General features: G+C 62.3%; 44 protein-coding genes (1 of these 44 running past the window's edge). 24 read left to right on the forward strand and 20 right to left on the reverse strand.

Annotation, left to right across the window (positions count from 1 at the left end):
* Positions 1-165 precede the first annotated feature (165 nt).
* From Q0O40_RS00005 to Q0O40_RS00040, 8 genes are all read left to right on the forward strand, one after another.
* A complete protein-coding gene (locus tag Q0O40_RS00005; protein ID WP_295524614.1) occupies positions 166-1,089 on the forward strand; it encodes an SDR family NAD(P)-dependent oxidoreductase in 924 nt (307 codons plus the stop codon).
* Positions 1,090-1,238: 149 nt separating this feature from the next.
* A complete protein-coding gene (locus tag Q0O40_RS00010) occupies positions 1,239-1,592 on the forward strand; it encodes a hypothetical protein (protein ID WP_295524617.1) in 354 nt (117 codons plus the stop codon).
* Positions 1,593-1,666: 74 nt separating this feature from the next.
* Positions 1,667-2,959, forward strand: coding sequence for an NAD-dependent epimerase/dehydratase family protein (locus Q0O40_RS00015; RefSeq protein ID WP_295524620.1), 1,293 nt, complete (start codon positions 1,667-1,669; stop codon positions 2,957-2,959).
* Positions 2,960-3,038: 79 nt separating this feature from the next.
* The gene (locus Q0O40_RS00020) at positions 3,039-4,502 is read left to right on the forward strand and encodes a hypothetical protein (protein WP_295524622.1); all 1,464 of its coding nucleotides are present in this window, start codon (positions 3,039-3,041) and stop codon (positions 4,500-4,502) included.
* Complete coding sequence (locus Q0O40_RS00025; protein WP_295524625.1) at positions 4,499-5,329, forward strand: ABC transporter permease; 831 nt, start codon at positions 4,499-4,501, stop codon at positions 5,327-5,329. The genes Q0O40_RS00020 and Q0O40_RS00025 overlap by 4 nt, the downstream gene beginning before the upstream one ends.
* A 4-nt stretch (positions 5,330-5,333) precedes the next feature.
* Positions 5,334-6,086 carry an ATP-binding cassette domain-containing protein gene (locus Q0O40_RS00030; protein ID WP_295524627.1) on the forward strand — a complete coding sequence of 251 codons (753 nt, stop codon included), beginning with the start codon at positions 5,334-5,336 and terminating at the stop codon, positions 6,084-6,086.
* 67 nt (positions 6,087-6,153) lie between these two features.
* Positions 6,154-7,356 (forward strand): polysaccharide biosynthesis/export family protein, encoded by a 1,203-nt coding sequence (locus Q0O40_RS00035; RefSeq protein WP_295524630.1) that lies wholly within the window; start codon positions 6,154-6,156, stop codon positions 7,354-7,356.
* Positions 7,357-7,562: 206 nt separating this feature from the next.
* Positions 7,563-8,576 carry a hypothetical protein gene (locus Q0O40_RS00040; RefSeq protein WP_295524632.1) on the forward strand — a complete coding sequence of 338 codons (1,014 nt, stop codon included), beginning with the start codon at positions 7,563-7,565 and terminating at the stop codon, positions 8,574-8,576.
* Positions 8,577-8,735: 159 nt separating this feature from the next.
* Here the strand turns inward: Q0O40_RS00040 and Q0O40_RS00045 are convergent, their stop codons facing one another.
* Complete coding sequence (locus Q0O40_RS00045) at positions 8,736-9,788, reverse strand: hypothetical protein (protein WP_295524635.1); 1,053 nt, start codon at positions 9,786-9,788, stop codon at positions 8,736-8,738.
* A 427-nt stretch (positions 9,789-10,215) separates the two neighbouring features.
* On the opposite strand from Q0O40_RS00045, the gene Q0O40_RS00050 reads away from it, so the two are divergent.
* Positions 10,216-13,152, forward strand: a complete 2,937-nt coding sequence (locus tag Q0O40_RS00050; protein ID WP_295524638.1) for an FG-GAP-like repeat-containing protein — start codon at positions 10,216-10,218, stop codon at positions 13,150-13,152.
* Positions 13,153-13,186: 34 nt separating this feature from the next.
* Here Q0O40_RS00050 and hutH read toward each other — a convergent pair whose 3' ends face one another.
* Positions 13,187-14,701 carry a histidine ammonia-lyase gene (gene hutH, locus Q0O40_RS00055; RefSeq protein WP_295524640.1) on the reverse strand — a complete coding sequence of 505 codons (1,515 nt, stop codon included), beginning with the start codon at positions 14,699-14,701 and terminating at the stop codon, positions 13,187-13,189.
* Positions 14,702-14,855: 154 nt separating this feature from the next.
* Here hutH and betC point away from each other — a divergent pair, with 154 nt between their 5' ends.
* Positions 14,856-16,379, forward strand: a complete 1,524-nt coding sequence (gene betC / locus Q0O40_RS00060) for a choline-sulfatase (RefSeq protein ID WP_295524642.1) — start codon at positions 14,856-14,858, stop codon at positions 16,377-16,379.
* A complete protein-coding gene (locus tag Q0O40_RS00065; protein ID WP_295524645.1) occupies positions 16,376-17,581 on the forward strand; it encodes an MFS transporter in 1,206 nt (401 codons plus the stop codon). The genes betC and Q0O40_RS00065 overlap by 4 nt, the downstream gene beginning before the upstream one ends.
* Here the strand turns inward: Q0O40_RS00065 and Q0O40_RS00070 are convergent.
* The 3 genes from Q0O40_RS00070 to Q0O40_RS00080 all read right to left on the reverse strand — a co-directional run bounded on the left by Q0O40_RS00070 (position 17,578) and on the right by Q0O40_RS00080 (position 23,624).
* A complete protein-coding gene (locus Q0O40_RS00070; protein ID WP_295524647.1) occupies positions 17,578-19,647 on the reverse strand; it encodes a tetratricopeptide repeat-containing sulfotransferase family protein in 2,070 nt (689 codons plus the stop codon). The two genes, Q0O40_RS00065 and Q0O40_RS00070, sit on opposite strands and share 4 nt — an antisense overlap.
* A 114-nt stretch (positions 19,648-19,761) precedes the next feature.
* Positions 19,762-22,530, reverse strand: a complete 2,769-nt coding sequence (locus Q0O40_RS00075) for a TonB-dependent receptor (RefSeq protein WP_295524648.1) — start codon at positions 22,528-22,530, stop codon at positions 19,762-19,764.
* 146 nt (positions 22,531-22,676) lie between these two features.
* A complete protein-coding gene (locus Q0O40_RS00080) occupies positions 22,677-23,624 on the reverse strand; it encodes a fatty acid desaturase (RefSeq protein ID WP_295524651.1) in 948 nt (315 codons plus the stop codon).
* A 158-nt stretch (positions 23,625-23,782) separates the two neighbouring features.
* Between Q0O40_RS00080 and Q0O40_RS00085 the strand changes: the two genes are divergently transcribed.
* Positions 23,783-24,616: a helix-turn-helix transcriptional regulator gene (locus Q0O40_RS00085; RefSeq protein ID WP_295524654.1), complete on the forward strand. Its 834-nt coding sequence runs from the start codon at positions 23,783-23,785 to the stop codon at positions 24,614-24,616.
* Entirely contained in the window at positions 24,606-25,442 is an 837-nt protein-coding gene (locus Q0O40_RS00090) for a PhnD/SsuA/transferrin family substrate-binding protein (protein ID WP_295524656.1), read from the forward strand. The genes Q0O40_RS00085 and Q0O40_RS00090 overlap by 11 nt, the downstream gene beginning before the upstream one ends.
* A gap of 96 nt (positions 25,443-25,538) precedes the next feature.
* Here the strand turns inward: Q0O40_RS00090 and hutU are convergent, their stop codons facing one another.
* The 3 genes from hutU to hutI are packed head-to-tail and all read right to left on the reverse strand — an operon-like array spanning position 25,539 to position 29,217.
* The gene (gene hutU, locus Q0O40_RS00095; protein WP_295524658.1) at positions 25,539-27,197 is read right to left on the reverse strand and encodes a urocanate hydratase; all 1,659 of its coding nucleotides are present in this window, start codon (positions 27,195-27,197) and stop codon (positions 25,539-25,541) included.
* On the reverse strand, positions 27,194-28,021 hold the full coding sequence (gene hutG, locus Q0O40_RS00100) for an N-formylglutamate deformylase (protein ID WP_295524660.1): 828 nt from the start codon (positions 28,019-28,021) through the stop codon (positions 27,194-27,196). The genes hutU and hutG overlap by 4 nt, the downstream gene beginning before the upstream one ends.
* The gene (gene hutI, locus Q0O40_RS00105) at positions 28,018-29,217 is read right to left on the reverse strand and encodes an imidazolonepropionase (RefSeq protein ID WP_295524863.1); all 1,200 of its coding nucleotides are present in this window, start codon (positions 29,215-29,217) and stop codon (positions 28,018-28,020) included. Before hutI ends, hutG begins: the two co-directional genes overlap by 4 nt.
* Positions 29,218-29,306: 89 nt before the next feature.
* Between hutI and Q0O40_RS00110 the strand changes: the two genes are divergently transcribed.
* Positions 29,307-30,671 (forward strand): formimidoylglutamate deiminase, encoded by a 1,365-nt coding sequence (locus Q0O40_RS00110; RefSeq protein WP_295524662.1) that lies wholly within the window; start codon positions 29,307-29,309, stop codon positions 30,669-30,671.
* Positions 30,671-31,387: a UTRA domain-containing protein gene (locus Q0O40_RS00115; protein WP_367183697.1), complete on the forward strand. Its 717-nt coding sequence runs from the start codon at positions 30,671-30,673 to the stop codon at positions 31,385-31,387. Before Q0O40_RS00110 ends, Q0O40_RS00115 begins: the two co-directional genes overlap by 1 nt.
* On the opposite strand, the gene Q0O40_RS00120 is transcribed toward Q0O40_RS00115, so the two are convergent.
* The 4 genes from Q0O40_RS00120 to Q0O40_RS00135 form a co-directional block, all read right to left on the reverse strand.
* On the reverse strand, positions 31,384-32,859 hold the full coding sequence (locus tag Q0O40_RS00120; protein ID WP_295524664.1) for an efflux transporter outer membrane subunit: 1,476 nt from the start codon (positions 32,857-32,859) through the stop codon (positions 31,384-31,386). The two genes, Q0O40_RS00115 and Q0O40_RS00120, sit on opposite strands and share 4 nt — an antisense overlap.
* The gene (locus tag Q0O40_RS00125; protein ID WP_295524665.1) at positions 32,856-36,065 is read right to left on the reverse strand and encodes an efflux RND transporter permease subunit; all 3,210 of its coding nucleotides are present in this window, start codon (positions 36,063-36,065) and stop codon (positions 32,856-32,858) included. Before Q0O40_RS00125 ends, Q0O40_RS00120 begins: the two co-directional genes overlap by 4 nt.
* 7 nt (positions 36,066-36,072) lie before the next feature.
* Positions 36,073-37,281: an efflux RND transporter periplasmic adaptor subunit gene (locus Q0O40_RS00130; RefSeq protein WP_295524667.1), complete on the reverse strand. Its 1,209-nt coding sequence runs from the start codon at positions 37,279-37,281 to the stop codon at positions 36,073-36,075.
* 102 nt (positions 37,282-37,383) lie between these two features.
* Entirely contained in the window at positions 37,384-38,952 is a 1,569-nt protein-coding gene (locus Q0O40_RS00135; RefSeq protein ID WP_295524669.1) for a DHA2 family efflux MFS transporter permease subunit, read from the reverse strand.
* 194 nt (positions 38,953-39,146) lie between these two features.
* Between Q0O40_RS00135 and Q0O40_RS00140 the strand changes: the two genes are divergently transcribed.
* Together Q0O40_RS00140 and Q0O40_RS00145 are read left to right on the forward strand one after the other, a co-directional pair.
* Positions 39,147-40,199 carry a type III polyketide synthase gene (locus Q0O40_RS00140; RefSeq protein WP_295524670.1) on the forward strand — a complete coding sequence of 351 codons (1,053 nt, stop codon included), beginning with the start codon at positions 39,147-39,149 and terminating at the stop codon, positions 40,197-40,199.
* On the forward strand, positions 40,196-40,705 hold the full coding sequence (locus Q0O40_RS00145) for an isoprenylcysteine carboxylmethyltransferase family protein (RefSeq protein WP_295524673.1): 510 nt from the start codon (positions 40,196-40,198) through the stop codon (positions 40,703-40,705). Before Q0O40_RS00140 ends, Q0O40_RS00145 begins: the two co-directional genes overlap by 4 nt.
* On the opposite strand, the gene Q0O40_RS00150 is transcribed toward Q0O40_RS00145, so the two are convergent.
* From Q0O40_RS00150 to Q0O40_RS00160, 3 genes are all read right to left on the reverse strand, one after another.
* Complete coding sequence (locus Q0O40_RS00150) at positions 40,672-40,977, reverse strand: hypothetical protein (protein ID WP_295524675.1); 306 nt, start codon at positions 40,975-40,977, stop codon at positions 40,672-40,674. The two genes, Q0O40_RS00145 and Q0O40_RS00150, sit on opposite strands and share 34 nt — an antisense overlap.
* Positions 40,978-41,056: 79 nt before the next feature.
* A complete protein-coding gene (locus Q0O40_RS00155; RefSeq protein ID WP_295524677.1) occupies positions 41,057-41,830 on the reverse strand; it encodes a DeoR/GlpR family DNA-binding transcription regulator in 774 nt (257 codons plus the stop codon).
* Positions 41,814-43,355, reverse strand: coding sequence for a glycerol-3-phosphate dehydrogenase (locus Q0O40_RS00160; RefSeq protein WP_295524680.1), 1,542 nt, complete (start codon positions 43,353-43,355; stop codon positions 41,814-41,816). The genes Q0O40_RS00155 and Q0O40_RS00160 overlap by 17 nt, the downstream gene beginning before the upstream one ends.
* A 120-nt stretch (positions 43,356-43,475) precedes the next feature.
* Here Q0O40_RS00160 and glpK point away from each other — a divergent pair, with 120 nt between their 5' ends.
* Both glpK and Q0O40_RS00170 read left to right on the forward strand, forming a co-directional pair.
* The gene (gene glpK / locus Q0O40_RS00165) at positions 43,476-44,975 is read left to right on the forward strand and encodes a glycerol kinase GlpK (protein WP_295524682.1); all 1,500 of its coding nucleotides are present in this window, start codon (positions 43,476-43,478) and stop codon (positions 44,973-44,975) included.
* Positions 44,972-46,273 (forward strand): dienelactone hydrolase, encoded by a 1,302-nt coding sequence (locus Q0O40_RS00170; protein WP_295524685.1) that lies wholly within the window; start codon positions 44,972-44,974, stop codon positions 46,271-46,273. Before glpK ends, Q0O40_RS00170 begins: the two co-directional genes overlap by 4 nt.
* Before the next feature lie 8 nt (positions 46,274-46,281).
* Here the strand turns inward: Q0O40_RS00170 and Q0O40_RS00175 are convergent, their stop codons facing one another.
* Positions 46,282-47,304 (reverse strand): LysR family transcriptional regulator, encoded by a 1,023-nt coding sequence (locus Q0O40_RS00175; RefSeq protein WP_295524688.1) that lies wholly within the window; start codon positions 47,302-47,304, stop codon positions 46,282-46,284.
* 71 nt (positions 47,305-47,375) lie between these two features.
* Here Q0O40_RS00175 and Q0O40_RS00180 point away from each other — a divergent pair, with 71 nt between their 5' ends.
* From Q0O40_RS00180 to Q0O40_RS00200, 5 genes are all read left to right on the forward strand, one after another.
* Positions 47,376-48,332: a LysR family transcriptional regulator gene (locus Q0O40_RS00180; RefSeq protein WP_295524690.1), complete on the forward strand. Its 957-nt coding sequence runs from the start codon at positions 47,376-47,378 to the stop codon at positions 48,330-48,332.
* Positions 48,333-48,491: 159 nt separating this feature from the next.
* Entirely contained in the window at positions 48,492-49,610 is a 1,119-nt protein-coding gene (locus Q0O40_RS00185) for a TauD/TfdA family dioxygenase (RefSeq protein ID WP_295524693.1), read from the forward strand.
* Positions 49,607-50,335 (forward strand): class II aldolase/adducin family protein, encoded by a 729-nt coding sequence (locus Q0O40_RS00190; RefSeq protein WP_295524695.1) that lies wholly within the window; start codon positions 49,607-49,609, stop codon positions 50,333-50,335. Before Q0O40_RS00185 ends, Q0O40_RS00190 begins: the two co-directional genes overlap by 4 nt.
* A 5-nt stretch (positions 50,336-50,340) precedes the next feature.
* On the forward strand, positions 50,341-51,420 hold the full coding sequence (locus tag Q0O40_RS00195) for an alcohol dehydrogenase family protein (protein WP_295524697.1): 1,080 nt from the start codon (positions 50,341-50,343) through the stop codon (positions 51,418-51,420).
* Positions 51,421-51,436: 16 nt separating this feature from the next.
* Complete coding sequence (locus Q0O40_RS00200; protein ID WP_295524700.1) at positions 51,437-52,390, forward strand: NAD(P)-dependent oxidoreductase; 954 nt, start codon at positions 51,437-51,439, stop codon at positions 52,388-52,390.
* Positions 52,391-52,533: 143 nt separating this feature from the next.
* Here Q0O40_RS00200 and Q0O40_RS00205 read toward each other — a convergent pair whose 3' ends face one another.
* The 4 genes in view from Q0O40_RS00205 to Q0O40_RS00220 are tightly spaced (at most 8 nt apart) and all read right to left on the reverse strand, a layout consistent with a single transcriptional unit that may run on beyond the window.
* Positions 52,534-54,162 (reverse strand): GMC family oxidoreductase, encoded by a 1,629-nt coding sequence (locus Q0O40_RS00205; protein ID WP_295524703.1) that lies wholly within the window; start codon positions 54,160-54,162, stop codon positions 52,534-52,536.
* Positions 54,163-54,170: 8 nt separating this feature from the next.
* A complete protein-coding gene (locus Q0O40_RS00210; RefSeq protein ID WP_295524706.1) occupies positions 54,171-55,358 on the reverse strand; it encodes a mandelate racemase/muconate lactonizing enzyme family protein in 1,188 nt (395 codons plus the stop codon).
* Positions 55,355-56,806, reverse strand: a complete 1,452-nt coding sequence (locus Q0O40_RS00215; RefSeq protein ID WP_295524709.1) for an aldehyde dehydrogenase family protein — start codon at positions 56,804-56,806, stop codon at positions 55,355-55,357. The genes Q0O40_RS00210 and Q0O40_RS00215 overlap by 4 nt, the downstream gene beginning before the upstream one ends.
* Positions 56,775-57,671: the 3' portion of an MFS transporter gene (locus Q0O40_RS00220; RefSeq protein WP_295524711.1), read on the reverse strand. The gene runs 441 nt beyond the window's last position; only the last 897 of its 1,338 coding nucleotides appear in the window; its start codon lies off the right edge, out of view; the stop codon is at positions 56,775-56,777. The genes Q0O40_RS00215 and Q0O40_RS00220 overlap by 32 nt, the downstream gene beginning before the upstream one ends.

The raw sequence follows: 57,671 nt of genomic DNA on the forward strand, positions 1-57,671 counted from the left end.
CGGGATCTTTTCGGTGCCAGTGCCCGATGCCATGCGCAATGGCGGGGCACACGAAATAACCGTGGTTTTGGCGGATTGTGGCGTAATCTTGCCAGGCGGGCAGCTGACCGTAATGGAAGGGCAGATTGTCCGCCCTCGCTCTGGAATTATGACGATGTTGGGACGATGAGAGTTCTGGTCACTGGTGGTTGCGGCTTCATCGGCGCCAACCTTGTCCCACGGCTTACGGCTGCAGGCTGGCAGGTTCGTGTGCTGGACAACGAGATCATGGGGCACCGCGACCATCTCGGCGACTTTGCTGGGGAGTTCATCGCCGGCGACATCCGCGATCCCGCTGCTCTAGACGTCGCGCTTGATGGGGTCGATGTGGTGGTTCACCTCGCGGCGGACACCCGCGTGATCGAATCGATTGCCGATCCGGCGTTTAACTTCGATGTCAACGTGGTCGGTAGCTTTCGCCTGATGGAGGCGATGCGCGCGCGCGGCATCCGCCGTCTGGTCAATGCTTCGACCGGCGGAGCGATCATCGGCGATGCCACGCCGCCGGTCCACGAAGCCATGGTGCCTAATCCGATCGCGCCCTATGGCGCGACCAAGCTGGCCGTGGAGGGACTGTGCTCTGCATGGTCCGGCAGCTATGGCTTTTCGGCGCTGTCGCTGCGCTTCGCCAATGTTTATGGCCCGAGATCATTCCACAAGGGCAGCGTTGTCGCTGCGTTTTTCCGCCGCATCGCCGACGGGTTGCCGCTGATCGTCCATGGGGACGGCGAACAGGTGCGCGATTTCGTGTTCGTCGATGATCTATGCGATGGCATCATGCGCGGCATTGATTACGAGCGGTCAGGCGTGCTCCAGCTGGGCTCTGGGGTGCCTGTTTCCGTCAATGCGCTGATTGCGGAGATGCGCTCGGTTGTTGCACCGCAAGTGATCGAGGTCGAGTATCTCCCCGCGCGAACGGGCGAGATCGAACGCACCTGGTGCGATGTTTCGCGGGCGAGGGCTGCGCTTGGCTATGCCCCCGACACGTCGTTGGCGAGCGGACTTGCCCAGACCTGGGCATGGTTCCAGACGCGGCGCGCGGGCAACTAACTGCGGCATCGGCCCTGCTGCCGAACGCTTCGTTCAGGAGCAGCGTTCGCCCCATTTTGTAACAGCCCGCTCCAAACCATGTCGCAACCGTGTCATATTGAGCAATTAGCGGCCTCGGGACAGGCTCATCACTTTCCCGAGGGACAAACATGCTTCTTTTTATCGACGAACCACGCAACATCAAAATCGTCCGTCAGCCTCCTGAAGGCGGTGTGCGTGAGCCGCTGTGCAAAGTTAAGAAGCAGCAACTGGCGATTTCTGATGAAATGGCTGGTCTCCTCAAGGAAGAGGAGGTCGTTGAGATCGAAGCCGCTTTCAATCTGCTGGCCGAAGGCGAAGCCGCGCGGATCAAGCTGGCCGTAGCGTCGTTTCCCGCCACAATCCGTGAAGTTCTCGGATACTACAAGGATGGGGCCAATCCCATGGAGCAGCGCTGGATTCTGGGGGCCTTGCTTGAAGGCTTGCGCCTGATCAGGCGCCACGATCGCGAAACCGGCATTTGATTTCTGCCTTGTCCGCACGGGCGGAAGCCCTGCGGACGCGGTACGCCCCCAACCACGATCTTTAGGGTAAGAACATGGAAACTGTCATCGTGCTTGGTGGCGACGGATTTTGTGGCTGGCCGACAGCTTTGCACCTGTCGAACCTTGGCTACGATGTTGTTATCGTTGATAATCTTTCTCGCCGTAAGATCGACATCGATCTGGAAGCCGGCTCGCTGACCCCGATCAGCACAATCGGTGTGCGGCTGGCTGCATGGCGCGAAGTTACCGGGCTCACGATCCGGTTTGCGAACCTGACGGTTGGCACGGACTATGACCAGTTGCTCGATCTTATCCGCCGCGAGCGGCCGCGCGCGATTGTTCATTTTGCAGAGCAGCGCGCCGCGCCTTATTCGATGAAGGGCACCCGCGAACGCCGGTACACCGTCAATAACAATTTGAATGCCACCCACGATGTCTTGTCGGCCATCATTGACAGCGGGCTTGATATCCACCTCGTGCATCTCGGGACGATGGGTGTCTATGGTTATGGTACCGCCGGAATGTCGATCCCCGAAGGCTATCTGCCGGTCACGATCAACACTCCCGAAGGCGCCAAGGAAATCGAGATACTGTATCCGGCGCATCCGGGCAGCATCTATCACATGACCAAATCGCAGGACGCTCTGTTCTTCTGGTACTACAACCGCAATTACAAGACGCGCATTACCGATCTGCATCAAGGCATCGTGTGGGGCACCCAGACTGATGAGACCAGCCTGGACGAACGGCTGATCAACCGCTTCGATTACGATGGCGACTACGGCACGGTGCTCAATCGGTTCCTGATGCAGGCAGCGATTGGCCACCCGATGACCGTCCACGGAACTGGCGGACAGACGCGCGCCTTCATCCATATTCGCGACACTGTGCGCTGCATCGAACTGGCGATCGCCAATCCGCCGCTGCGCGGTGAGCGGGTCGCCATCATGAATCAGATGACCGAAACGCACCGGCTGATCGATCTGGCGCGGATGATCGAACAGATGACCGGAGCGCCGTACCAGTTGGTCCCCAATCCGCGCGTCGAAGCCGCCGAGAATGAACTCACGGTTTGCAACGAGCGGTTTTTGAAGTTAGGATTGCACCCTACCCGTTTGCACGAGGGCTTGGCTGCGGAAGTGACCGACATCGCTCGGCGCTATGCCGATCGTTGCAATCGAGACAAGATTCCTTGCGTTTCGCAATGGACCGGGCCGCATCCTGAAACCCGTACCGATTTGCGAGCCGATGCTGCGAACGTTGTCCGCAGCGAAGGGCATTCTGCCGTGGTAAACCTGATGCTGGTCAGCAATGACGAGTCGGCGCGGATGCCATCTGCGATGTGATTAAGGTCTGGCGTAAGTTGGCTAGAATTGGTTTTGGGGCGGCTAGCAGCCGGGTTGGAACTTAAGAGGGAGTAAAGACATGTTGGCGGGCGGCGAAACAGGCGATGAACAGAACCGCAACGACGGGCAGGCTCAGCCGGGCGACGGTGTGTCACAGGCTGCTGCGCGATCGTTGCAGGACCTGATGGCTCGTTTGCCGGCAGCCCGCGCCGAGGGCCGGGCCGCTTCGCGCGATTCAGCCCCTGTCGATGCGCCGCTGCGCACGAACCGCGAGTACAACGGTCTGGATATTGCCGAGCCTGAAGTAGCTACCACCACAGCAGCGGGTGCCCCACCTGAAAAGTCGGTTGCTGCCGAGAATGATGCTCCCTTCATTTTGCGCCCGTCAGGCGACCAGCCAGCAGCTCCCCCCCGCGTATCCGGACCTTCGCTTCCTGGCCGGACGGCGCGGCGTTCGACTGGACGGCTGATCTGGTTCGTGATTGCCTTTATCGCTCCGGTCCTGCTGGGCGGGTTGTACATCTTCTTCGTGCTGCCCGATCAGTACGTCACCGAATTCCGGTTCTCGGTGCGTGTACCGGTGGGCAATCCGGCGGCAGCGCCGAAATCGAACGGGGGCGCAGCTCTTTCGGCGCTTTTCGGCGGCAACCCAACGCCAGGTGCCGACTTGCTGGATAACTTCACCGTTGCTGATTACGTCCGCAGCCCGCAGGCGGCGCGTGATGTCAACGCTAAGGTCAATCTTAAGGCGATGTACAGCAAGCCGTCCGACTCATTTACGCGTTTGGACGAAAATTCGAGTCAGGAGCAGTTGGGCCGGTACTGGAAGGGAATGGTGTATTCCGATTATGACGTTACAACCGGACTAGCAGTTGTCCGCATTAAGGCCTATGCACCCCAAGATAGTCTGAACATCGCGAACACGCTACTTGCCTTGTCAAATCAATTGGTCAACGATATCGGAAATCAGTCTCAGTCAGATACGGTAAGATTCGCGAAGGAGCAATTCACTGGAGCCAACCAGCATGTGATCGATCTTCAGCGCCAGATCGCTGGTTTGGCGCGGGGCGGCACAGACAGTCCATCGATTGGTGTTATTCAGGCCAACACGCAAGTTGCGACAACCACGCGGGCCAACATGTCGCTTATCCAATCACAACTGGACGTTCTGCAGGGACAATTGCTTAATCCCAATGCTCCGCAGATTGTGTTTCTGCGCCGGCAGCTTGCTGCCAACCAGCGTGCACTTGCCGAAGCCGTCAGCACTGCCAATACGATCTCCACAAACAATTTTCAGGTCTTGACTGCCCAACTTGCCAACGCCAACGGAGATCTTTCCGATGCACAGGAGGCATTAACCAACGCGCAGTCCGCTGCTGCGTCACAGCGGCTTTACTTGACTACCTACGTCCGTCCGACGCTGCCGGAAAGCCCGATCGCTCCCGATCGCTGGCTTAGCCTGCTGTTGCTGGTGGTTGCGGCGGGCATGGTGTGGACGGTCGGCTTGCTGGTCCGCAATTCCATTTTGGAGCATGGGCTATGACCCAGACTTACCCCAACGGCCCCATCTATGATGCGGGACGGCTGCGGTTGGCGCTGGGCAACCAGTTCAATGTGCTATCGGCGTTGCTGGCGCGCGAAGCGAGAATGCGCCATGGGCAGAATTTCGCGCTTGGCTATCTGGCCTCGGGGATCGAGCCACTAATCATTGTTGGCACGATCGGGCTGTTGTTTTCGGCTCTGTCGAGAACCCCGCCCTACGGGTCCAGCCTGTTGCTGTTCATCGGCACCGGCGTTTTTCCGATCTACTTGTTCATTCATGCTTCCTTGCGGCTGCGCCAGCCGTTGAACGCTGTGGCACAGCGTCAGCGGTTTCCAATCGAGCGACCGTTTGACCACATTTTGGTCCACGCGTTGCTCCATGTATTAAGCGGCACGCTGGTCGCAGTATTGTTTTTCGGCAGCCTATACCTCTTTTTCGGTGTCAATGCGGCAATCCCCGGCGAGCCGGTTACCGCGATTGTCGCGCTGCTGGTCGTGCTTTTGCTGGGGATTGCCACCGGCATCTGCAATTCGGTCATCGCGCGGATCCTGCCCGCGTGGGATTTGATATGGCCGGCGATTGCCCGCGCTTCGCTCCATTTCTCCGGACCCTATTTCGTGGCCGCCTATCTGCCGCCCGGCAGCCGCTGGTACTTCGCGCTGAACCCGGTGATTCACGGGGTCAACTGGTTCAGGCACGCGTTTTATCCGTTCTATCCCAATCAGTTGACCGATCACGCCTATATTTTGACCGTCGCAGTAGGGCTGCTGTTCCTGGGCTTGTTGCTCGAAGCCGGCACGCGCCGCCATCTTGAAGAGAAGGACTGAGCCCATGATCCGGCTCGACAATATCAGCTACGCCTATTTCCGCGGGGAGAACGTAATCGACCAAGTGTCGATCGACCTGCCATCGCACAGCCGAATGGCGGTGCTGGGCGGACCCGAAAGCGGCAAGACGACGCTGATCGGGCTGCTTTCGGGGGTGATCGACCCGACCAGAGGGCGGATCGAACGGTTTGCCCATCTGTCCTTCCCCGCTGGCTACAACCGCGCCTTTCGTTTTGCCAACACGGTTCGTCAGAACCTTGCGTTTGCTGCGCAACTCTATGGCGCCGATCCTGCCGAAGTGGTCGATTTCGTCTGCGGAATTATCGATCTGAATGGTCGGATCGACCGGCCCATGCGTGAGTTGCCGGTTGGGATGCGGCCGGTCGTCGCCTTCGCGCTGACGTATGCGCTGCCGTTCGATACGTACTTGTTCGACAATATCATCGGGCCCGGCGATCCGGCGACGCGCGATCTGTGGCGCCAATTGTTCGAGGCGCGCACGGCTACTGCGGGGGCGATCGTCGCCACCCGTCAGCCCCGCGTGGCGGAAGCTTACTGCGATTGCGCGCTGGTATTGCGCCGCGACTCACCGCCGGTCTTTTTCGAGAATCTGCGCGAGGCGATTGCTTTGTTCGAAGATGATGCCGCTGCCCAGAGGCAGCAGCCTGGTGAAGAGCAGAATCAAGCAGTTAGCGATGCTCAGTCGCCGAATGATGACAGTTTTGACACGCAGACTGTTGCCCGTGCAGCCGAGTGACCCGATTTCCCGCAGATTTCCACACCTGCCAACGAACTTGAGGCATACCGTGACAGATCATCAATCCTTGCCGACCGCCCTTTCCATCGGCCGCCTTGTGCGTGCCGGTCTTGCACCACGCTTGTTGTCCAGCGCGGTGATTCTGTCGCTCGCGGGCTGCGCAGCGATGCCTGTTGCCGGTCCGATGTCGCCGCAGATCGCCAAGGAGGCCGATAGCGAAGCTCCGCCGTTCCTGTTGGTGCAGGTCGACCGGATTACCCTCACCGCGCTGTCGCATGTTGCTGCTGAGGGGGTCATGCCACTTGCCACCCCCGAGCCGCCTCCAGTCGTCACGATCCGCGTGGGTGATACAGTCTCGGTCACCCTGTGGGAATTCGGCAGCGGCCTGCTCGGTCCGCTCGGCGTTTCCTCTTCTGTGGCCCTGGGTCTGGTCGGCGCGCAAAGCGCCACGGTGCCGGTACAGACGGTTGACCAGTCGGGCACAATTCTGGTTCCGTTTGCTGGCGAAATCCCTGCTGCGGGCCAGACCACGCGACAGGTGCAGCGGGCGATTGTCGCCGCGCTGCGCGGCAAGGCCAACCAGACTCAGGCGTTGGTGCAGGTGGTGCAGAGCACCGACAACGCGGTGACCGTAAGCGGCGACGCCAACCGGCCCGGCCGGGTGCCGCTGAATAGGACGGGGACGCGCTTGCTTGATGCAATCTCGCAGGCGGGCGGGACCACCGGCAAGGCGCGCGACATGCTGGTGCAGCTGACCCGCGGCGGGGTGGTGCGTTCGGTGCGGCTGGTTGATCTTCAGGACAACCCGCCACAAAACATCTTTTTGGTGCCCGGCGATCTGGTCACGTTGGCGCAGGAGCCTCAGACGCTGGTTGTGCTTGGCGCGACGAAACGCAACCAAGAAGTGGTATTTACAAAATCGCGGGTGACGTTGGCAGAGGCACTGGGCAACGGAGGCGGACTTTCCGATCAGATTGCCGACCCGTTCGGTGTCTACGTGCTGCGATACGAGCCGGTCGATGTGGCAAAGTCCCTGCGGACTTCGTCGTTGCCCGACTATCTAACGGCAGGTGCGCAAGTGCCTGTGGTTTACCAGATCAATTTGAAGAGCGCCGACGGGCTGCTTCTGGCGCAAAGCTTTTCGATGCGCGACCGCGATGTCGTCTTTGTCGCGACTTCGCAGACGACGCAGTTGAGCAAACTGACGCAACTATTTAATAACATCGTTTCTATAGGTAATAGCCAGACAACCCAACGCTTTACCGATTGATCTGCTTCCAAGTGGTTAAACGCGGGAACCGAGACGCGCAGCATGGAGGACTGTGAGATCAGTCGCTTTCTTGCTTGCATGGAGCGGAATGGGGCCTGCGGAGCATAGCTGCTGTTTGCTTGATTGCGACGGATCGGGCATGCGCACTTTCTACCGACTGGATTTGGCAAATAACCATGCATGATATTGTAAGAAGGAATTCGGTGATGGTGAAGCGCGATGCAGCTCAACAGACGCTGGCCGCGAAGGAACCTGTTCCCGATGCGGAGCCGATGCGCATGGTGCGGTTTAATCCAGCGTTCTCGCGGTTGCTTGGAACCATCAGCAAGACAGCCATCAAAGTGCCGTCTATGATGTCGTTGCTTGAAAAGCGCGTGTTGTTCACGCTGGCGCGCGAGCGCTACACCGGCGAAGGTGTGATCATCGACGCCGGGATATTCCTCGGTGCATCGACAGTATGCTTTGGCGATGGAATTCGGCTTAACCCGCTCGCCAAGAAAATTGGCAAACGCTGGGAGAAGCCGATCATCTCGTTCGAACGGGCGATCATCAATCCCGGCATGCCAGGATTTTTCAAGCGCAACAGCGTCGAAGGCATGGCGGAACCGGGCGAATCTTTTGCGAGCGCGTTAGAGGCCAATATCGAGCCGGTTGCCGATCTGGTTGATCTTCGGCTGGGCGATATACTTGAAACCGGGCAGGGCATCAGCAGCCCGATTGAAATTTTGTTTCTGGACGTTTTGAAGATGCCAGAGATCAGCCGGTTCGTAGCACGCAATTACTTTCCGCAGTTGATACCGGGTGTATCTATCGTGGTGCAGCAGGATTATTTTTACGAGCGCCTTCCGTTCATCAAGACCGATCAGGAGTTCTTTGCTGAATACTTCACGTTCATCGGCGAAGTATGCAGCACTGCGCTCTTCCTGTGCACGAAGGCCATTCCTGAATCTGCGATCGCCAAGCTGGAACAGGCTTTGCCCGCGCGCGAACAGGAGCGGTTGGCAAGCGTTGCCATGCAGCGGTCATGCGATCCCGCGCGCAGATACATGATGGCGCTGTCAAAGGTGCGGCTCATCAAGCAACTGTACGGCAGTGATAGCGCAGAAGAGTATCTGCAGTTTGTCAGGAAAGAATTTCCCGATCAGGTGGCATCGACGCTGCCGCGCCTCCAAGACGCGCTGTTGGCGATCGAGCGTCTATGTTCAGGTGCCGATGAATAATGCTTGTGGCCAGGTCGTGCGGTTGACGCGCGCTCTGGCAGAAGCTGACTTCGTCATGATTGACAGCGATTTCCTCAAAGGTCTTACTGCGCTGCGCCGATAGACCAACCGTGATCATCTAGAAGGCTGAGCAACGTTCTCGCTGCAGATGCTTGGCCCTTATTGTCGCCCGTCTTGCGCTTTCTCGCCCAGCGCGATCGCGGCGATCCGCTGATTCACCGCGGTCGCGCATGCGCCGCCCTGACGCGCGTAGTTACGCCAGAACATGACCCCGGCCAGCCCGTCGCGGATGATAGCCTGACGCACAAAGCGGGCGTCTTCAAGTGTCGTTCCGGCTAACTCGAAATCGATCAGCAGCCGCTTGGTATCCACCGGCCCGCCTGCTTTGACGATAGCCATTTGCGCTGCATAACTGGCGGGCAGCGAGTGTTGCGCATTGCCGCTCCACAACACCAGCGTGGTCCGGTCAAACAGCGCGACGATCCGGTGCGCATTGGCGGCGGTCACGCCGGTGAACCGCTGTTGACCGGTCGAATCTAGCGGATTGACGAGCAGGATCGCTTTTTTGCCAGCCCCGTGAACCAGACCGGCATACGAGGTCAGAAACCGCTCGGTCATCGGCGGATCGCGCCCGTCCTGCACTTCATAGTCGAGCACGATCCCGCTCGCGCGTGGGGGCAGCACGCCCGATGCCAGCACGCAGGTATCAGCCGGCGACGGGGGGGCCGCATCGGGCAATGCCTTTTCGCTGATCAGCGTGATGCCTGCTACACGGGCATAGCGCCGTGCGCGGGCATTGTTGCCCAGCAGGCTGGAAGCCTGCGCCAGAGTGCAAGCGTTGGCCCGGTCGATCGAGCTGAACGCCGATCGGTGGCGACGGTTGCCCGTCCATGATGGTTCGATGTTAAGTTTGCGGATAATCTGCCGCCCGCCAACGCCGACCAGCGGTGTCGCGGCGCGATTGGCCCAGTGATAGTACCATGTCCCGATGCCCTCAGGTGCCTCGGCCAAGCGACCCAGCTGCCCCGAAGCGGCCTCTGACAGCGGATAATGGGCATATCGCCCGCGGCTACGCGGCGGCGGAGCCTGCTGAAAGACTTCGAAGCGCAGCCGGGCATTGTCGGTCGCCGCAAAGCAGTCGGTGTTGGTCGCGAGGTCGCCTGTTTGCGGCACCGCCGTTGGCGAGAGTCCGACCATGGCAAGTGCTGCCATGCCGGTAAATCCCGGCCTTTGCATAGTTATCATTGGCCTACCTCTCTTAATGCGGACGACAATCACGATGCACGTCGCTGCGATCTTAATGCGCAAAAATGGCAGAACAAAGCCGTCGCGGATCGCTTGGCCAAACGGACCTGTCGCACGCGCCTGTCACCTGCAAAGCGAGCAGGCGATGCCGCAATCCTGCGGAGAAATGATGTCCGCATTTATCGGATCGCTCCGAATGTCGAGGCTCTTAACGTCGTTCGCGGTGCCCATATGCTGCACCGGATGGACCTGGTTAAAGTTACGCTGGAACGCAGGAGTGTCGCCGTAGCCAGAGCAAGGGACCGCTGGGCTATTCGGGCGGGACCGCATGTATGTAACATTCCTGACCCAAGGGTGAGCTAGGAGTCCTCGCTTCCATTCTGCGGAGCGTATCATGGCGATTATCGACGGTAACTCAAGCAGTCAGTCTCTGCCCGGCGGCCCCGAAGATGATGTGATCACTGGCTTTGGCGGCGATGATCAGCTGAGCGGCGGCGGCGGGAGCAATGTTTTTGCCTATCCCACGCGTCAGTTCGGCGACGACGTCATCGTCGATTTCGTTCAGGGGCAAGATCGGATAAATCTGTCAGTCCTCGGGATTGCCGACTTTGCCACGCTGCTGCCATTCATTAACGAGACTTTTGGCGATAGCGTAATTGGATTCTTCTATAACGGCGATTTTGAATCCATCACGCTTCGGGGCGTGGCGCGCAGCCAGCTGTCTGCCAGTGACTTTATCTTCAACGCTTCGACTGCGGCGCTGACGCCAGTATCAACCGCGTCAGATGACCTCCTGTTTGGCGGCAATGGCGACGATACGGTGAACGGCAGCGGGGGTGACGACACGCTCGTTGGCGGCGCTGGTAGCGATACGCTGAACGGCGGTGCAGGTTTCGACAGACTGATCGGCGGGAGCGGGAGCGACGTCTTCGCGTACACGGTGCGGCAATTTGACGCGGATGTGATCACCGATTTCGTGCAGGGTGTCGACCGGATCAATCTGGTGGCACTCGGCATTGCCGATCTTGCGACGCTCGCGCCGTTCATTTCGCAGAACGGGGCCGACAGCGTGATTTCCTTGGTCTTCGGCGGCGAGAACGAAACGATCACGGTCAAGGGCGTTCTGCCCAGCCAACTCGCCGCGAACGATTTCATCTTCAACACTTCGGCGACCGCATTGACGCCTGGATCTTCTGGATTCGAAGATTTGCTGTTTGGCGGCAATGGCGCGGATTCGTTGAGCGGCGGAAATGGCGACGACACGCTGATTGGCGCCAATGGTAACGATACGCTGACCGGCGGGCAAGGGGACGACAAACTCATCGGCGGTGCGGACAGCGACACGCTGATCGGCGGGACCGGCCTGGATACGCTGACCGGCGGCGCTGGAAACGACATTTTCAACTACAATGCGCGAAGATTCGACGACGACGTGATCACCGATTTCGTCCAAGGCGAAGACCGGATCAATCTCTCGGCTTTTGGCATTGCAGACCTTGCCACCTTGTTACCGTTCATGTTTGCCATGGGCGCAGACACAGTGATCCAGTTTTACTACGAAGATCTGTCTGAATCCATCACAATTACTGGCGTGCTGCCAAGCGAGCTGACTGCGGCCGACTTCATCTTCAGAACCTCGAGTGCGGCTTTGGCACCGGGAGCAACCGCATCGACAGACTATTTGTTCGGCGGCCTCGGTGCCGATACGCTGAACGGCGGGCTGGGTGACGATACGCTGAGCGGCGGTAGCGGCAGCGACACATTGATCGGCGGCGCGGGTCGGGATTTTCTGATTGGCGGCGCGGGCGCGGATATCTTTCGAGGAACTGCCGCTGAGATGAACGGTGATATCATCGGTGACATGGCTGTCGGCGACAGAATAACCTTCTCCGGCGTCAGCGCGCCTGGCAGCACGCCGTTCACGTATTCATTGAGCGGCATTACGCTTACCTACACCGGCGGCACGCTCTTGTTCGATAGCTCGCTCGCGGGCTTTCGTCTCGTGGCGACCGCCAATGCGGCCGAAAACGGCTTCGATCTCTCGCTTCAAGCGGAGAGCCCTCCTGTCATCAGCTCTGACGGCGGCGGCGCAGAGGCGACCCGCTCGGTTGCGGAAAACACGGCGGCGGTGACCACCGTGCAGGCTGCCGATCCCGATGCGGGCACCACGCTGACCTATGCCATCGCTGGCGGCGCAGATGCGGCGCGGTTCCAGATCAACGCTACGACCGGCGCGCTGTCGTTCCGATCGGCGCCAAACTTCGAGGCCCCGACCGACGTGGGCGCGAACAATGTCTATGATGTCATCGTCAGCGCCAGCGACGGTACCTTGGCCGATACGCAGGCCATTGCCGTGACGGTGACGAATGTGAACGAAACCATCAGAAGCGTTCGCAATGACTTTAACGGCGATGGCCGCAGCGATCTGCTCTGGCGCAACAGCAACGGCCAGCTTTCGAGCTGGCTCGGCAGCGCGAACGGTGCGCTCATCGATAATGGCGCAGTGGTCAACCAGCTCGTGCCTACCGCTTGGCGGATTCAGGGAACGGCTGACTTTAACGGCGATGGCCGTGCCGATATCCTGTGGCGCAATGTCAATGGTCAGCTTTCAAGCTGGCTGGGCAACCCCAATGGCGGGTTCATCGACAACGGCAGCGTGGTCAATCAGTTCGTGCCGACGGCGTGGAAGATCGCGGGCACCGGCGATTTCAACGGGGACGGGCGCGCCGATATCGTTTGGCGCAACGACAATGGTCAGCTCAGCCAATGGCTCGGCACTGCAAACGGTGGGCTGTCGGACAACGGCGCGATTGTGAATCAGTCCGTGCCGACGGCGTGGAAGATCGCAGGCACCGGAGACTTCAACAACGACGGCTTCAGCGACGTGCTGTGGCGCAACGACAACGGGCAACTGAGCCAATGGCTGGGCAGCGCCAACGGGCGGCTGATCGACAACGGCGTGAACGTGAACCAGACTGTGCCCACGGCGTGGAAGATTGCGGGCACGGGTGATTTCAACGGCGACGGGTTCAGCGACGTGCTCTGGCGCAATGACAATGGCCGGCTGAGCGAATGGCTGGGCAGCGCGAATGGCCGCCTCATCGACAATGGTGTGGTCGTCAGTCAGCTCGTGCCGCTGGCCTGGAAGATCCAGGGCACGGGCGACTTCAACGGCGACGGCCGGGCGGATATCGCCTGGCGCAACGACAACGGTCAGCTTAGCGAATGGCTGGGGACCGCGAACGGCGGTTTCGTGGACAATGGCGCGGTGGTAAACCAGTTCGTGCCCAACGCGTGGACCATCCACATTCAGGATTATCAGCTGATCTGAGGGTTAGCCAGGGCGCGTCATACGATCGTTATGCTTATACTGCGGGCACGAAACACGGTGCTTGCTGCATCACTGTCAGCATCGCCGCGAAATCCGCGCCCAGCGGGCGGTCGTCGTCATAAGTTAGAATGACCTCGCGGATTTGGCGGCGTATGGCATCGGTGCGCGGGGCAGGGCCGGCCGCATGCGCGCCGACGTCATAAGCCTGCGCCGCGCTCAGGCATTCGATGGCCAGAATGTGAGCGCAATTGTCGAGGATGGCGAGAGCCTTGGTTGCGGCGGGGGTGGCGTGGGCGAGGAAATCTTCCTGCAGCGCTGAGGTGATCCCGCCGTCCAAGCTGGCGGGCGCGGCGAGACGGCGGTTTTCGGCAACCAGCGCGGCGGCGGTGTATTGCGCGATCATGAAGCCCGAGCAATCGCCGCCTTCTGCCGCCAGAAACGCAGGCAGGCCGCTGACCAGCGGATTGACCAGCCGGTCGATCCGGCGCTCGGCCATCATCGCAAGGTCTGCCACAGCCGTGCCGAGATTATCCATCGCCAGCGCAAGCGCAACGCCCACCGCCTGCGCGCCCATCAGCACTTGCGGCGCCTCCGGCGTGCCGCCGAGCGCGGGGTTGTCGGTCACGCTGGCCAGTTCCTGCGCGACAGCGATTTCCACGGTGCTGAGCAGATCGCGGACCGCGCCGTGGACTTGGGGGATCGTCCGCAGGCTCAGTGCATCTTGCGTGCGTGCGCCGGCGCGGCTGGCGAGCATCGGGCTGCTTGCCAGATAGGCGCGCAGCGCAGCGCCGGTGCGCGAAATGCCGGGGGAGGGGCGCAGCGCGAGAGTTTCGGCGCGGAAAACTTCGCTCTGGCTGCCGAGATTTTCGTATGTCATCGCCGCAGCCGCATCGGCCCAATCGAGCCAGTGCGCTGTCCTCTCCAGCGCGAGGCAGGCCAGCCCGGCGGCGCAGGGAGTTCCGTTGACAAGGCTGAGCCCTTCCTTTGCGCCCAGCACGAAGGGCGTGACGCCGATCCGCGCCATCGCCTCTGCGCCGCTGATGATCTCGCCGCGATGGCGGGCCGAGCCTGCGCCGATCAGCACCAGCGCGATCGCGGCGCTATGGCTGAGATAGCCGACCGAGCCGCGCGAGGGGATCAAAGGCAAGCAATCGGCGGCGAGCAGCGCGCACAGCGCCTCGACCAGTTCAATCCTGATGCCGGATGCGCCGTGCAAGAAATTGCTGATCTGCGCTGCCATGACCGCGCGTGTTTCTTCTGCGGGCAGCGGCGCGCCGACGCCGCAGGCGTGGCTGAGCACGATCTTGCGCGACAGCGACGCGCGCTTGTCACCATCCACCACCGTATCGCACAGCGCGCCGATTCCGGTATTGATGCCATAAGCCGGGATGTTGCGCCGCACGATCTCATCGAGCAGTGCGCGGCCGCTATCGAGCCGCGCTCTGGCCTTGGCCGACAGCACAGGCGCTGCGCCCCGCGCGATGGCAACGATCTCACGCCAGGTGGCCGGGCCACCGAGCACCTGCGTTGCGGGCGGGCTCTCGATCATCACGGTACGCTCCTGAAGTTTGGCCTGAAATCCAGTCCGGCTGCGACATTTGCACGTGTTGCCGCAATCGTGCAGCCCCTGCAAGGCTCGCCCGAGCGGCGCAAAAAACGTGGGGGCAGGTGGCATGCGGGATAAATGCTGATAGGGTGCCGCCATGCCCAACAAGCCTAATATCCTGATGATCATGGCGGATCAGCTATCTGCCGCCGCGCTTCCATTTCTGGGCAATTCGGCGGTGAAAGCGCCGCACCTCGCGCAACTCGCGCAAGAGGGTGTGCTGTTCCGCTCGGCCTATTGCAACAGCCCGCTCTGCGCGCCCTCGCGGTTTTCGATGCTGGCGGGCCAGCTGCCATCGCGCATCGGCGCTTATGACAATGCTTGCGAGCTCTCGGCGACAACGCCGACGATGGCGCATTGCCTGCGGCTCGGCGGCTATCGCACGATCCTCTCTGGCAAGATGCATTTTGTCGGGCCGGATCAGCTACACGGCTATGAAGAGCGGCTGACGACCGATATCTATCCCGCCGACTTTAGCTGGACGCCTGACTGGACGCGCTTCGAAGTGCGGCCGACATGGTATCATTCGATGGATTCGGTGCTGACCGCCGGTCCGACGATCCGCTCCAACCAGCTCGATTTCGATGAGGAAGTGGTTTTTACCACGCGGCGCAAGCTGTTCGATCTTGCCCGGAAGGCGGACGGCGATGAGCGGCCGTTTTTCCTGACCGCCTCGCTCACCCACCCGCACGATCCCTATGCCATTCCGCAGCGCTACTGGGACCTCTACCGCGACGATGAGATCGCGATGCCCCGCATTGCGATCCCGCTGGAAGCGCAGGATCCGCATTCGTTGCGGCTGCGCCATGTCTGCGGCAACGATCTTGATCCCGTCACCGACGCGCAAATTCGGGCGGCGCGGCGCGCCTATTACGGGGCTATCAGTTTTGTCGACGAGCAGGTCGGCTTGCTGCTTGCCGCGCTGGCCCAAAGCGGGCTGGCCGACAACACGATCATCGTGTTTTGCACCGATCACGGCGAAATGCTGGGCGAGCGCGGGCTGTGGTACAAGATGAACTTCTTTGAAGGGGCCGCGCGTATTCCGCTGATCATCAGCGCGCCGGGACGCATCGCGTCGCGGACCGTCGATGCCAGTGTGTCGCTGGTCGATCTGTTCCCCACACTTCTTGATCTGGCCGACTTGCCGCTTGATCCGGGGATGCCGCTTGATGGCCGCAGTCTCATGCCACATCTGGCGGGAAACGCAGGGCATGACGAGGTGATCGGCGAGTATCTGGGTGAAGCGGCGATCGCGCCAATTGTGATGATCCGTCGCGGCCAGTGGAAGTTCATCCATTCGCCGGTCGATCCCGATCAGCTATTCGACCTTGCAGCGGACCCTGATGAACTGAACAATTGCGCCGATCATCCGGCCTATGCGGAGACGGTTGCGGCATTGCGGGGCGAAGTCGCCGCGCGCTGGAACCTCGCCGCTATCGAATCCGATGTTCTTGCCAGCCAGCGCCGCCGTCATTTGGTGGCCGCCGCCAACGCGACCGGGAAACACCAGTCGTGGGATTGGCAACCGGTGCGCAATGCGTCGCGCGAGTATATCCGCAATCACATGGACCTCGAATTGCTCGAAGCCAACGCCCGGTTCCCGCGCGTGCGCCAGCAATGAGCGCGCACAGGCGGCCCGAAGGTGCGCGTGTTTCAGCGCTGGTGATCATCGGCATCGGCGCGGCAAGCGGCGCGGCGCATCTTGGCAACAATTTCACCACCTATCTGGTCGGCGGCCTGATCGATCGCTTCGGGTTCAGCCCTATCCAGATGGGGGCGTGGAGCATGGCGGAAACGCTGGCATATGCAGCCGCGATGTTCCTCGTCGCGCCACGCGCGCAAAGCGTCAGCGCGCGGACGCTTGGGCTCGCGGCGACGCTGCTGGTGGTGGCGGCGCAGCTTGGCTCGGTGGCAACGGGGGCCTATCCCCTGCTGCTGATCGGACGGATTGCGGCTGGGCTGGGTTTTGGCCTGATGAACAGCGCGGTCAATCTCGCTGCAGGCCAGACCGCTCATCCGGCGCGCGCGATCTCAGCAGGAATCGCGTTTCAGACCGTCCTGTTTGCAGCGGTCAACATCGGCTTGCCCATGCTGGGCGTGCACTACGGCGTGGAGGGCATGTTTGCGGGGCTGGCCGGCCTTTCCGCCGTGCTCGGGCTGGGCACGTTCCTGCTGCCGGGCCGGCGCAGCGATCCTGCGGACTCTGCCAGCGCCCAAACGCCAGTGCAGGCACTAGGCGCCGAGGGCTGGCGCATCCTCGCGGCGATGGCGCTATTTGCCTTCGGCAGCCTCGCGATCTGGCCGTTCATGGAGCGGGCGGCGCACGGCATCGGCCTTTCGGCGACGATGTTTGGCCAGTATCAGAGCGCGGCGACCATCCTCAGCGCGTGCGGCAACATGGCGCTGTTTGCGCTGGCCGCCCGGCTGTCTCGCGCGCGTCCGCTGGCGCTGGCGCTGGGCACTTGCGGTATGGCTTGCGCGCTGATGACCACCGTGTCGAGCGCGCTTGCCTTTGCCGGGGCGCTGATCCTTTACAATGTCAGCTGGTTCATCACCTATCCGCTGCTGCTCGGCCTTGCCTATTCGATCGAGCCATCGGGCAGGCTGGCGCTGATGACAACCGGTACTTGGCTGCTGTTTCAGTCGTTCGGATCGCTCGGCGCAGGCGTCATCGGGCAAGTGTTTGGCGGTTATGGGCCGGTCGGTCCGATGGGGCTAGGGGCATGTCTGCTCGCGATTCTGACCGTCTGGCCAGTGGCGCGGCGACTGGATGGAGCGCACGGCGATCTCGCCGCAGGTCAGCCCGTCACTGTTCTCCATTAGCCGCGATAGCGTTCCTTGGCGTCGCCCAGGGCTTCGCTAAGCGGGCCGAGCCAGGCCTCGTAATTCTTCCACTGATCGAGCCCGTCGCGGAAGATCGGCTGGCGAACTTGCTCGGAGCTCGGCGTGCGCACGCTGCGCTTGCTCTGGTGAAAATTGATGCAGGCATCCTCGAACGGCAGGCTGCAATGATCGAGGATGCGGCGCACGCTCCCTTCGAGATCGTCGACCACATCCTCATGCTGCACTCGCAGCACGCGGCCGGGCAGGACATTGTCCCAATGTTCCATCAGTTCTAGGTAGGTGCGATAATACCGCGCGATGTCTTCGATCCCGTAGGTGAATTCCTGCCCTTGCGCGAACAACTGCTTGAAGTTGCTGAAGCAGCAGGACATCGGATCGCGCCGCGCATCGATGATCCGCGCGTTCGGCAGGATCAGGTGCATCAGGCCGACATGCCTGAAATTGTTCGGCATTTTATCAATGAAGTAAGGGCGTCCTAGGGCCCTGTTGGGCATCGTGTCGGCAATGTATTGCTCGCCGAAGCGGCGGATTGCCGCCGCATCCAGCTGCGGCAACACAGCGGGGTAGCGCGGATCGTCGAAATTGAGCTCGCGGCCCTGCAATTCGTGAACGATACGCTGGATATCCGGCAATTCCTGCGTGCCTTCGACCATGCTGTGCGAGGCAAGAATCTGTTCTATCAGCGTCGAGCCCGAACGCGGCAAGCCGAGCACGAAGATCGGCGACGGGTCGTCAAGCCCCCAGCCGGTCCGCTCCGCAAAAAGCGCAGCCGTGCATACGCGCTTTTGCTCGCGGGTGTTGGTTTCGAACACGGTGGAGATGTAGCCGTTGCTGGCCCGGTGCAAGGTGTTGCCCTGCTCATAAGCAGTCCATGATCCGGCATAGTCGCCCGTATCCTCAAGTGCTTTGCCCAAGGCGAAGGCGATATGGACGCGGTCGACCTCGGCAATGGCGGGCGCATCAAGCTGCTGGCGCATGACCGCGATGGATGCGGGCGAAAAGCGATAGGTTTTGAGGTTAGCGAGGCTCCACCACGCGTCGCCGAAATCGGGGCGGTCGTCCGTCGCCGCCAGATAGGCGCTGATGGCTTCGTCTGTTCGGCCAACGGTTTTGAGGGCGTGGCCGAGCCAGAGGTTGAGATCGGCGCGGCGAACCCGCAATTCGGGCGCGTCCCCGGGGATTTCGCGCAGCATCTCCCGATATACCGGGATCACCCCCTCGAAGTCGCCGAGCCCGACCTGGATCGTCGCGGCTTGCGTGCGGTTGGCATGGTTTGCGGGGTCGCGCTTCAACAGCGGCTCAAGCGCTTCGCGCGCCTGCGGGAACTTGTGCCGGGCGATCAGCACCTGCACATATTCGTGGCGCGCCTCATGATGGTCGGGCACCATGGCCACCACGCCGGCATAGAGTGTTTCGGCATCGTCGAGCACATTGCGCTTTTGGCCGATCTGGCCGAGCAGGCGCATGGCCTCCGGGTGATCGCCGGCCTCGAGCAGGAACCGCCGGATCAGCATCTCGGCTGCATCGATCTCGCCGTCGCCGTGGAGCACTTTGGCGTGAACGATCGGTTGCGGTAGGCTGGCAAGATGGGCGACATGGCGCTCGGCAATGGCAGCACTCGCGGTGTCGCCCGTCATCCGGTAAAGCCCATCAAGCATCCGCCAGCCCATCGCGAGTGCTGGATTGAGCATCACCGCCGTGCGCAAGTCGCCTATCGCAGCGGGCGCATCACGCCGCGCGACGTGGCATAGCCCGCGCTCGAGGAACATCTGGCTGAAATTGGGATGGTGCCTTGCAAGCCGCTCCAATGCTTCAAGCGCTGGGTCAGTCTGCTTCATCATGCGCAGCGCGTGGGCTTCGATGAGCAGAAGATCGCGGTTCGCAGGATCGGCCGCGAGCAACCGCTTCGCGCCCGCCAAAGCGCCCGGAAAGTCACCGCTGGCCTGAAGCGCGTGAAGCGCCTTGATGTCTGCCTCTGGCGAAGCGTTTGTTCGGTGTGCAACCGAGGGTTTGTCAGAATGAGGCAGGCTTGCTTGCGTGGCCATTACGGACTTTCCTCTCGGCAATCGCCGCGCGCCCATCCAACGCGCGGTGCCGACATAAAGTAAAGGGGCGGCGCTTGCGGCGCCACCCCTTCTTGTTCAGCATTCAGCAGGGGATCAGAGACGAGCGCCGATCTTGATGCCGTAGGTGAGCGGACGGACGACCGTCGAAGTCTTGATGTACTGAGCTGAGTTGGTGAACGTCGAAGCTTGGCTGTTGAACACGTTGTCACCGAACAGCGTCACGGTCCAGTTGTCACGCGTGAAACCGACCTGAATATCGGCGATAGCGTAACCTGGCATTCTGTAACGCAGCACTGTCGTGGCTGGAACGATAATGCCATTCGGGCCGAGAACGTTGCCGTTGCCCGGAAGGTTGCCATCCGGGTAGGTTGCCGGCTGGTTGAACATCGCGCCGGTGTAATTCACGCCAGCGCCGATGAAGTAGCCCATTCCAGCTGCGCCCTCCCATTCGTAGCGGGCGCGGATGTTACCCTGAAACTTCGGGCTGAACGGCGTGATGCCGCCAACATTGCCGAAGGGGCTCTGGACCGTCCTTGGGGTCGGGTTGCCTTGGCCGTCAAAGCCGCCAAAGGATTCGGTGATGCAGTTACCGAAGGACGTCGACGTCGGGTTGTTGGAGATGAAGCAAGGGGCGTTTGCCTGCCTGCTGTCGTTGTAGCTGCCTGAGCTCTGGATCGTTAGCCCGTCGATCGGGCGAGCAACAATCTGGAACTCGATGCCCTTGATGTCATAGGTCGGACCGTTGGTGGCAAACGCAGTGTTGCCGAAACCTGCCGCCGGATTGAAGAAGCCGACTTGGGTATTTTTCCACTGCATGATGTAGCCCGACAAGTTGAGCGTCACCTTGCGATCGAACAAGTCGGTTTTCAGGCCGATTTCCCAGTTGGTCAGGTCGTCTGGGGAATAGGCGGCCGGGACCAGCAACTGGAAGTTCCTGCCATTCCCGCTGTTGACCGTGCTGCCTTGGCCAGCCGCGTTAAGAAACGGCAACCTTGGATCCTGAACGCGCGCCGAAGGCCCGCGGTTGAAGGCACCCGGACGGAAACCCTGGCTGAACGTGGCATAGACCAAGGTGCCCGGCTGCGGCTTCCAGGTAATGGTGCCTTTGCTGCGGAAGCCGCTGTACGATGAATTGAGGCCAAACGCATCAAGGTTACTGCCCGTTGCGCAGACCGGCGCCTGATAGCAAGCCGACGTAAACGACGAGTAGACCGAACCGCGCTGATAGTTGTCATAGTGATAGTAGCGCGTGCCGCCGGTGATGGTCAGATTATCGAAAATATCGAAATCGACCGACGCGAAGCCAGCATACTGCTTGAAGCCGCGCGTAATGTCCTGACCGAAAGCGACCCCCGGGCCGCGAGGACCGGGAACGATGAGCGTGGCATTGGGATTAGGCGCGACGAGCGCGAGGCAAACTGTGCCCGCAGCGCGGATCTGAGCAGCTGTGAGGTTCTGATCGCAGCCAGGGATGGTCTTGTAGGACCAATCCATGTTGTCCTCGATCGAGAACGATTCGTAGAACCCGCCGACGATGGCCCGGATGCGACCGGTGTCAGGCGTCGAGATGCGGAACTCGTGGGTCTCGTGCGTGTTCTTGACCTTGTCCAACCAATAGCTGTTTGGCTCGTAGCAATAAGGTGCAGCGCCAGCACCGAAGTAGTAGTTCGCACCGCCGGTGCACTGATAGAAGATACCATAAGTCGCGCGGGCGTAGTTGGTGTAATCGCCCTGCTGCGTGATGTTGCGGCTCAGATAGGCACCGGTGTAAATGACCTTGAAATCGCCGATCTTGCCGTTGAGCGTCCAGGCAGTGTTGTAATACTCGTCCTTGCTGAACTGCGGCGAAAACAGGGTCGACGACAGGCCCGTCAACGGAGCGTAATCGAACGTATAAGTCTGTACCGCAAATGTGCCCTTGGTGTTGAGGCTCTGGTAAGCTTGGCTGACCAGTACATCCCAATCCGGCGCTACTTGCCAGGCAAGCGAAACGCGGCCACCCGCGTAATCTACCGGGTTGAAGTTATCTTCGACCAGTGCGGAGTTGTCGTACTGACCGCCACGGCTCTGCTGGGCGGGCGTAAGCTGATTATTGTTGCCCTGGTAGGCCAGGTAGTAGGAGCCAAGATCGGTCGGCCGACGTGTGAAGGTCGAGAACTTGTTGTCGATATAACCGCCGCGGTGGTCGGCATAGACAACCGCACGGATCGCCAGCTTGTCTTCCAGCAGCGGGAGGTTGATCATGGCATTGAATGCGCCATTGACCGCGCCGCCAGCAGTGCCGCCGAAGCTGCCTTCGATTGCGCCTTCGAACTTCGAAAGCTTTGGCTTGTTGGTGATGTAACGCACCACACCGGCCTGCGCGCCGCCGCCGAACAGCGTTCCTTGCGGACCTTCAAGAACTTCGATGCGCTCGATGTCAGCCACATAAACGTCTGCGTTGCGGGCCGGGAACTGCATCGACTGGTCGTCAAGATACAGCGCAACGTTCGGAAAGCCGCTGATCGATGCCGAAGACTGCTGGCCCGCAAAGCCCGCCGAGAGGCCGCGCATGAAGATAGCGCCATTGCCCGGGCCGTTGTTGCCGAAGGTCACGTTCGGCGTGTACTTGATGAATTCGTTGAACGTGGTGACGTTCAGCTTGCTCAGCGTGTTGCCCGAGAAAGCCTGGATCGTCAGCGGAACATCCTGAACGCTTTCGTTGCGGCGCTGCGCCGTCACGATAATGTCGTCGGAACCCGACGCTGGGGCTGCTTCTTCAGCTGCAGACTGCGGCGCGTCGGCGGCCCAAGCAGGAGCGGCAAGCGCGGCACTGCTGAACACAGCGGCCACGGCGCACGATATCAGAAACTGCGATTTCATTGTATCCCCCATTTTTGCATCTGCAAAGCAGACCCTCATCTGTGGCATCTAGTCAGCTTGAAAGACCAAATGCATATCCAAAATTGTTATCTCGCCATCCCATCTTTGTCTATGCTGCAGCACACCATAAGGGACTGCACCAACATTTATCGTGCGGGGTGTGTCGCTTCGGTCACGCTGGGGTGGACGACCGATTCCTTTTGGCGAAAGCCGAACTTGCGCGTGATCGCGCGGTAGCCGCCAAAGGTATAGCCGTTGTTGAGCGCATCCCATTCGTCTTTGCGGTTGCGGTAAGCGGCGGGCAATTCGTACCACGCGAGGCCCGGGCGGACGTGGTGCACCAGGTGCAGATTGTTGTTGAGGAACAACATGCCCATCACCGAGGAATCGACAATCACCGTGCGGTGGCCCGGTTCCTCGGCCCATTGATGCTCGGCGAACGAGCGCAGCGCGAGGAGCGATAGCGCCAGATAGGCTGACGCCAGATAGAGCGGCACGGGCATACCGAACCCGTAGTGAACTATCCCGGCGACAGGCAAAAGCCCGGCGGCATGCAGGCCCCAAGCCTTGTATAACGCTCTGCGCTCCTGCCCCGAAGAGCGCCGGGCTGCCCGCCACTCGCTCCTCAAAAAACGCACCACCGTAATCGCGGGACCGATGAGCATGCGGCCGACCAGCGTGTTGTTCCAGCCGAGCACGCGGCGCATCGGCCATGACAGCCGGTCATAGCTCTCGCGGCTCTCATAAAAGCTCTCGGGATCGTCATAGGGATCGGTCAGCCGCTCATCGACATGATGCTGCAGATGAAGGTCGCGGTAGCGGCGGAACGGCACCAGCAGGCCGATGGGCAGGAACACCAGCGCTTCATTCAAGGCGGGGGAGGCGCTCGGGTGGCCGTGTATCGCCTCATGCTGAAGCGATGAATGCAGCGCAATCGGCAGAGCGAGGACAAACACCGCAGGCCAGCCAATGACCGCGTAGAGTAGGCCTGCGGCAATCCATGCGGCGTGGCACCCGATCACGAGCGCGAGGGTCCTCAATTCGACAGGGCGGCGCAAGACCAGCCCCGGCTCGGAATTCTCACTGGCTAACACGCGTCCTTCCATTGCTGCTCCCGCCCGCATCGCTACCGTGATATTCCCGCTTCATTGCGCACCTGCAATATGAAAGTGATGATGAAACGTTGATAGTGCGCAACATTTTTGGCATTATGTGACTATCATCACGCTTATGCAAAAATGGACAACGACAGATGGACAAGCGCAGGCTCGCCGATATCTTTCGCAGCCGCCTGGAGGCACTGTTCGAGCGTTCGCGGCAAAGCCAGTCGGCCTTTGCACAGGCGGTCGGCGTCGATCGGTCGGCGCTTTCCCTGTTGCTATCGGGCAAGACCACACGGCTGCCGCGCGTGGAGACTCTCTTGCTCATCGCGGAGCGGCATAACGTCACGCTCGACTGGCTGCTCGGCGTATCCGAGGACGAGGGGGTCACAGGGGCAATGCTGTCTAGCGGCACGATCGAGACTTCCGAAGATGACGGTGCCAGCCTGCTGATGCGCTGGTACGCTGAAGCGGCGGGGACCAAGATCCGCTACGTACCGGCGCGAATCCCTGACTTGTTGAGAACGACCGACGTCATCGCTTATGAAGCCTCCGCCTCACACCAGAACGCAATGGCTCAGGTGGAGGACGCGGTATTCCGGCTGGACTATAATCGCGCCGCCGGCACCGATATGGAATCGTGCATGCCGTTTCAGACGCTGGAGCAGTTTGCCGAAGGGTCGGGGATATGGAGCGGCCTTCCCAAGCGAACGCGCGAGGCGCAACTGGCGCATATGACCGGACTGATCGACGAGCTCTATCCCTCGTTCCGGCTGTTCCTGTTTGACGGGCGCGAGCGGTTTTCGATCCCCTACACAATCTTTGGCTCGACCCGCGTGGCGGTGTTTGCCGGGCAGATGTATCTGGTCCTTAACAGCGCCGAGACGATCAGGACGATGCAGATGCAGTTTGAGGGATTGATCCGCCACACCCGCGTCCATGCGCACGAGGCTGCGCAATACGTCCGGTCGCTCCATGTCAAGTGACGGGCAAGCGGCGGCAGGCCGGATCGCCAGCATCGCCATGTACCGCGATCCGCCGGTGGTTGCGGCGGCAACGCGCGCGCTGTGGGCCTTGCTGCGCGAGCGGCTGTGCGCTTCTGACATGGTGGATGTGCCCGATGCGTTGGACGAAGCCATCGCCCATGACGCGGCTTGGCTCGATCCGCGTCTGTTGCTCGCGCAGACATGCAGCTATCCCTATGCCGTGCAGCTGAGGGGCAAGGTGCGGGTGGTGGCCAACCCGGTTTACGATCATCCGGGTTGCGCAGGCGCGACCAGCAACAGCATGGTGATCGTTAGCAGGGAATCGGCTGCGGTCGTGGTTGGCGATTTGCGGGGACGGACGGCGGTGATCAACGACTGGCGCAGCAATTCGGGCATGAACCTGCTACGTCATCTGATTGCGCCTCATGCGCAACGCGGGCGCTTCTTCGGGCAGATTATCGTGAGCGGGAGCCATGTTGCCAGCATCGCGCAGGTTGCCGCTGGTGCTGCAGACGTGGCGGCGATCGATTGCGTGACGTATGGCAATCTGGCGCGGCATGATCCGGAGCGACTGCGCGGCGTGCGGGTGCTTGCCGAGACGGTGCGGACTCCCTCGCTTCCCTATATCACGCGTGCTTCGTCAACCGACGCCGAACTGGTGGCGCTGCGCGAAGCCTTGTTCGGCCTGATCGCAGACCCGGCAGCCAAGGATGTCCGCGATACCCTTGGCCTGCGCGGTTTCGAGGTGCTGCCGGAAAGCAGCTTCGACGCAGTCATCGGCCTTGAGCAAGAGGCCGCCGCGTGCGGCTATCCCAGCCTCGCGTGAACAAGGATCAATAGCTGTCCCGCCTACCTCAGGCCAAGTGCCGCGACGTTGCGCGTTGCCGGCTGAGGCTCCGGCCTGCACCGGCGCGGCGCGGCCTCACCTTAGCGAGGGCAGGTCGAGCCCTTGCTCGGCTGCACACGCACGGGCGCTTTCATACCCCGCATCGGCGTGGCGCATGACGCCGGTGGCGGGATCGTTCCACAGTACGCGGGCGATGCGGCGGGCGGCGTCTTCGGTGCCATCGGCGACAATGACCATGCCGCTATGCTGCGAATACCCCATGCCGACCCCGCCGCCATGATGCAGCGACACCCATGTTGCGCCGCTGGCGGTGTTGAGCAACGCGTTGAGCAGCGGCCAGTCCGATACTGCATCAGAGCCATCGAGCATCGCCTCTGTCTCGCGGTTGGGGCTGGCGACCGAGCCCGAATCGAGATGATCGCGGCCGATCACGATCGGCGCTTTCAATTCGCCGCTGGCGACCATTTCATTGAACGCCAGACCCAGCCGATGGCGGTCTCCGAGACCGACCCAGCATATCCGCGCAGGCAGTCCCTGAAACTTGATCCGCGCGCGCGCCATGTCGAGCCAGTTGTGCAGGTGCGCGTTATCGGGCAGCAGTTCCTTCACTTTGGCGTCGGTGCGATAGATGTCTTCCGGATCGCCCGAGAGCGCCGCCCAGCGAAACGGCCCGATCCCCCGGCAAAACAGCGGGCGGATATAGGCCGGAACGAAGCCCGGAAAGGCAAACGCATCCTCGATGCCTTCATCCTTGGCCACCTGCCGAATGTTGTTGCCATAATCGAGGGTGGGGATGCCTTGCGCGTGGAAATCGAGCATGGCCCGCACATGGACCGCCATCGAGGGCCGCGAGGCGCGGTCGACCGAGGCGGGGTCGTTCTCGCGCGCCTGCATCCAGCGCTCGAGGGTCCACCCTTGCGGCAGATAGCCATTGATCGGATCGTGCGCCGAAGTCTGGTCGGTCACGACATCGGGGCGGACACCCCGGCGCACCAGTTCGGGATAGACATCCGCCGCATTACCGAGCAGGCCGACCGAGATGGGCTCCTTGGCGTTCGTCACGATCTCAAGCGCCTCATCGAGCGTTTCCGCCGCGCGGTCGAGATATCCGGTCTTCAACCGCATCTCGATCCGGCTGGGCTGGCATTCGATGGCAAGGCATGACGCGCCAGCCATCGTCGCGGCCAGCGGCTGCGCGCCGCCCATGCCGCCAAGCCCCGCGGTCAGGATCCAGCGCCCCGCCAAGCTCCCGCCGTAATGTCGCCGCCCGACTTCGACGAACGTCTCATACGTGCCCTGAACTATGCCCTGCGTGCCGATATAGATCCATGATCCGGCGGTCATCTGGCCATACATCATCAGCCCGGCGCGATCGAGCTCGTGGAAATGCTCCCATGTCGCCCATTTGGGGACGAGGTTCGAATTGGCGATCAGCACGCGCGGTGCGTCCTTGTGCGTCTTGAACACACCCACCGGCTTGCCCGATTGGACCAGCAGCGTTTCGTCCTCTTCCAAGCGCTGCAAGGCGGCAACGATCCGGTCATAGCTGTCCCAATCGCGCGCGGCGCGGCCGATGCCGCCATAAACGACCAGTTCCTGCGGGTTTTCCGCCACATCGGGATCGAGATTGTTCATCAGCATGCGCATGGGCGCTTCGGTCAGCCAGCTTTTTGCGCTGAGCGTTGACCCGTGCGGACTGCGGATCACGCGGCTGTTATCAAGGCGGTCGGTCATGGCTTCCCCGTGGCAAAAGCAATACAACTGATCAGGACGGCGCGTAGCGTGGCGGCGAGCGGTGTTGCCGGATCGAAGGGCGCAGGCCAGTTTGCAGGCGTGACCGGGCCATCCGGCTCGGACATGTAGCCCCGGCAGGCCAGCTCCATCTGGATGGCGTTAATACCGCCAGCCGGCCGGCCATAATGCCGCGTGGTCCAGCCGCCGCGGAACCGTCCATTGAGCACGTAGGGCAAGCCAGAACCCGAGCAGACATCAACAACTGCCGCAGCCAGCGCCGGATCGCAGGTCGCGCCGTCATTGGTGCCGATGTTGAATTGCGGCAGTTCGCCCGCGAACAGGCGAGGCACATGGCTGCGTATCGCATGGCAATCATACAGCACGACACGGTCATTGCGTTCGCGCAGCCGCGCGATCTCGCCGGCGAGCGCGGTGTGGTAAGGATCAAAGAATGTCGCCTGCCGGGCGGCGATCTCGGCCAGATCGGGTTCTTCACCGGCATGGTAAAGCGGCTCGCCATCAAACGTCGTGGTCGGGCAAAGTTCAGTGGTTGCCAGCCCCGGATAGAGCGATTTGCCCGAAGGATCGCGGTTCACATCGATTACGCTGCGCGAGATGGGCGTGCGAACAATGGTCGCGCCCAGATCGGCGGCAAAGGCATAAAGCTGCTCGATCCACCAGTCACTGTCCTTGCGCGCCAGCCATGGCGAGACGAAGCGGGGGAGCAGATCGGCAGGGATATCGGTGCCGCTGTGCGGCATTGCCATCACCAGCGGCGTATCGCCGCGCTGGATTTCCACAGTGGTCCCGGCGACGGTGCTCACTGGCCTCGCCAGACGCGCGCATGCAGCGGGTTGGCACCTATGCGGTACACCAGTTCGGCAGGCCGCTCGATGTCCCAAATGGCAAGATCGCAGGCCTTGCCTGCCTCCAGAGTTCCGGTCTCTCCCAGCAACCCCAGCGCACGCGCCGCCTCGCGCGTCACCCCGGCGAGGCATTCGTCGACGGTGAGGCGAAACAGCGTGGCGCCCATATTCATCGTGAGCAGCAATGAAGTGAGCGGCGAAGAGCCAGGATTGCAGTCAGTCGCAATCGCGATCGGCACGCCGGCGCGGCGCAGCCCGGCAATGGGGGGCAGCTGCGTTTCGCGCACGAAATAGAAAGCGCCTGGCAGCAGCACGGCCACCGTTCCGGCCTTGGCCATCGCGGTCACACCGGGCTCATCGAGGTATTCCAGATGATCCGCCGAAAGTGCCCCGTAATGCGCTGCTAATGCCGCGCTATTGCTGTTGGAAAGCTGCTCTGCATGGAGCTTGACCGGCAATCCGTGGGCCTTTGCTGCCGTGAAAATGCGGTCCACTTGCGCCGTGCTAAATCCGATTGTCTCGCAAAAAGCGTCCACCGCGTCGGCCAGACCGGCTTTGGCAATGGCGGGTAGCATGGTATTGCAGACCAGCTCGACATAACCGTCGGGATTGTCGGCATACTCGCTTGGCAAGGCATGCGCGCCCAGAAACGTGGTGCGGACCGACACCGGGCGCGCTCGCTCCAGCGCGCGCGCCGCACGCAACATCTTGATTTCATTGGCAAGGTTAAGGCCATAACCCGACTTGACCTCGATCGTGGTTGCGCCTTCGCCGATCAGCGCATCAAGCCGGGGCAGGGCGCTGGCAGTAAGCTCAGCCTCGCTCGCGGCGCGGGTCGCCTTCACGGTTGAAATAATGCCCCCGCCAGCGCGAGCGATCTCCTCATAAGATGCTCCCGCCAGCCGCAGTTCGAACTCGTGCGCCCGGTTGCCCGCGTGGACCAGATGGGTGTGGCAATCAATTAGGCCGGGGGTGATCCAGCGCCCCGCACAATCAATGATATCCGGCGCATCGAGCGCGGGCGCGCCGGCCTTGGCTCCGGCATATAAGATGCGGCCATCGCGCGCGGCCACCATGCCGTCCTCGATCAGGCCAAGGTCGGTGCCTGCCATCGTTGCCAAGCGGGCATTGCGCCAGATGCGATCACAGATGATGGATTCGGTGCTCATGGGCAAAGACAATTGCAAATTCGGCGATAATGTCTAGACATAAAATCGGTGCCATGCGGAAGGGAATGTCGGCCATGCAGCATATCTGGTTTGAGGCCGCGCTCCTTGCCGATGGCTGGGTCAGGGGCGTGCGCCTTGCGGTCGGCGAAGATGGTAGAATCGCTGCGCTCGTGTGCGGGGTTGAGGCGCAGGCTGATGACCAGCGCGGCGGCATCGCCCTGCCGGGCCTTGCCAACGTACACAGCCACGCCTTTCAGCGCGGCATGGCCGGTCTGGCCGAATATCGCGGATCGGACAATGACGACTTCTGGAGCTGGCGGGCGCTGATGTACCGGTTTCTCGACCGGCTTAACCCAGACGATATCGAGGCCATTGCCGCGCTGGCCTATGCCGAAATGCTTGAGACCGGGTTCACCCGCGTCGGTGAGTTTCATTATCTGCATCATGCCCCCGATGGCAGCGGCTATGCCGATCCGGCGGAACTGGCGGCGCGTATTGCAGCGGCAGCGGAGACGACCGGCATCGGGCTCACCTTGCTGCCGGTGTTCTATCGCTACGCCGGGTTTGACCGCCGTCCGCCCGAGCATGGGCATATCCGTTTCGTCACCGATTGCGATGGCTTTGCCCGCCTGTTCGAGCGCAGCCGGGCCGCGATTGCCGGATTGCCCGACGCCAATATCGGCATCGCTCCGCATAGCCTGCGCGCGGTGGATACCGGCGATCTTGCGGAGATCCTCTCGCTCGTGCCTGGTGGCCCGGTCCACATTCATGCCGCCGAACAGACCGGGGAGGTCGAGCAATGTGTCGCAGCGCTGGGCGCTCGGCCAGTCGAGTGGTTGCTGGATCATGCCGGTGTCGACGCGCGCTGGTGCCTGATCCACGCCACCCACCTTGATCCGGCCGAGACCGCAAGGTTGGCCCGCAGCGGCGCAGTCGCAGGGCTGTGCCCGATCACCGAGGCCAACCTTGGCGACGGAATTTTCCCCGCGCCCGCCTTTCTCGCAAGCGGCGGTCGGTTCGCCATCGGCACCGACTCCAACATCGTGATCGATCCGGCGCGCGAATTGCAAACGATGGAATATGCGCAGCGGCTCGTCTTGCGCAAACGCAACCTTCTGGCGAGCAACACCGAGCCGTCCACCGGCTCGCGGTTGTTTGGCGGCGCGCTTTCGGGCGGTGCGCAGGCACTGGGCCAAAGCAGCGCGGGCCTTGCCATCGGCGCACCCGCCGACATCGTGGGCCTCGATCCAGATGCGCTCGCGATGGTTGGCCGGGGCCCCGAAATGGCGCTGGACAGCTGGATCTTTGCAGGCGGCCACGATGTGGTCTGCGATGTGTGGCGGCGCGGGCGGCACTTGGTGGTGGGCGGGCGACATATTGCGCGCGAAGAGATTGCGGCGCGCTATCAGCGCACGATGATCAAGCTGCTGAGCGATTGATGGGGGTGCCGCTTCCTTTGGGCCGCCGCATCCGCGCGGATATCGAAGCGCAGATCAAGGGAGGGCATTGGCCGCCGGGGTATCGCCTGCCGACCGAGCAGGAGCTGCAAACGCGCTATGGCTGTGCCCGCGCGACAGTGGGCAAGGCGCTCTCGGCTTTGGCCGATGCCGGGTTGGTTGAACGGCGCAAGAAGGCGGGTACGATTGTCGCGACGCCTCGCGCCCACACCGCTGTGCTGACCATTCCCGACATTGCAGAAGTGATGGCGGCGCGCGGACAGGCCTATCGGTTCGAGCTGACAGGCCGCGCGGTCCGTGCGGTCGATCCGGCGAGCAGCAATGAACGCGCATTGATGGCGCATGGGGCGATGATCGCACTAGCGGGGATGCATCACGCCGATAGCAGCGTGTTTGCCCTCGAACGCCGCGTGATCAGCCTGGCGCAAGTGCCCGAGGCCGAGAGCGAGCCGTTTGTTCGGCAGGCGCCCGGTACCTGGCTATTGCAGCATATCCCTTGGACCAGAGCGCGGCATCGCATTTGCGCGGCAAGCCTCGCTGCTGAGGACGCGCGCGCGCTGGGTTTGCCGGAAGGTTCGGCGTGTCTGCGGCTGGAGCGCTGGACGTGGCGCGAGCTTGCCGGGATCACGTATGTCGAGCAGACGTTTGCGGCGGATCAGTTCGATCTTATCGCCGAGTTTTCGCCCGGCGGCGTTTAGTTTCCGCCAGATTCTGCCGGCTTGCCAAGTCTGGTGGGCACCGACGCATCCTGCCAGCCGCCGCCCAGCGCCTTGAACAGGCTGATCTGCGCCTCGGCAACCGCGGCATCGGAGGCGGCGCGCGCGGCGCGCGCATTGGCGCGGTCGCTTTCGGCCTGGATCAGCTGCAGGAAATTGTCCGCCCCGGCATCGAAGCGCAGCCGCGAAAGCTGCGCGGCCTTGGTGCTCGAAGTTTCTGCGCGGGCTAGCGCAGCAGTGCGGTCCAGTGCCCCGGCATAGCGCGCCAGCGCCTGTTCGGTCTCATTAAGCGCAGTCAGCACCGCGCCATCAAAGCGCGCAAGGGCGGCATCGGCAGTTGCTCGCGACTGACGGATACGCGCGCGGGCGATCGTTTGATTGGGCAAGGTCCAGCTGATCAGTGGGCCGAATGAATAGCGCACGGCGGTCGGCTGGAAGAACTGGCTGCCGCGCGTGGCATTCTGGCCGATGCTGCCCATCAGCTGGATCTTGGGATAGAGTTCGGCAATCGCGACCCCGATCCGGGCGGTGTCGGCGGCAAGGCTGCGCTCGGCTGCGCGCACATCGGGGCGGCGCGCGATGAGCGCCGCGCCGTCGCCTGCCGGAATCGCTGCGGCGAGTTGCGGCGGCGCAGTGCACCGCGCGGCCTCGGCATCGATATCCTCGGGCGGGCGCCCGGTTAGCGTGGCAAGCGCATAGAGCGAGGCGCGTTGTTCGGCTTCGAAAGCGGGCAATTGCGCCTGAGCTTGCGCAAGCAGCACATCGGCGCGTTCGACATCGCGCCGCGTGCCGCGCCCGGCGTTGAACAAGGTCGTGGTCAGCTTGAAAGTGTTTTGCTGGAGATCGACTGTTTCGCGCGCCACCGCGCGCTGCGCAGCATTGGTGCAGGCGGCGACATAAGCCCGGGCAGTCTCTGCCGCGATGGAAACGCGCGCAGCGTCGAGCTGGGCAGCAGCGGCCTCGACATCGCCCCGGCTGGCCTCCACCGCGCGGCTTACGCCGCCGAACAAATCAAGCTCATAAGCGACATCAAAGCCTGATTGGAACTGATCGAAGCGGAACGTGCGCACCTCGCGGCCGCCCGCGCCGAACGCTGCTGCCGAAGCGCTGTTGCTTTGCACGCGGTTGGCCTGCGCGGTTATATCGGTTGATGGCAGCTGCGCGCCGCGCTGTTCGGAAAGGATGGCGCGCGCCCGCGCCAGGTTTGCGGCGGCCTCGCGGATCGTGGTGTTGTGCGCAAGCGCCTCTGTCACCAGCCGGTCGATGACCGGGTCCTGATAGAGCTGCCACCAACGATCAGGCAGAGGCGCGGCCGAGATGGCCCCAAGGTTGCGCGCAGTTTCGGCCAGCGGGCCGATCGGCGTGCCGCCCGGAGGGGCAGGCTGCGCATACTTCGGCCCGACGACGCATCCGCCAAGCAGCGCGATGAGCGCGAATGCGCAGAGGCACTTCATGGCAATGCCTCAGGCTCCGGCGCGCGCTGCGCCGGGGGTGGAGGCGGATCAGGATCGGGCTTGCGGCGGTTGAGCAGTTTGCTTGCCCTGTCGCCCAGCTTGCGGCTGATCACGTAGAAGCTCGGCGTGAACAGCAGCCCGAACGTCGTCACACCGATCATGCCGAAGAACACGGCAACGCCCAGCGCGCGGCGCAATTCGGAACCCGGTCCCGAGCCGATGACCAGCGGCAATGTGCCCAGGATGAAGGCAATCGAAGTCATCAGGATCGGGCGCAGGCGCTGCGCGGCCGCATGTTCTGCAGCTTCGCGAAGGCCCATGCCGAAATCCTCATTCTGCTTGGCAAATTCGACGATGAGGATCGCATTCTTTGCTGCCAGCCCGATCAGCACAACCAGCCCGATCTGGGTCAGGATATTGTTATCGAGCCCCATCAGGTTCACCCCGACAATCGCCGCAAGCAGACACATCGGCACGATCAGGATCACCGCCAGCGGCAGCACAAGGCTTTCATAATTGGCCGCAAGCAGCAGGAACACGAACAATACGGCAAGGCCGAACACCAGGCTGCCGGTGTTGCCCGCTTGTTGCTGCGCATAGGCGAGTTCGGTCCATTCAAAGCGCATGCCCGCCGGCAAGGTCTCATCAGCGATCTTGGCCATGGTGACCAGCGATTGCCCTGAGGAGTAACCGTGCGCAGTGTCGCCTTGAAGTTCGGCCGAGGGGTAGAGATTATAGCGCACCACCCGATATGGCCCGCTGCTGTTCTTTAGCGTCATCACCGCATCGAGCGGCACCATCGCGCCCGAGGCCGAGCGGGTCCGCAGTTTTCCGATATCGGCGATGTCGTCGCGGTAAGGAGCGTCCGCCTGTGCGGTGACGCGGTAAGTCCGCCCCAGGAAATTGAAGTCGTTGATGTAGGTGGAGCCGAGATAGGTGCCAAGCGTGCTGAACACATTGGCGACCGGCACGCCAAGCTGCTCGGCGCGCTCGCGGTCGATATCGGCCTTGAGCCGCGGCGTGCGCACGTTGAAGGTGGTGAAAGCATTGGCGATGCCCGGGGTCTGGTTCGCCTTCATCATCATGGCAAAGGCGGCGCCTTCAAGCGCGGCATAGCCTTGATTTTGCCGATCTTCGATCAGCATCTTGAACCCGCCGCCGGTGCCCACGCCGCGCACTGGCGGCGGCGGGATGACAAGCACTACGCCATCAGTGATCGCGCCATAGGCCTTGCGCAGTTCATTGGCGACGGCGTCAGCATGGGGGCGTTCGCTGCTTGGCTTCAGCCCGATGAACATCGCGGCCGCATTGGGCGCGTTCGAGAAAGTTGCCCCATCGAGACCGGCAAAGGCGACCGTCGATACCGTCGCTGGGTTCTTGAGCGCCAGAGCCTGCACGCGCCGAAGTACTTCTGTCGTCCGATCAAGCGAAGAGCCGGGCGGCAATTGTGTGGCAACGATCAAATAGCCTTGATCCTGCGCCGGAATGAACCCGGTGGGTGTCGCGGAAAATCGCCACGCGGCAAGGCCGATGAGCCCGGCATAAACGATGACGATCAGCCCCAGAGCACGCACCGCGCGCGCCGTGAATTTGCCATAGCGGCGGCCAAGGCGATCGAAGCCAGCATTGAAACTGCGCGCAAAGCGGGTGCCGATCCCGCGCAACCCAGGCGGCGGAGGGCTCTCTGCATGCGGATTGGGCTTCAGGATCAGCGCTGCGAGTGCCGGCGACAAGGTGAGCGACACGAACGCAGAGATCGCGGTTGCCGATACAATGGTCAGCGCAAACTGCTGATAGAACTGCCCCGAAATGCCCGGAATGAAGCTGGTCGGAATGAATACCCCGCACAGCACCAGCGCAATAGCGATGAGCGCGCCGCCAACTTCGTCCATCGTTTCATGCGCAGCGGCAAGCGGGCTCAGGCCCTTTTCCTCCATCAGCCGCTCGATATTCTCGACCACGACAATCGCGTCATCGACCACAATGCCGATGGCCAGCACCATTCCGAACAGCGAGAGATTGTTGAGCGAAAAGCCGAACAGCGCAAGTACGGCAAGCGAGCCGATCAACGATACCGGAATGGCGATCAGCGGGATGACGGCCGCACGCCAGCTCTGCAGAAACAGCAGCACGACCAAGGCTACCAGAAAAAGCGCCTCGTACAAGGTTTCCTGAACCGCTTCGATCGAAGCTTCGATGTATTCGGTAGGATTGTAGGCGATCTGATAGGTCATACCCGGCGGGAAGCTTTGCGCCGAGAGCGCGATTTCATCCTTTACCGCCTGCGCTGCTTTCAGCGCGTTCGATCCGGGCAGCTGGGTAAGGCACACGGTTGTCGTTGGCTGATTTGAAAAGAACGGGTTGATGCCATAATCTTGCGCGCCAAGCTCGATCCGCGCGACATCGCGCAAGCGTGTCATCCGCCCTTGCGCGTCGCGCTTGACGACGATTTCGCCGAATTGGTCGGGGCGGGTCAGCCGGCCCTCGGTCTCGAGGCCAAGCTGGAAAGCAGTGCCCCCCTGATTGAACGGGGGTTGGCCGATTGATCCGATCGCAACTTGCGCGTTCTGTGCCCTTACAGCCCCCGTAATCTCATCGACCGTCAGATTGCGCACTGCGGCCAGATCGGGATCGATCCAAACGCGCATGTTGTAGTCGCGCGCACCAAAGATGCGCGCGCCGCCGATGCCAGGAATGCGCGCGAGCCGATCTAGGATCTGGGTTGTCGCGTAATTCGAGATGTATTGCTGGCTCAGCGTCTTGTCTGGTGAAAACAGCGAGGCGCAGAGCAGCAGATCGGGCGTGTTCTTGCGTGTAGTCACGCCAATTTGGCGAACCTGCTCGGGCAGTCGCGGCTCGGCAGTGGCGACGCGGTTTTGCACGAGCACTTGGGCTTGATCCACTTTGGTGCCGGGCTTGAAGGTGACCGTGATCGCAATCGCGCCGTCGCCGGTGGACGAGGAGGACATGTACAGCATGTTCTCAACGCCGTTGATCGATTCCTCAAGCGGTGCCGCCACGGTTTCGGCCAGCGTTTCGGCATTGGCACCGGGATAGTTGGCGCTGACAACCACCGTCGGCGGCGCAATCTCAGGATACTGCGCAACGGGCAAGCCCGGATAGGCAACCAGCCCGAATACGATGATGAGCACCGAAAGCACGGCCGAGAAGATCGGCCGGTCGATGAAGAAGTGCGGAAAGCGCATTGGCGGTTTACTTGGCCTGCGCTTCGGCAGCGGGCGGGGCCGAAATCGGTATCGAAACTGGCGCGGTATTGGCAGCGCGCGGCTTGAGCGAGATCTGGGTGGCCGTCACGGGCATGCCGGGCTGGAGCCGGGTCAGACCGTTGATCACCACGCGGTCGGTGGGCGCAATGCCCTCCCTGATCACGCGCAGGCCTTCGATGGGCGGACCGGTCACAACCGGGCGCGGCGCAACTTTGCCATCCTTGCCGACGACATAAACCAGCTTGCGCGTCTGATCGGTGATGATCGCCTCGTCCGGGACCAGCATCGCGTGATAGGTGCCCGAGCCAAGCAGCCGCGCCCGTCCGAACAAGCCGGGCGTCAGGAACCCGGTGGGATTGGCGACAACTGCGTGGGCGCGGATCGTTCCAGAATTGGGGTCGATCGCGTTATCGACAAACTGCATCCGGCCACGCCAGCGATAGCCACCTTCGTCGGCGAGTTGGATCTCGACCGGATTTGGGGTGTCGCGCGACGATCCGCGCGAGCCTTCCTGATCCTGTCGGAGGTACTTGAGATAAAACGACTCGGCCCCATCGAACGAAAACCAGATCGGATCGGTGGAGATGACGCGCGTGAGCACAGTCTGTCCTTCGGTGACCAGATTGCCCCGGCTTACTTTTCGATCGGAAACCCGGCCAGTGATCGGCGAAGTGACATTGGTAAAGCCCAGATTGAGCGCCGCGATGGCCACGGCGGCGCGTCCTGCTGCGACATCGGCGCTGCTGCTACGCGTCGCTGCCAGCTTGGCCTCATATTCCTCCTTGGAGATCGCCTGTGCGTCGAGCAACGTCTTGGCGCGCGCGAACTCGCTGCTGCCATTGGCCTGCGCCGCGCGCGCTTTGGCCAACTGCGCTTCCGCTTGGGCCAGCGCTGCGCGATAAGGGCGCGGATCGATGATGAACAGGGTCTGCCCCTGCCGCACGATCTGGCCGTCGGAAAACAGCACCCGGTCAATCGCGCCCGATACGCGCGGGCGAAGCTCGACATCCTGAATAGCCTCGAACCGGCCGATGTATTCGTCCCAGTCGACGATATTGCGCTGCAGCGCGGTCGCCACGGTCACTTGCGTCGGCGGCGGTGGCGGCGGCGCAGAATTGGAGCATGCCGCTGTGTTCACGAGCAGCAGCGCCAGCATTGCCCCAGCCGCCCGCCGATCAAAAAACACCTGCATCATGCCAGCCCTTGGAAATACAACATCTTAGATCGCCCTGTTAACGCCCTTCAACCATTAGGGTTGCAAGCACAATACGCTTGTCCAGCATTATGGTTAAAGGGATCAGCTCGGCGTTGGTTCCGCCAAAGGACTGCCATCCGAGAGTTGCTCGCGCCGCACCAGCAAAATGAGCAGCACCGCTGATGCCGTCATCATGGCGATCATCGTCCATGCATCGTTGATCGCCTCGACCAACGCGGCCTTTTCGACCAATGGGCGCACAAGTTCGGTGGTAAACTCGTCCGGCGGCTGGCCCACTTGCTCCAGAAAGGCGTCGCGCGGGATGCCGATGCGCAGTGCTGTTGCCAGATCGCCCGCGCGCAGCTTCGCCGCGATGGCGAGGCCGTGTGCAGTGCTTTGGCTGAAAATGACCGTGTCGATCAACGCCAGCCCTAGCGCACCGCCCAGATTGCGCATCAGATTGAACAGGCCGCTGCCATCGGCGACCAGCGCAGGCGGTAGCAAGCCCAGCGCAAGGCGAGTGGGCGGCAACAGGCAGAACATCGTTGCCGCGCCGCGCAGCATCTGCGGCAGCATCATCTCCGCCGCGTCTGTCTCCGCCGTCTGCCGCGCGCTCAGCGCCATGCCTGCGGCAAACAGCATAAACCCTGCGAACGTGAGTAGTCGCGGATCGACCCGGCGCTCAAGATAAACCGCAAGCGGGGCGGAGACCAACTGCGCGATGCCGGTGGCCAGCATGATCTCGCCGATCCGCAGCGCGCCATCGCCGCGCACCAGGCCAAGGAAGAACGGCATCAGATAGGTAGAGCCGAACAGACCGATGCCCAGCACGAAGCTGAGCACGCAGCCGATCGCGAAGTTGCGGTCGGCAAAGCATTTGATCTCCACCAGCGGCCAGCGCGAACGCAGCGTCTTGAACACAAAGAACGCCCCGCATGCCAAGAACGCTGTCATCAGGACCAGGACGCGCGGTGCATCCCAGCCCAGCGATGGCGCATCTTTAAGGCCAAGCTCGAACGCGGTGAGCGATACCGCCAGCACAACAAGGGCAACCGGATCGAACGCGCGCGCGCTGCGCCGGTTGGCCGCATTACCGCTTAGCAGTGCCGCAGCGCCAAATGCGGCGAGCACACCGGGCGCGATGTTGATAGCAAAGAGCCAATGCCACGACCAGGTTTGCGTGATCCAGCCGCCAACGATCGGCCCGACCGTCGGCGCCAGCACCGCCGCGACACCGGCAATGGTGGTTGCCGCCCCCTGTGAGCGTTCTGGAAACAGCAGGAAGACGGCGGAAAAGACTGCGGGGATCAGCGTGCCGCCTGCAAAGCCCTGCACGATCCGCCAGATGATCAGCGTTTCGAAATTCTGCGCCAGCGCGCATCCGGCCGAAGCGACGGTGAAGGCTGCGACCGCGCCTACAAACAGCCAGCGCATGCCAAACCGCGCAGTCAGGTAGCCGGTGAGCGGGATGGCCACGATCTCTGCGGTCAGATACGCGGTCTGCACCCACAGCATGCGGTCTGGCGAAATTCCCAATGCCTGCTGGATCGTGGGAAGCGAGGTGACGACAATCTGGATGTCGAGGATTGCCATGAACATGCCCAGGCACATCACGATGAAACCTGCCCAGATGCGCAAACCGGTTTTTGCAGTGGGGGCCAGATCGTTCATCGCTGAGATATCCAGAATGAGGCAGAACGCCTACGTGCCAATTTTGCGGCTGCGCGCGGTCGTCGAAGGTGCTCGCCGATTGCCCTCATGGCGTCGTCCGTATCCGGGAACAACTATGATTGCGAACGGGTTTGAGGGCAATGTGCAAAGGTCGGGCCGTAGGGCCCACAGCCAGCTACTTTAAGGAAGACTGCTTGAAGCGCCCCGTAACCATTCTTTCGCTGGCCACGGCCACACCGCCGCACGAGTTGTCGCAAGAGGCGGCATTGCAAACCTCGCGCACGCTTTTGGCGGCGCAGTTTCGCGATTTTGAGCGCATGAGCGCGGTGTTTGCAAACGCCGGAATCGCCTTTCGCCAGCTCGCCCGCCCGGCCGAATGGTATCTTCAACCGCAGGGCTTTCCTGAACGCACGGCTGTTTATCTCGAAGTGGCGCTGGATCTTTTCGTGGCGGCCGCCAGTGCCGCGCTGGCCGAGGCGCGTATCGATGCCGATGCCATCGATACGATCGTCACGGTCTCTTCAACCGGCATCGCCACCCCCGGTCTGGAGGCGCGGGCGATGGGCCGGATGGGCTTTCGCAGCGATGTGGAGCGCGTGCCGGTGTTCGGCCTCGGCTGCGCAGGCGGCGTCTCCGGATTGTCGCTGGCCGCCAAGCTGGCACGGGTTTCGCCGGGATCGACGGTCCTGTTCGTGACAGTGGAGCTGTGCAGTCTGGCTTTGCGCACCGACGATGTGAGCAAAGCCGATATCATCTCGGCCGCGCTGTTTGGTGACGGCGCAGCGGCGTGTGTCGTGCGGGTTGGCGATGAAGGCTTTGCCGAAATCACCTGCAATGCGGAAACGACCTGGCCCGATACACTCGATATCATGGGCTGGAACATGGAGCCTAACGGCCTTGGGGTCGTGCTGAACCGCGCGATTCCCGCCTTTGCGCGCCGGAACATGGCGGAGGCGATGGAAAAGATGCTGGGCGGCCAAAATCTGCGGATTGGCGATATCGACCGGTTTATCTGCCATCCGGGCGGGGCCAAAGTGGTCGATGCGATGGAGACCGCGCTTTCGCTCAATCAAGGATCGCTTGATCATGAGCGCGAAGTGCTGCGGCTTCACGGCAATATGTCGGCGCCTACGGTGCTGTTCGTGCTGGACCGGGTGCGCGCGCAGGAAATGCCGCCGCTGTCGGTGCTCACCGCGCTCGGGCCGGGCTTTACTGCCAGTGCTGTCACGCTTAGGCGCGCGGCATGAGCCTGCCTTATGTGATCATGGCGCTGGTCACGCTGCAGCGTCTTGGCGAGCTGATCATCGCCAATCGCAACACTCGCGATTTGCGCGCGCGCGGTGCGATCGAGTTCGGGCGGGGCCATTATCCGGCGATGGTGGCGATGCACGGCGCTTGGCTTGTCGCGCTGTGGCTGTCGGTCGGCGGCACATCTGTCAATCTGCCGCTGCTGGCCGTGTTCGGCGTTTTGCAAGCCTTGCGCGTTTGGGTGCTGGCCACGCTTGGCCGCCGCTGGACCACGCGCATCATCGTGTTGCCCGGTGCCGAACTGGTTCGGGGCGGACCATTCCGCTTCTTGCGGCACCCGAATTATTGCGTGGTGGTCGGCGAAATTGCGGTGCTGCCCCTCGTGTTTGGGCTGACATGGATCGCGGTGCTGTTTTCGCTGCTCAATGCCGCGATGCTGTGGGTGCGGATCGGCGCGGAATCCCGCGCGCTTTATGGTTTGCCGGTGGCTGCAAGCGAGGGCTGAACCTTCGCTTTCGCCATCGATTCGCGCTCGGCTTTGATGCGCAGCATCGCGGCGTGGCAGATAGCCGATGTTTGGTCCACTTTGGCGATCATGCAGGCCTCGACGCGCTTTCGGCTGAGGGTGCGCATTTCCGCCGGGCAAAGCCGCCGCGCTTCCTGCGCGCAGGCGCGCTTGCCAAGATCAGGAACGGCAAAAGCCGTGCCCGAAGCCGCCAGAAGCGCGCAGGCAAAAGCAGCGGTCAACGGGCGGCCTAGCGAGGCGATAGGGTCCATGAGGTCATTTCCTGAGTTCGACGACGGGTTCGCCCATGCCTTACATTGCGCCGCATGAACGGCCAATGTCGCTCTGCGCTCAGCCGGTTTCAACCAGATTGATGCCGCCCGCCCGAATGCGCGCTCGCAAACCTGGATGATCGATCCGGTCGGTGACGAGATGGTGCAGAGCCTCGATTCCGGCAATCCGCAGCGGCGCTGCGCGGCCGATCTTGCTGGCGTCTGCCACCAGGATCACCTCGCGCGCATGGCGGATGATGCTGCGCGAAACCTGCACTTCATCGGGATCGAAATCGAGCAGATCACCTTCGAACGACAGACCTGACGCGCCGATCAGCGCATAATCGACCCGGAAGTTATCGAGAAACTGGTGCGCCAGTGCGCCGACCACCGCGCGGTCGCTGCTGCGCACTTCCCCGCCGACCGCAATCACGGCAAGACCGGGCCGACCGGCAAGCTGATCAACGACGTTGAGATTGTTGGTGATGACCATCAGTTTCTGATGATGCGCGAGATGCCGGGCGGCAGCCTCGGTCGTGGTGCCGATATTGATGAACAGCGAGGCCCCCTCGGGCACTAGCCGCGCCGCCGCAGCGCCGATCCGCGCCTTGGCATCGGCGGCGAGGCGGCGCCGCTCGTCATAGAGCAGATTGGCGATCCCCGAACCGATCGCCGCGCCGCCATGCACGCGCGCAAGCAAAGATCGCTCGGCCAGCCGGTTCAGGTCTTTGCGGATCGTTTGCGGCGTTACCCCGTGCGCCTTGGCCAGCGCCGCCACATCGACCTCGCCGGCCACGCGTGCGCTTTCGAGAATTGCAGCATGCCGGGCGGCAAGATCATGCCTGCTCGACATGAACCTGCGCGGTGCGTTTCCGAATGAGGTGGCCATCGATGGCGGCGGCGGTGCCCGGGGGCACATGCAGGCCCATCTTGCTGCGCCGGTAGAGGATGTCTTCGGCGCTGCACGCCCATTCCTGTTCGGCAAGATAATCGACCTCGGCCTGGGTCAATCCGCCTCCGAAGTCGGTGCCCAGATCGTCTGGCACTTGCGCATCGCCCAGCAGGTTTTGCACCCGCGTGCCATAAGCACGGGCGAGGCGGCGCAGGAGCGCGCGGGGCAGGGAGGGGCGCTCGGCCGCCAACGCTGCGACAAAGCCCTCGAAATCGTCGCCCGGAATATCGCCGCCGGGCAGATCCGCGCCTGCGGTCCATGGCCCCCGTGCCGCCGGAAAGAACGGCGTAAGCTTCTCCAGCGCATGCTCTGCCAGCTTGCGAAATGTCGTGATCTTGCCGCCGAACACGCTGAGCATCGGTGCTTTGCCATCGGCGGCATCGAGATCGAGCACATAGTCGCGCGTGACGGCAGACGCGCTGGCGGCATGGTCGTCATAAAGCGGGCGGATGCCGGCGTAACTCCACACCACGTCTTCCGGCTGGATCTGCGTCTTGAAATAGCGGCGCACGGTTTCGCATAGATAGGCGGTTTCGCCTGGCGAGATTTCGGCGCGGCCGGGCAAGCCTTCCCATGGCTCGTCGGTCGTGCCGATCAGCGTGAAGTTGGTCTCGTAAGGGATTGCAAACACGACCCGTTTATCCGGGTTCTGCAACATGAAGGCGTGATCGCCATCATAAAGCCGGGGCACCACGATGTGGCTGCCCTTGATCAGCCGGACGCCGCGATCTTGCCGCGCGCTTGCAACACGCTGGAGCACGTCCTCGACCCACGGGCCTGCGGCGTTGACCAGCGCCTTTGCCATCACGGCCCGTTCGCCCTGCGGACCACGTATCAGCGCGCTCCACTGCGGACCTTCGCGTTTCGCAGACACCAGCCGGGTGCGTGTCTCTATCCGCGCCCCGCTTTCTGCAGCATCGCGCGCATTCAGAATTACCAGCCTGCTGTCTTCAACCCAGCAATCGGAATAGACGAACGCTGTTTTTGAGCCGGGCAGCAGGCCGTTGTTCAAAGACGAACGGCGCAAATCGACCGTCTTGGTCGCGGGCAGTTTCTTGCGCCCGCCAAGGTGGTCATAGATAAACAGGCCGAGCCGCACGAGCCAGGCCGGGCGCGGAGAATTGAGCTGCGGCAGCACGAACGCGAGCGGCCAGATGATATGCGGGGCCATGCCGAGCAGCCGCTCGCGCTCGATCAACGATTCGCGCACCAGCCGGAATTCGTAATATTCAAGATAGCGCAGCCCGCCATGGATCAACTTGGTGCTGGCCGAGGAGGTGTGGCTGGCCAAGTCTTCCGCCTCGACAAGCAGCACCGAAAGCCCGCGCCCGGCGGCATCGCGCGCAATACCCGTGCCGTTGATCCCGCCGCCGATGATCAGTAGATCGTATGCCTCGTGCAGTTCCTTTTGCACTCCGGTTGTCATGCTCGAATTCCTTGCTCCATTACTCCTACCATAAGCGCTTGTCGGGGCAAAAACAATGGATGCGAACGCCAAACGAAATGCTATGAAGCCCAAAAGAACGCAAAACGAAAGGGAGGGGTGATGGCCGAGGCAACGCACATTCTAGCGATCGATCAAGGGACGACCACGACGCGCTCCATTGTGTTTGACGCAGCGGCCCGGCCCGTTGCGACCGCGCAGGCCGAGTTTGCGCAGCATTATCCGCAAGCCGGCTGGGTTGAGCATGACGTCGAAGATATCTGGCGCGATGCGCTGGCTACGGCGCGCGAGGCCATCGACAAGGCTGGGCTGACCGCCAGCGATATTGCCGCCATCGGCATCACCAACCAGCGCGAAACCGCCGTGATCTGGGACCGCGCGACCGGCGAGCCGATCCACCGCGCGATTGTCTGGCAGGATCGGCGCACCGCTGATACCTGCGCGGCGCTCAAAGCGGATGGCGCAGAGCTGATGGTCAGCGCGCGCACCGGCTTGCTGGTCGATCCGTATTTCTCGGGCACAAAGGTGGCCTGGATGCTCGATCATGTGCCGGGCGCGCGGGCGCGGGCGGAGCGCGGCGAACTGGCTTTCGGCACCATCGATTGCTTCTTGCTGTGGCGCTTCACCGGCGGGGCGGTGCACGCCACCGATGTGACCAACGCCGGCCGCACGATGCTTTATGATATCCACCGCCAATGCTGGGACGAGGAATTGTGCCACCTGCTGCGTGTGCCGATGACCCTGCTGCCAACGGTTTGCGACAACAGCCAGGTGTTTGGCGAAACCAGCCTGCTCGGCGCGCCGATCCGCATCGCCGGGATGGCGGGCGATCAGCAGGCAGCGCTGTTCGGGCAGGCCTGCTTTGCTGCGGGGCAAGCCAAATCGACCTATGGCACCGGCTGCTTCATGTTGCTCAACACCGGCGAAGACGCGTTCACCTCGCACAACCGCCTGCTAACCACGCCTGCCTATCGCCTTGGCGGCAAGATGACGTACGCGCTCGAAGGTTCGATCTTTGTGGCGGGCGCAGCGATCAAGTGGCTGCGCGACGGAATCGGCGTGATCGCCCATGCCAGCGATACGCATGGGCTGGCGGCGCAAGTGCCCGACAGCCACGGGGTGTATATGGTGCCCGCCTTTACCGGGCTGGGCGCGCCGCATTGGGACCCGGACGCGCGCGGCGCGATCTTCGGGCTGACGCTCGGTTCGACGCAGGCGCATCTGGCGCGCGCCGCACTGGAGGCGGTGGGGTATCAGACGCTAGATCTGGCGCGCACGATGGCCGCAGATGGCGCCAAGGCTCCTGAAACCTTGCGCGTGGATGGCGGCATGGCAGCCAACGACTGGCTTTGCCAATTCCTGGCCGATCTGCTCGGTGCTGCGGTCGAGCGTCCTGCGCATCTTGAGACGACCGCCCTGGGTGCGGCCTTTCACGCAGGGCTGGCGGTCGGTGTGTGGAGCGATCTGGCGGCGTTGGAGCAGACGTGGACCAGCGGCAGTCGCTTCACGCCTAAAATGAGCGCATCGCAGCGCGATCCGCTGGTGGCGGGTTGGCATGATGCGGTGGCGCGAACACTCTCGCACATGGAGCGCCGGGCATGATGCGGCCTGCGATTGGCCTTGCGGCCTTGTTGCTCACAGCGGCAGCACCGCCATGCGTACCCGAAATCGGCGCACCCGAGCTTGCCGCGCTGGGTCCAAACGGGGCAGGCGTGATGCTGCGCACCGTCGTCGACCGAGGGCAGGTGGAGGCATTAGGCAGCTTTGCCAGCGGCCAGCTGCTGCGCAGCGACCGCACTTTGCCGCTGATGATCTGGTATCCGGCGAAGGTTTCGGCCAAGGCGAAGCGCGCAACTTATAGCGCCAGCTTGGTGGGAGAGGTTCCCGGCACAGCGGCGCGCTTCACCGTGCCCGGCCTTGCTGTGCGCGGCGCGGCGCCTGCGGGCAAGGGCTATCCTATCGTCCTGCTCTCGCACGGGTATAACAACGATCCGGCGATGCTCACTTGGCTGGCGGAAAATCTCGCGACCAAAGGCTATGTGGTGGTGGGCATCCGTCACAACGATCCGCCGATCACCGATACCAAGCAGTCGCCCGCCACCTTGATCCGCCGCCCGCTCGATATTGCGTTTGTTTTGCGTCAACTGAAGGGCGGATTGCTTGGCCCTCTGGGCGATACGTCGCGGATCGCTCTGGCTGGGTACTCGTTCGGTGGTTACGGGGTGATCACGGTGGCAGGTGCCGGGCTCGATCCGGCGAGCCCGGCGGTCAAGCGCCTGCCGCCGGTCTTGGCGGATCGTTATGCAGGCGGCGGGCCGGAGGCGGCCAGCTTGAAAGATGGCGGCGTGAAGGCGGTTGTCGCCATTGCTCCGGCGGGCGGCGCTCCGGCGCTGGCATGGGGGAGGGGCCTAGGCGATGTCCGCGCGCCGCTGCTGATTGTGGCCGGGACTGCCGACCGGACCGTGGGCTATGATCCGGGTCCGGCCTCGATCTTTGCCGGAGCGACAGGCGCGGATCGTTACATGCTGGCCCTTCAAGGCGCGGGCCATGCCATCGGCACCAATCCGCCGCCCGCGCAGATGCGCGGCAACTTATGGAACTTCGACTGGTTTGAGGACCGCGTGTGGCGCAAGACGCGGGTGAACGGCATCGCGGTCCATTTCATCACCGCGTTTCTGGACGTGCACTTAAAGGGCGATGCCAGCAAGCAGGCCTATCTGGATGTGCCCGGCGAAAGCTCGGACGGCGCGGTTTGGAAGGGCGGGCCCGCTCCCTATGCTGCGGTCAGCCAAGGCGGCGACAATCCGACATGGAAAGGCTTCGTGAAGGACCATCAGGACGGGCTGATGTTGCGCCATCTCGCGGCCAAGCCTACGCAAACGCCCGTGCCGAAGCCCTGATCGCCTGATCAGTTGGCCGAGAGCGCGGGCGGCTGGGCGGCGCCGTTCGGCGCACCATACGTGAAATGGCTGATGATCCAGTCGCGCAGCATGTAGATCGCCGGATCGGCTAGATCTTCGGTATGCGTCTTGAGGTAATAGCCGAAGCCGTCGCCGGAGATGCGGTCAAACGGCATGACCAGCTCGCCCTTGGCGATCTCCTGCGCGAACATGTCGATATCCGCGAGCACGACGCCTGACGCGCTCATAGCATAGCGCACCGCCGAAAATGCGGTGTCAAAGGCAAGGCCATCGTTCGTGTCGATCGCTAGGCGCTGCTGATCGGCATAGCTGCTCCACAGCAGCCCGCGCGGCTCGCCCTCCAGCTTGACATGGAGCAGCTCGTTATCCTGCAGGAACTGTTCGAGGCCCTTGCCTTTATGCGCGTCTGCCGTGGCGGGCGAGCAGAGCGGCGCAACCCGCACCATCCAGAGCAGATCGGCGACCTTGTCGTCCACATTGGGCCGATCAAACACGATCGCCATATCGACATTGGCCCTGGGTTCGCCGGTCACGTTCGACGAGGTGACGTCTATGCGCACCTCGGGATGCTCTTTGTGAAAGTCGCGGATCAGCGGCAACGCGTTCTGGTAGAGCAGCGATGGGGGAATGTGCAGCCGCAGCGGTCGGCTTTCGAGATCCTTGTTGCGGATCGTGTTGATCGTCTGCTCCATCCGGTCGAGGCATTTGCCGATGACCGGGAGCAGGATCGCGCCCGCAGGGGTCAGCTTAAGGCCAGTCGGCCCACGCTCGAACAAAGGCTTGCCGACAAGATCTTCGAGGCTGCTGACATGGCGGCTCATCGCGCTTTGTGAGACCGTCAGGGCCTGCGCGCCCCCGGTAAAGCTCATGTGGCGGCCCACGGCCTCAAACGCGCGCAAGGCGTTGAGCGGCAGCCAGCGTCGATTGATGAGGCGGTCGGTGGCTATCTGAATTTCTCCCTCGCTCGCAGCAGATTGCCCGCCGCATTGATCTACGTCAATGCGGGTCATTCTCGGTACGGCCTTGCCGAATTATAAGCAGATATAATATAGGCTTCCGCCCATGGTTATGGAACACGCTGATGCAACTGCCTCCCGAATTCGATTTCCATGCGCTCGAAGTGTTCGTCCTGACTGTCGATCTGGGCGGGATGACCGCGAGCGCGCAGCAACTGCGCATCACCCAATCGGCGGTTTCGCAAACCATCGCGCGGCTTGAACAGGGGATCGGCACGGTGCTGTTCGACCGGGCGCTGCGGCCCTTGGGGCTCACGCCTGCGGGGCGCGCGCTTTATGAGCGGGCGACGCGCCTTCTGGCCAGCGCGCGCGCTGTGGTTGACGAGGTGCGCGAAGGCGCCAACCAGCCGATCGACAAAGTCACCGTCGGCATGTCGGAAACGGCCGCGATCCTCCTCACTGCGCCGCTCCTTGTGCAGCTTGGGCCGAAAGTTGGGCGCTGGCGCGTGCGATCGGGAATTTCGCTTAGTCAACAGCAGGATTTCCTCGCGCGGCGCTGCGACATGCTCGTGACCGGCAGCAGCGCGCTCGAAAAGCACGAGGGGATCGAGCATCATGATGTGCTCGATGATCCGTTCCTGCTGGTGTTTCCTAAGGATTATCGCGGCTTGGCCGATGATATCGAAGCCATTCAAGGCCTTCCGTTCGTGCGGTATTCGCTGGAGACCGGGATGGGACAGCGGATCGAAAGTCAGCTTCTGCGGATGCGGCTGAGGCTGCCCAATGTGATCGAGGTGGAAAGCATTCACCAGCAGCTCAACTCGGTAACGCACGGGATTGGCTGGAGCATTACTTCGCTGCTGTGCCTTGCCGCCATGCCCGAGGTCATCCCTGATCTGCGGGTCGAGCCCCTGCCGCGCGCACGCTTTTCCCGGCGGATACAGGTCGTGAGCCGCGCGGGTGAGCTGGGCGATCTGGCTGTGCGCACCGCAGCGCTGGCAGGCGAAGTGATCCGCGAGCACAGCCTGCCGCCCGTTCTCGAACAGCTGCCATGGGCTAAAGACCTGATTGCGCTGACCTGATCCGGCAGGCACCCAGGGCATTACCGAAGTGAATATTATACATTAATTTATTTCATGGGCTGAATGAGAGATCGAAAAGGGCTAAACTTATTGGCCATCGCGGGTCTGCCATCACAGACCCCGATTTCGTCATTTTGAGCGGGTGTAACTATGAATCTCATGACATCCCCGGTTACGGTCAAGGACAAGGGCCTTGAGGTTGCGCTGCCCAGCGGCGAATTGGCCTATTTCAATCATTATTGGCTGCGCGACAATTGCTCGACCTCGTTCGATCCCGAAACGCGCGAGCGGGTGTTCGATATCTTTCATCTCGCGCAGCCGCCCCATCCATCTTCCGCGCACGTCGCCAATGGCGCGCTGGAAATTGTCTGGTCGGGCGAAAATCACACCAGCCGCTATCCGCTTGGCTGGCTGGAAAGCTACAGCAAGGGCGAACGCCGCGCTGATCCGGCCGAACTGAAGCGTGTCTCGTGGTATGGCGATCATTACCCGAAGATGGCCCGCTTTGCCCATGCCGACCTGATGGCTGATCGCCAGCTGGTGGCGCAGTGGCTGCGCGCCATGCTGGTCGAAGGCGTGTCGCTCGTCACCGAGATGCCCGACAGCGATCAGGCGTTGACCGATCTGGTGAAATTGATGGGGCAGGTCCGCCCCACGTTCTTCGGCGACTATTTCGATGTGCGCACGCATATCGCGCCGACCAATCTCGCTTACACCGCCAAGGCGCTGGAGCTGCACACCGATGTGCCGGCCGAAGACCTCGCCCCCGGCGTGCAGTTCCTGCATTGCCGCGCCAACAGCGTTGAAGGCGGCGAAAACCTGTTCCTTGATGGGCTGGCGGTGGCCAATGATCTGCGCGAACAGTTTCCAGAAGACTTCAAGCTGCTCTCCGAAACTGCCGTGCCGTTCTACTTCGAGCACGACAATCAGGATGTCCGCGCCCGCCAGCGGGTGATCGAGCTTGACGAAAACGGCGATGTGTCAGGCGTAACCATCAGCCAGCATATGGCCGATGTGTTCGATCTGCCGCAGCACTTCATGGACCGTTATTACCCGGCGTTCTGCCGTTTCGGGCGGATGTTGCAGGCCGACAAATACCTCATGCGGTTCCGGATTGCGGCGGGCGAATGCATCGTGTTCGACAACCACCGCATCGTCCATGGCCGCTCGGCTTATTCGGCGACCAGTGGTGATCGCTATCTGCGCGGCACTTATGCCGATCGCGGCGAGATGCGCAGCACGTATCGCGCGCTCACCAGCAAAGGCCGCTTCGCATGAGCGATCTTGACGGCGAAGCGCTGCACCAGCTTCGCGTCGATCTGGCGGCGGCCTTTCGGCTGACCGCACATTTTGGCTGGCATGAATCGGTGGGCAATCATTTCAGCGCGGCGGTCTCTGACGATGGTCGGCGTTTTTTGCTGAACCGCAAGTGGCAGCACTTTGCCTCGATCCGTCCCGATGATCTGATGCTGCTCGATGCTGGCGATGCCGATGTGATGACGCGTAGCGATGCACCCGATGCATCTGCATGGACCATCCACGGTGCGATCCATCGCGAATGTACGAGGGCGCGGGTGATCCTGCATTGCCATCCGCCTTATACCACCGCGCTGGCGACTTTGCGCGATCCCTCACTCCTGCCGCTCGACAACAACACCGCGCGGTTCTTTAATCGCGTCGGCATGGATCTGGAGTTTGGCGGGATCGCCGACGAGGCTGCCGAAGGTGCCCGGCTTGCCGCCTCGCTGGGCAATTACAAAACGCTGATGATGGGCAACCACGGCCTGACTTGCATCGGCGACACGGTGGCCGAAGCGTTCGAGGATCTCTATTTCTTCGAGCGCGCGGCGCAGACACTGATGCTGGCCTACGCCTCGGGTAAGCCACTCAATGTGCTATCTGACGAGATTGCCGAGAAAACCGCGCAAGGGTGGGACGACTACAAAGGCATGGCCTTTGCCCATTTCGATTATCTCAAATCGACGCTCGGCGCGCTGAACTGACGCGCATGACCGGCATTCCTGCCACCATGACCGCCGTGCTCATGACCGGCAATGGCGGCTTCGACAAGCTGGATATCCGCAGCGATGTGGCCGTGCCGGTCCCGGGCCCGGGCGCTGTGCTGATCCGCGTGGGCGCGGCGGGGGTTAATAACACCGATATCAACACGCGCACTGCCTGGTATTCAAAGTCTGTCGTCGCCGCGACCGAGGCTGGCGGCAGCGATGGCTTCGCCGAGGCGCGGACCGAGGATTCGGGCTGGGCCGGAAATTTGCCGCAATTCCCGCGCATTCAGGGGACCGATGCCTGCGGCCGGATCGTGGCGGCGGGGCCAGGGGTGGACCCCGCGCGGATCGGCGAGCGCGTGCTGGTCGAGCCAGTGTTTCGCGGGGCAAGCCGGTTTGAGGCAACCTATTTCGGCTCGGAAGTCGATGGCGCGTTTGCAGAGTTTGCGCGTGTGCCCGCGATCCATGCGCACCGGATCGAGTCGGCGCTCAGCGATGCCGAACTTGCCTCGTTTCCCTGCGCCTATTCGGCTGCGGAGAATATGCTGACCAGAGCCAGGCTGGCCGACGGTGAGCGCGTGCTGATCACCGGCGCTTCGGGCGGGGTAGGGTCGGCAGCAGTCCAACTGGCGCAGCGGCGGGGCTCCAGCATCGTTGCCTTAGCGAGCGCTGACAAAGCCGACGCTGTGCTCGCATTGGGCGCGGCGCAAGTCTTGCCGCGCGATGCCGATCTGGCAGCCATATTCGGGCCGGATCATTTCGACGTGGTGATCGACATCGTTGGCGGCGCAGGCTTTCCCGCGCTGTTCCAGGTCTTGAAGCGCGGCGGGCGCTATGCCGCAGCAGGGGCGATTTCCGGGCCGATTGTCGAACTCGACTTGCGCACGCTATACCTTAAAGACCTCACTTTGCTGGGGTGCACGATCCTCGAACCAGAGGTATTTCCAAACCTCGTCGGCTATATAGAGCGCGGCGAGATCCACCCTCTGGTATCCGCGACATGGCCATTGGCGCAGATTGTCGAGGCGCAGCGCGCCTTCCTGACCAAACAGCATGTCGGCAAAATCGTCCTCATCCCCTGAAAGAAAGCTCCTTCTCATGAAAATCGGATTTATCGGCCTTGGCAACGTTGGCGGCAAGCTGGCCGGGAGCCTGATCCGCAACGGCCATGATGTCACCGTGCGCGATCTCGATGCCGGGCTGGTGGCCGAATATGTCGCGCGCGGCGCGGCCTCCGCCGATAGCCCGCGGGCGTTGGGCGAAGCGGTGGATGTGATCATCACCTGCCTGCCGTCCCCCGCCGCGAGCGCCGCCGTAGCCGAGGGCGAGGACGGGTTCTTGCAGGTGATGCGCCCAGGGCAGGTGTGGATGGAGATGAGCACGACCGACTATGCTGAAGTGCTGCGGCTCGGACCGCTGGTCGAAGCGCGCGGCGGCCTGTTCATGGAATGCCCGGTTTCGGGCGGGTGCCACCGTGCTGACACCGGCAACATCTCGATCTTCGCCGCCGGCCCGCGCGAAGGGTTCGAGCGGGTGCTTCCCGTACTCACCACTTTGGGCCGCCGCGTGCTGCACACCGGCGATTGGGGCACCGCCTCGCAGCTCAAAGTCATGACCAATTTCCTGTGCACCGCGCACCTCGTCGCGCTCGCCGAGGCGCTGACCGTGTGCAAGGCGGTGGGTTTGGACATGAACACGACTTACGAGGCGATCCGCATTTCGTCGGGCAACAGCTTTGTTCACGAAACGGAATCGCAGGTGATCTTGAACGGTAGCCGCGACATCAACTTCACGATGGACCTCGTCTCCAAGGACGTCGGCCTGTTCGACAAGATCGCGCAGGAAACCGGCGTGCCAGTCGAAATGTCGCCGCTGATCGTGCGCCTGTTCAAGGAGGGCGAGGCCTCCTACGGCTCGCGCGAAAACTCGCCCAACATCATCCGCCGCTACGAAGAGCCAGTCGGCGTTAAAGTGCTGGGCACGGGCTTTCCCGAGCAGATGGTGGACGACGAGCCCGAAGAGCCAGGCTACGAAGTGGTGCCGCGCCGGTAAACGGCCCACCGCTGCTGAAGCCCTTTTTTCAAGATGCGCTCATGCTGAGCCTGTCGAGGCGTGTTGGCGCAGCGGTTGCGTGAGTACCCTTTGACAGGCTCAGGGTATGCTGGGGTTGTGGCGGAAACTTTGAGCGTTAAGCTCTAACTGACCTGCGCCGCTGCGCGGATCAGGGCTGCGCCCTTTTCGGCGACCATGACCGTGGGCGCGTTGACATTGCCGGAGGTGATCGAGGGAAAGATCGAGGCGTCAATCACCCGCAGATCTGCGATGCCATGCACGCGCAGCTGGTTGTCGACCACGCTGCGCGCTGGGTCGGTCCCCATCATGCAGGTCGAGGTGGGGTGGTAGACCGTGTCGGCGCGGGCGCGAAAATCTTCTAGCAGGCTGTCCTCGTCGGCGCATTGCGTGCCCGGCACAAGCTCCTCGGTGATCACTTCTGAGAGCGGGCGGCTTTGCGCAATCTGGCGCAGCAGGCGAACCCCAGCGCGCGCTTCGGCCACATCCTGTTCGGTGGCCAAATAGTTTGGGTGGATGGCAGGCTTGGCAAAGGGATCGGGTGAAGCAATCGCGAGGTGCCCCCTGCTGGTCGGTCGGCAGCTGTTGAACGAAAGCAGAAACGCAGGGAAAGGATCGGGATTGAGCAGCCGCCGCGATGCGAGCGGGGTCTTGGTGTAGCTCACCGGGCTGAAGTAAAGCTGCAAGTCAGGCCGGGCCAAATCGGGCGACGAGCGCACAAAGCCGCCGGCCTGGTTGACGCTCATCGAGAGTGGCCCGTGCCGGTTGAAAAGATAATGCAAGGCCGCCCAAGCCTTGCCGCGAAAGGGGCCCAGCTCGTTGTTCAAGGTCGGCACTGAGGTGCGATAGAAATAGCTGACGGCAAGGTGATCCTGCAGGTTTTGTCCGACCGCTGGATTGTGATGCACCACCGCGATACCTTGCTGGCGCAAGGTTTCCCCATCGCCGATGCCCGAATGCTGTAGCAGATGCGGAGAGCCAATCGCGCCTGCGCACAGGATCACCTCGCGGCGCGCGCGAATCACCTTCTCGCGCTTGCCTTGTCGGTACGCGACACCGACCGCGCGGCCATTTTCGATCAGCACGCGGGTGGCCTGTGTATGCTTCATCAATTTAAGATTGGCGCGGCGGCGCGCGGGCCAGAGGTAGGCGTTGGCAGTCGAGGCGCGCCAGCCGCCGCGCGTGTTGATCTGATAGATGCCGAAGCCTTCGCCTGCCGGACCATTGAAATCGCGCGTTTCGGGAAAACCCATTTCGCGGCCCGTGCTCAAAAACCAGTCGCACAAGGGATGTACATGGCGGCTGATGTCGGTCACGTGTTGTGGTCCGCCCCGGCCGTGCCGGTCGCTCGGGCCCAGATCATGATCTTCCGTGCGAATGAAAAAGGGCAGCACGTCGTCCCAGCTCCAGCCGATGTTGCCTGCCGCGCGCCAATCCTCAAAATCATGCGGAAAGCCGCGCACATGGACCATGGCATTGATCGAGCCCGATCCGCCGATTACTTTGCCCCGCGGCCAATAGCTGCTGCGCCCGCCCAGCGCCGCAATCGGCTGAGTATCGAACATCCAGTTGATCTTGGGATCGAAAAACGTCCGGCCATAGCCGATCGGCAGCTGAATCCAGATCGACATGTCCGATCCGCCCGCTTCAAGGAGCGCGACTTTGACGTCTGCGTTTTCGGTCAGGCGGCTGGCCACCACGCAGCCAGCCGTGCCCGCGCCAACGATGACGTAATCGGCTTCTTCGGTGTCCATTTTGAGCCTCAGTGAACCGGGTGCTGCGTCATCTCGAGATGCAGCATCGTGCCTGTGTAGGGATTGGCGCGCGCCACTTCTTCGTTCAGCTCGACGCCCAGCCCGGGCGCGGTGGGCGGAATGACATGGCCCTGCTCGAACTGCATCGGGGTTTTCAGGATATCGCTGTGAAAACCGCCCCATTCCTCGATGCTTTCAAGGATGAGGAAATTGGGCGAACACGTCGCCAGCTGGACATTGGCCGCGCCGACGACCGGGCCGCAATAGAGATGCGGCGCGATCTGGATATGGCGCGCCTCGGCCATGCCGGCGATCTTCTTGGCCTCCAGAAGCCCCCCCACGCGGCCAAGGTTCATTTGGAGAATGGCGGCGCTGCCTGCTTCGATCAGACGGGCAAAGTCATACTTGGTGGTCAGACGTTCGCCCGTCGCGATAGGAATGCTGGTCGCGCGCGCGACTTTGGCCATTTCTTCGGGCGCATCGGGGGGAACGGGTTCTTCGAGCCAAAGCGGGTCATAGGGCTCTAGCCGCTTGGCCAGACGGATTGCGCCGGCAGCGGTCATCTGGCCATGCGTTCCGAACAGGAGATCGGCCTTGGTGCCCACCGCTTCGCGCAAGGTCCGCGCAAAACGCTCGCTCAACTCCAGCGCTTCCAATGACAATTGGCGCCCGTCAAACGCGGTGTAGGGCCCGGCAGGATCGAACTTGAGCGCGGTAAAACCCATATCCAGATACTCGGCGGCGCGGATGGCCGCGAGATCGGGGTCGTGATAAACGTCGGTTTGATCGCCGGGGCGCGGATAAATGTAAGTGTAGGAGCGGAGCCGCTCGTGTACTTGCCCGCCGAGCAGCTTGTAGACCGGCTGATTGGCTGCCTTGCCGACGATGTCCCAGCACGCCATTTCAAGCGCGCTCAGCACGCCCATCAGCGAGAGATCGGGATGCTGGGTAAACGCGCTGGAATAGACCCGCCGCCACAGCGCTTCGATATTGTGCGGATCGATGCCGGCGGCGTAACGCGCAAACACGTCCTCGATCATCTTGGCAACCAGATGCGGCGAAAACGGCACGCAATAGGCCTCGCCGATCCCCGAGATGCCATCGTCCGTGGTCAGTTTGACGAAAACGAAATAGCGCCCGCCGAAATGTGGCGGCGGATTGCCGACCACGAATGTCTCGATATCGGCAAGCTTCATGATGCGCGGAAGCCGTTCACGACCTTGACTTCGAGGAAGTCATGCAGGCCAAATTCGCCCCATTCGCGCCCGTTGCCCGATTGCTTGTAGCCGCCGAACGGCGAACCATAATCCTGACCCGCGCCATTGATGTGCACGCTGCCTGCGCGCACCAGCCGCGCGACGCGCCGCGCTTTGTCGAGATCGTCGCTCTGGACATAACCTGCCAGACCATAGGGGCTGTCGTTGGCAATCGCGATGGCTTCCGCCTCGTCGGCAAAGGGGATCATGACCAGCACAGGCCCGAAAATCTCCTCCTGCGCCACCGTCATCTGGTTGGTCACATCGGCAAACACGGTGGGCTTCACGAAATAGCCCTGCTCGAAGCCTTCGGGCTTGCCCGGACCGCCCGCGACCACGCGCGCGCCTTCGGCAATGCCCGCCTCGATCAAACGCTGGATCTTGGCGAAATGGACTTTGCTGACCACAGGGCCGATGTGCTTGCCCGGCTCACGCGGATCGCCGACCTTGATCTTGTCCGCAGCCGCAGCTGCGAGCGCGACCGCTTCGTCATAAACCGAGGCTTCGACCAACATGCGGGTCGGCGCGTTGCACGATTGGCCAGCGTTCTCGAAGCAATGGCGCACCCCGCGCGCGATCGCTTTGGGCAGATCGGCGTCGGCAAAGACGATGTTGGCCGATTTGCCCCCCAGCTCTTGCGAGACGCGCTTAACCGTCTCGGCCGCCGTCTTGGCAACATGGACGCCCGCACGGGTCGATCCGGTGAACGAGACCATCTCGACCAGCGGATGCCCGGTCAGCGCATCGCCGATCCCGGCGCCGGTGCCGTGGACCATGTTGAACACGCCTGCGGGAAAGCCCGCCGCATCGATGAACTCGGCGAAAAGCTGCGCCGAGAGCGGGGCGATTTCGCTGGGCTTGAGCACCATCGTGCAGCCTGCAATCAGCGCGGGGCCGATCTTCGCGGCGAGCTGGTTGATCGGCCAATTCCACGGGGTGATCAGCACGCACACGCCTACTGGCTCGTGCACCAGCATGGCATGGCCGCCCATCGGCTTTTCCCATGCCATCGCGCGCGCCGCGGTGATCGTCTCGCGCAAATGGCCGGGTCCGCATTCGGCCTGCGCATCGCGCGAGAGATCGAGCGGCGCGCCCATTTCGGTGGTGATCGCGGTGACCATTTCGTCATAGCGTGCTTCGAACACCGCGATCAGCTTTTCGGTGAGCGCGATCCGTTCATCAAGGGTGAGCGCGGCAAAGCCACCGAAGGCGGCATGCGCGGCGCGCACCGCCCGGTCGGCATCGTCCGGGCCGCACAAGGCAACTTGCGCGCAGACGTCCTCGGTTGCCGGATTGATGGCTTCGAAGATTTCGCTTGAAGTGGCGGGCAGCGTCCATTCACCGCCGATGTAGGACTTAAGCAACTGCACGGGGGAGTTCGTCGACATAACCAATGGCTCGTTTCTGATCAGCTACGATGTACTTCGCAGCCATGAAATAGTGGAACGCGGCCCAGAAGCCGGTCGGCGCGAGGATGAGCAGGGCCGAACGCAGCGAGGCGGCGTCTGGCCCGGCGGGGCCGGCGAAGTAATCGCTGAGCATGCCGACGCCTTGCGGCGCGACAATCAGGTTGAACACGTTGGCGACGAGCAGCGCGATGGCACTGAACATCGCGCGCATCTTGGGCGGTGCGAGGTTTTGGCCCAGCGCGAAGGCAGGGCCGATATAGAAATAGATGCCGGGGATGAAGAGCCAGAGCGAGATCGTCGCGATGGTCAGGGAATTGGTGTAAAATGCCAGGATCGAGGGGATTGTGGCAGCCACCGTTACCCCGCCCAACAGGTAAACAATTCTGCGCGGATCGACATAGGACGGCCGCCCCAGCAGCCAAGCGGTGAGCAGCGAAGCGCCGATGCCCATGACCAGATGAATCGGGCCGACGATGCCGCCCGCTGCGCCGACGTCAAGATTGTACGTGCGCTGGAGGAATGTTGGCGTGAACCACATCAGCCCCCAACCCCACAGCGCCGAAACCCCGCTGCCCATCATCACATGCACTGCGGCGCGCTGGCTGAGGCAGAAGCGCAGGGTTTCGCCGAGCGTTGGCGATTTATCGGTATCGACCGCGTCAAGCTGACCGCGCTTCGGCTCTTTGATGGTCGCCATGATGAGCAGAGCAAGAAAGACGCCCGGAATGCCGAGCACGAGGAAGGCCGCCCGCCAGCCATATGCATGCGCGACTGCGCCTGCCATGTCCGCGCCGAGCCATGCGCCGATCGGTGCGCCGAGGCAGAAGATCGTCATCGCCATCGG

Origin of the sequence: Novosphingobium sp. Chol11 (assembly GCF_945870625.1) — a bacterium.
In the GTDB taxonomy this organism is placed as follows: domain Bacteria; phylum Pseudomonadota; class Alphaproteobacteria; order Sphingomonadales; family Sphingomonadaceae; genus Novosphingobium.

What these genes read in the sequence shown, in the direction of transcription:
- Q0O40_RS00005 (WP_295524614.1), top strand. Translation starts at nt 166, where the DNA reads ATGAGAGTTCTGGTCACTGGTGGTTGCGGCTTCATCGGCGCCAACCTT.
- Q0O40_RS00010 (WP_295524617.1), top strand. Translation starts at nt 1,239, where the DNA reads ATGCTTCTTTTTATCGACGAACCACGCAACATCAAAATCGTCCGTCAG.
- Q0O40_RS00015 (WP_295524620.1), top strand. Translation starts at nt 1,667, where the DNA reads ATGGAAACTGTCATCGTGCTTGGTGGCGACGGATTTTGTGGCTGGCCG.
- Q0O40_RS00020 (WP_295524622.1), top strand. Translation starts at nt 3,039, where the DNA reads ATGTTGGCGGGCGGCGAAACAGGCGATGAACAGAACCGCAACGACGGG.
- Q0O40_RS00025 (WP_295524625.1), top strand. Translation starts at nt 4,499, where the DNA reads ATGACCCAGACTTACCCCAACGGCCCCATCTATGATGCGGGACGGCTG.
- Q0O40_RS00030 (WP_295524627.1), top strand. Translation starts at nt 5,334, where the DNA reads ATGATCCGGCTCGACAATATCAGCTACGCCTATTTCCGCGGGGAGAAC.
- Q0O40_RS00040 (WP_295524632.1), top strand. Translation starts at nt 7,563, where the DNA reads ATGGTGAAGCGCGATGCAGCTCAACAGACGCTGGCCGCGAAGGAACCT.
- Q0O40_RS00045 (WP_295524635.1), bottom strand. Translation starts at nt 9,788, where the DNA reads ATGGCAGCACTTGCCATGGTCGGACTCTCGCCAACGGCGGTGCCGCAA.
- Q0O40_RS00050 (WP_295524638.1), top strand. Translation starts at nt 10,216, where the DNA reads ATGGCGATTATCGACGGTAACTCAAGCAGTCAGTCTCTGCCCGGCGGC.
- hutH (WP_295524640.1), bottom strand. Translation starts at nt 14,701, where the DNA reads ATGATCGAGAGCCCGCCCGCAACGCAGGTGCTCGGTGGCCCGGCCACC.
- betC (WP_295524642.1), top strand. Translation starts at nt 14,856, where the DNA reads ATGCCCAACAAGCCTAATATCCTGATGATCATGGCGGATCAGCTATCT.
- Q0O40_RS00065 (WP_295524645.1), top strand. Translation starts at nt 16,376, where the DNA reads ATGAGCGCGCACAGGCGGCCCGAAGGTGCGCGTGTTTCAGCGCTGGTG.
- Q0O40_RS00070 (WP_295524647.1), bottom strand. Translation starts at nt 19,647, where the DNA reads ATGGCCACGCAAGCAAGCCTGCCTCATTCTGACAAACCCTCGGTTGCA.
- Q0O40_RS00075 (WP_295524648.1), bottom strand. Translation starts at nt 22,530, where the DNA reads ATGAAATCGCAGTTTCTGATATCGTGCGCCGTGGCCGCTGTGTTCAGC.
- Q0O40_RS00085 (WP_295524654.1), top strand. Translation starts at nt 23,783, where the DNA reads ATGGACAAGCGCAGGCTCGCCGATATCTTTCGCAGCCGCCTGGAGGCA.
- Q0O40_RS00090 (WP_295524656.1), top strand. Translation starts at nt 24,606, where the DNA reads ATGTCAAGTGACGGGCAAGCGGCGGCAGGCCGGATCGCCAGCATCGCC.
- hutU (WP_295524658.1), bottom strand. Translation starts at nt 27,197, where the DNA reads ATGACCGACCGCCTTGATAACAGCCGCGTGATCCGCAGTCCGCACGGG.
- Q0O40_RS00110 (WP_295524662.1), top strand. Translation starts at nt 29,307, where the DNA reads ATGCAGCATATCTGGTTTGAGGCCGCGCTCCTTGCCGATGGCTGGGTC.
- Q0O40_RS00115 (WP_367183697.1), top strand. Translation starts at nt 30,671, where the DNA reads ATGGGGGTGCCGCTTCCTTTGGGCCGCCGCATCCGCGCGGATATCGAA.
- Q0O40_RS00120 (WP_295524664.1), bottom strand. Translation starts at nt 32,859, where the DNA reads ATGAAGTGCCTCTGCGCATTCGCGCTCATCGCGCTGCTTGGCGGATGC.
- Q0O40_RS00125 (WP_295524665.1), bottom strand. Translation starts at nt 36,065, where the DNA reads ATGCGCTTTCCGCACTTCTTCATCGACCGGCCGATCTTCTCGGCCGTG.
- Q0O40_RS00130 (WP_295524667.1), bottom strand. Translation starts at nt 37,281, where the DNA reads ATGATGCAGGTGTTTTTTGATCGGCGGGCGGCTGGGGCAATGCTGGCG.
- Q0O40_RS00135 (WP_295524669.1), bottom strand. Translation starts at nt 38,952, where the DNA reads ATGAACGATCTGGCCCCCACTGCAAAAACCGGTTTGCGCATCTGGGCA.
- Q0O40_RS00145 (WP_295524673.1), top strand. Translation starts at nt 40,196, where the DNA reads ATGAGCCTGCCTTATGTGATCATGGCGCTGGTCACGCTGCAGCGTCTT.
- Q0O40_RS00150 (WP_295524675.1), bottom strand. Translation starts at nt 40,977, where the DNA reads ATGGACCCTATCGCCTCGCTAGGCCGCCCGTTGACCGCTGCTTTTGCC.
- Q0O40_RS00155 (WP_295524677.1), bottom strand. Translation starts at nt 41,830, where the DNA reads ATGTCGAGCAGGCATGATCTTGCCGCCCGGCATGCTGCAATTCTCGAA.
- Q0O40_RS00160 (WP_295524680.1), bottom strand. Translation starts at nt 43,355, where the DNA reads ATGACAACCGGAGTGCAAAAGGAACTGCACGAGGCATACGATCTACTG.
- glpK (WP_295524682.1), top strand. Translation starts at nt 43,476, where the DNA reads ATGGCCGAGGCAACGCACATTCTAGCGATCGATCAAGGGACGACCACG.
- Q0O40_RS00170 (WP_295524685.1), top strand. Translation starts at nt 44,972, where the DNA reads ATGATGCGGCCTGCGATTGGCCTTGCGGCCTTGTTGCTCACAGCGGCA.
- Q0O40_RS00175 (WP_295524688.1), bottom strand. Translation starts at nt 47,304, where the DNA reads ATGACCCGCATTGACGTAGATCAATGCGGCGGGCAATCTGCTGCGAGC.
- Q0O40_RS00180 (WP_295524690.1), top strand. Translation starts at nt 47,376, where the DNA reads ATGCAACTGCCTCCCGAATTCGATTTCCATGCGCTCGAAGTGTTCGTC.
- Q0O40_RS00185 (WP_295524693.1), top strand. Translation starts at nt 48,492, where the DNA reads ATGACATCCCCGGTTACGGTCAAGGACAAGGGCCTTGAGGTTGCGCTG.
- Q0O40_RS00190 (WP_295524695.1), top strand. Translation starts at nt 49,607, where the DNA reads ATGAGCGATCTTGACGGCGAAGCGCTGCACCAGCTTCGCGTCGATCTG.
- Q0O40_RS00195 (WP_295524697.1), top strand. Translation starts at nt 50,341, where the DNA reads ATGACCGGCATTCCTGCCACCATGACCGCCGTGCTCATGACCGGCAAT.
- Q0O40_RS00200 (WP_295524700.1), top strand. Translation starts at nt 51,437, where the DNA reads ATGAAAATCGGATTTATCGGCCTTGGCAACGTTGGCGGCAAGCTGGCC.
- Q0O40_RS00205 (WP_295524703.1), bottom strand. Translation starts at nt 54,162, where the DNA reads ATGGACACCGAAGAAGCCGATTACGTCATCGTTGGCGCGGGCACGGCT.
- Q0O40_RS00210 (WP_295524706.1), bottom strand. Translation starts at nt 55,358, where the DNA reads ATGAAGCTTGCCGATATCGAGACATTCGTGGTCGGCAATCCGCCGCCA.
- Q0O40_RS00215 (WP_295524709.1), bottom strand. Translation starts at nt 56,806, where the DNA reads ATGTCGACGAACTCCCCCGTGCAGTTGCTTAAGTCCTACATCGGCGGT.